At 70.6% G+C, this 57,671-nt stretch carries 43 protein-coding genes and 1 pseudogene (1 of these 44 running past the window's edge); 19 read left to right on the plus strand and 25 right to left on the minus strand.

The window, feature by feature from the left end; translation table 11 throughout:
- Positions 1-128 precede the first annotated feature (128 nt).
- The 7 genes from ACH4U8_RS01225 to ACH4U8_RS01255 are packed head-to-tail and all read right to left on the minus strand — an operon-like array spanning position 129 to position 9,356.
- On the minus strand, positions 129-869 hold the full coding sequence (locus ACH4U8_RS01225) for an FHA domain-containing protein (RefSeq protein WP_395775491.1): 741 nt from the start codon (positions 867-869) through the stop codon (positions 129-131).
- 55 nt (positions 870-924) lie between these two features.
- Positions 925-2,223, minus strand: a complete 1,299-nt coding sequence (locus ACH4U8_RS01230; protein ID WP_360317802.1) for a vWA domain-containing protein — start codon at positions 2,221-2,223, stop codon at positions 925-927.
- A gap of 24 nt (positions 2,224-2,247) precedes the next feature.
- Positions 2,248-3,492 carry a protein phosphatase 2C domain-containing protein gene (locus ACH4U8_RS01235; protein ID WP_395775492.1) on the minus strand — a complete coding sequence of 415 codons (1,245 nt, stop codon included), beginning with the start codon at positions 3,490-3,492 and terminating at the stop codon, positions 2,248-2,250.
- A 5-nt stretch (positions 3,493-3,497) separates the two neighbouring features.
- Positions 3,498-5,783, minus strand: a complete 2,286-nt coding sequence (locus ACH4U8_RS01240; protein ID WP_360317798.1) for a tetratricopeptide repeat protein — start codon at positions 5,781-5,783, stop codon at positions 3,498-3,500.
- Positions 5,780-7,054: a hypothetical protein gene (locus ACH4U8_RS01245; protein ID WP_395775493.1), complete on the minus strand. Its 1,275-nt coding sequence runs from the start codon at positions 7,052-7,054 to the stop codon at positions 5,780-5,782. Before ACH4U8_RS01245 ends, ACH4U8_RS01240 begins: the two co-directional genes overlap by 4 nt.
- On the minus strand, positions 7,051-8,049 hold the full coding sequence (locus ACH4U8_RS01250; protein ID WP_360317794.1) for a glutamate ABC transporter substrate-binding protein: 999 nt from the start codon (positions 8,047-8,049) through the stop codon (positions 7,051-7,053). Before ACH4U8_RS01250 ends, ACH4U8_RS01245 begins: the two co-directional genes overlap by 4 nt.
- Complete coding sequence (locus tag ACH4U8_RS01255) at positions 8,046-9,356, minus strand: hypothetical protein (RefSeq protein WP_360317792.1); 1,311 nt, start codon at positions 9,354-9,356, stop codon at positions 8,046-8,048. Before ACH4U8_RS01255 ends, ACH4U8_RS01250 begins: the two co-directional genes overlap by 4 nt.
- A gap of 431 nt (positions 9,357-9,787) precedes the next feature.
- Here ACH4U8_RS01255 and ACH4U8_RS01260 point away from each other — a divergent pair, with 431 nt between their 5' ends.
- From ACH4U8_RS01260 to ACH4U8_RS01270, 3 genes are read left to right on the plus strand one after another with little or no spacing between them, the layout of a single operon-like run.
- On the plus strand, positions 9,788-10,777 hold the full coding sequence (locus ACH4U8_RS01260) for an ATP-binding cassette domain-containing protein (RefSeq protein ID WP_395775494.1): 990 nt from the start codon (positions 9,788-9,790) through the stop codon (positions 10,775-10,777).
- Positions 10,774-10,896, plus strand: coding sequence for a hypothetical protein (locus ACH4U8_RS01265; protein ID WP_360317788.1), 123 nt, complete (start codon positions 10,774-10,776; stop codon positions 10,894-10,896). Before ACH4U8_RS01260 ends, ACH4U8_RS01265 begins: the two co-directional genes overlap by 4 nt.
- Positions 10,893-11,738, plus strand: a complete 846-nt coding sequence (locus ACH4U8_RS01270; protein WP_395775495.1) for an ABC transporter permease — start codon at positions 10,893-10,895, stop codon at positions 11,736-11,738. The genes ACH4U8_RS01265 and ACH4U8_RS01270 overlap by 4 nt, the downstream gene beginning before the upstream one ends.
- A 51-nt stretch (positions 11,739-11,789) precedes the next feature.
- Here the strand turns inward: ACH4U8_RS01270 and ACH4U8_RS01275 are convergent, their stop codons facing one another.
- From ACH4U8_RS01275 to ACH4U8_RS01285, 3 genes are all read right to left on the minus strand, one after another.
- Entirely contained in the window at positions 11,790-14,975 is a 3,186-nt protein-coding gene (locus ACH4U8_RS01275) for a BTAD domain-containing putative transcriptional regulator (RefSeq protein WP_395775496.1), read from the minus strand.
- A 273-nt stretch (positions 14,976-15,248) separates the two neighbouring features.
- A complete protein-coding gene (locus ACH4U8_RS01280; protein WP_360317782.1) occupies positions 15,249-15,518 on the minus strand; it encodes a DUF397 domain-containing protein in 270 nt (89 codons plus the stop codon).
- Positions 15,515-16,384, minus strand: coding sequence for a helix-turn-helix transcriptional regulator (locus ACH4U8_RS01285; protein ID WP_360317780.1), 870 nt, complete (start codon positions 16,382-16,384; stop codon positions 15,515-15,517). The genes ACH4U8_RS01280 and ACH4U8_RS01285 overlap by 4 nt, the downstream gene beginning before the upstream one ends.
- A 260-nt stretch (positions 16,385-16,644) precedes the next feature.
- On the opposite strand from ACH4U8_RS01285, the gene ACH4U8_RS01290 reads away from it, so the two are divergent.
- Entirely contained in the window at positions 16,645-17,130 is a 486-nt protein-coding gene (locus ACH4U8_RS01290) for an ATP-binding protein (protein WP_360317778.1), read from the plus strand.
- Positions 17,131-17,193: 63 nt separating this feature from the next.
- Here ACH4U8_RS01290 and ACH4U8_RS01295 read toward each other — a convergent pair whose 3' ends face one another.
- Entirely contained in the window at positions 17,194-18,102 is a 909-nt protein-coding gene (locus ACH4U8_RS01295; RefSeq protein ID WP_395775497.1) for an alpha/beta hydrolase, read from the minus strand.
- A 206-nt stretch (positions 18,103-18,308) separates the two neighbouring features.
- Between ACH4U8_RS01295 and ACH4U8_RS01300 the strand changes: the two genes are divergently transcribed.
- Together ACH4U8_RS01300 and ACH4U8_RS01305 are read left to right on the plus strand one after the other, a co-directional pair.
- Positions 18,309-19,475, plus strand: a complete 1,167-nt coding sequence (locus ACH4U8_RS01300; RefSeq protein WP_395775498.1) for a Rieske 2Fe-2S domain-containing protein — start codon at positions 18,309-18,311, stop codon at positions 19,473-19,475.
- Positions 19,476-19,775: 300 nt separating this feature from the next.
- On the plus strand, positions 19,776-21,308 hold the full coding sequence (locus ACH4U8_RS01305; protein ID WP_395775499.1) for a PQQ-binding-like beta-propeller repeat protein: 1,533 nt from the start codon (positions 19,776-19,778) through the stop codon (positions 21,306-21,308).
- On the opposite strand, the gene ACH4U8_RS01310 is transcribed toward ACH4U8_RS01305, so the two are convergent.
- The 8 genes and pseudogenes from ACH4U8_RS01310 to ACH4U8_RS01345 all read right to left on the minus strand — a co-directional run bounded on the left by ACH4U8_RS01310 (position 21,224) and on the right by ACH4U8_RS01345 (position 34,215).
- Positions 21,224-22,027 (minus strand): urease accessory protein UreD, encoded by an 804-nt coding sequence (locus ACH4U8_RS01310; protein ID WP_395775500.1) that lies wholly within the window; start codon positions 22,025-22,027, stop codon positions 21,224-21,226. The genes ACH4U8_RS01305 and ACH4U8_RS01310 overlap by 85 nt on opposite strands.
- Complete coding sequence (gene ureG, locus ACH4U8_RS01315) at positions 22,024-22,785, minus strand: urease accessory protein UreG (RefSeq protein ID WP_395775501.1); 762 nt, start codon at positions 22,783-22,785, stop codon at positions 22,024-22,026. Before ureG ends, ACH4U8_RS01310 begins: the two co-directional genes overlap by 4 nt.
- Positions 22,775-23,464: an urease accessory UreF family protein gene (locus ACH4U8_RS01320; RefSeq protein ID WP_360317762.1), complete on the minus strand. Its 690-nt coding sequence runs from the start codon at positions 23,462-23,464 to the stop codon at positions 22,775-22,777. Before ACH4U8_RS01320 ends, ureG begins: the two co-directional genes overlap by 11 nt.
- A gap of 126 nt (positions 23,465-23,590) precedes the next feature.
- Positions 23,591-25,312, minus strand: a complete 1,722-nt coding sequence (locus ACH4U8_RS01325) for an urease subunit alpha (protein WP_395775502.1) — start codon at positions 25,310-25,312, stop codon at positions 23,591-23,593.
- A 113-nt stretch (positions 25,313-25,425) separates the two neighbouring features.
- Positions 25,426-25,734: pseudogene (locus ACH4U8_RS01330) on the minus strand (urease subunit beta); the annotation flags it as partial.
- Positions 25,735-25,760: 26 nt separating this feature from the next.
- Entirely contained in the window at positions 25,761-26,063 is a 303-nt protein-coding gene (locus ACH4U8_RS01335) for an urease subunit gamma (RefSeq protein ID WP_395775503.1), read from the minus strand.
- 394 nt (positions 26,064-26,457) lie between these two features.
- On the minus strand, positions 26,458-26,949 hold the full coding sequence (locus ACH4U8_RS01340; RefSeq protein WP_395775983.1) for a DUF4265 domain-containing protein: 492 nt from the start codon (positions 26,947-26,949) through the stop codon (positions 26,458-26,460).
- A 198-nt stretch (positions 26,950-27,147) separates the two neighbouring features.
- Positions 27,148-34,215, minus strand: a complete 7,068-nt coding sequence (locus ACH4U8_RS01345; protein WP_395775504.1) for an RHS repeat-associated core domain-containing protein — start codon at positions 34,213-34,215, stop codon at positions 27,148-27,150.
- An 897-nt stretch (positions 34,216-35,112) separates the two neighbouring features.
- Here ACH4U8_RS01345 and ACH4U8_RS01350 point away from each other — a divergent pair.
- A complete protein-coding gene (locus tag ACH4U8_RS01350; protein WP_395775505.1) occupies positions 35,113-39,972 on the plus strand; it encodes an FG-GAP-like repeat-containing protein in 4,860 nt (1,619 codons plus the stop codon).
- A gap of 116 nt (positions 39,973-40,088) precedes the next feature.
- Here the strand turns inward: ACH4U8_RS01350 and ACH4U8_RS01355 are convergent, their stop codons facing one another.
- Positions 40,089-42,098: a prolyl oligopeptidase family serine peptidase gene (locus ACH4U8_RS01355; RefSeq protein WP_379992450.1), complete on the minus strand. Its 2,010-nt coding sequence runs from the start codon at positions 42,096-42,098 to the stop codon at positions 40,089-40,091.
- 95 nt (positions 42,099-42,193) lie between these two features.
- Here ACH4U8_RS01355 and arfB point away from each other — a divergent pair, with 95 nt between their 5' ends.
- Both arfB and ACH4U8_RS01365 read left to right on the plus strand, forming a co-directional pair.
- Complete coding sequence (gene arfB, locus ACH4U8_RS01360) at positions 42,194-42,616, plus strand: alternative ribosome rescue aminoacyl-tRNA hydrolase ArfB (protein ID WP_360317743.1); 423 nt, start codon at positions 42,194-42,196, stop codon at positions 42,614-42,616.
- Positions 42,617-42,870: 254 nt separating this feature from the next.
- Positions 42,871-43,374 carry an ATP-binding protein gene (locus tag ACH4U8_RS01365; protein WP_360317740.1) on the plus strand — a complete coding sequence of 168 codons (504 nt, stop codon included), beginning with the start codon at positions 42,871-42,873 and terminating at the stop codon, positions 43,372-43,374.
- A 6-nt stretch (positions 43,375-43,380) separates the two neighbouring features.
- Here the strand turns inward: ACH4U8_RS01365 and ACH4U8_RS01370 are convergent, their stop codons facing one another.
- Together ACH4U8_RS01370 and ACH4U8_RS01375 are read right to left on the minus strand one after the other, a co-directional pair.
- On the minus strand, positions 43,381-44,253 hold the full coding sequence (locus tag ACH4U8_RS01370; protein ID WP_360317737.1) for a DUF1206 domain-containing protein: 873 nt from the start codon (positions 44,251-44,253) through the stop codon (positions 43,381-43,383).
- Positions 44,254-44,395: 142 nt separating this feature from the next.
- Complete coding sequence (locus ACH4U8_RS01375; protein ID WP_395775506.1) at positions 44,396-45,577, minus strand: acyl-CoA dehydrogenase family protein; 1,182 nt, start codon at positions 45,575-45,577, stop codon at positions 44,396-44,398.
- A gap of 98 nt (positions 45,578-45,675) precedes the next feature.
- On the opposite strand from ACH4U8_RS01375, the gene yidD reads away from it, so the two are divergent.
- Entirely contained in the window at positions 45,676-46,380 is a 705-nt protein-coding gene (gene yidD, locus ACH4U8_RS01380; protein WP_395775507.1) for a membrane protein insertion efficiency factor YidD, read from the plus strand.
- 52 nt (positions 46,381-46,432) lie between these two features.
- Here yidD and rsgA read toward each other — a convergent pair whose 3' ends face one another.
- The 3 genes from rsgA to ACH4U8_RS01395 form a co-directional block, all read right to left on the minus strand.
- Complete coding sequence (gene rsgA / locus ACH4U8_RS01385) at positions 46,433-47,539, minus strand: ribosome small subunit-dependent GTPase A (RefSeq protein WP_395775508.1); 1,107 nt, start codon at positions 47,537-47,539, stop codon at positions 46,433-46,435.
- A 236-nt stretch (positions 47,540-47,775) separates the two neighbouring features.
- Complete coding sequence (locus ACH4U8_RS01390) at positions 47,776-49,146, minus strand: YihY/virulence factor BrkB family protein (protein WP_360317729.1); 1,371 nt, start codon at positions 49,144-49,146, stop codon at positions 47,776-47,778.
- A gap of 111 nt (positions 49,147-49,257) precedes the next feature.
- Entirely contained in the window at positions 49,258-49,794 is a 537-nt protein-coding gene (locus ACH4U8_RS01395) for a MarR family winged helix-turn-helix transcriptional regulator (protein ID WP_360317727.1), read from the minus strand.
- 225 nt (positions 49,795-50,019) lie between these two features.
- Between ACH4U8_RS01395 and ACH4U8_RS01400 the strand changes: the two genes are divergently transcribed.
- The 9 genes from ACH4U8_RS01400 to ACH4U8_RS01440 all read left to right on the plus strand — a co-directional run.
- The gene (locus ACH4U8_RS01400; RefSeq protein WP_355541009.1) at positions 50,020-50,103 is read left to right on the plus strand and encodes a putative leader peptide; all 84 of its coding nucleotides are present in this window, start codon (positions 50,020-50,022) and stop codon (positions 50,101-50,103) included.
- A 133-nt stretch (positions 50,104-50,236) separates the two neighbouring features.
- On the plus strand, positions 50,237-51,934 hold the full coding sequence (locus tag ACH4U8_RS01405; RefSeq protein WP_395775509.1) for a nitrite/sulfite reductase: 1,698 nt from the start codon (positions 50,237-50,239) through the stop codon (positions 51,932-51,934).
- Positions 51,931-52,179 carry a hypothetical protein gene (locus ACH4U8_RS01410; RefSeq protein WP_395775510.1) on the plus strand — a complete coding sequence of 83 codons (249 nt, stop codon included), beginning with the start codon at positions 51,931-51,933 and terminating at the stop codon, positions 52,177-52,179. Before ACH4U8_RS01405 ends, ACH4U8_RS01410 begins: the two co-directional genes overlap by 4 nt.
- Positions 52,176-52,874 carry a phosphoadenylyl-sulfate reductase gene (locus tag ACH4U8_RS01415; RefSeq protein WP_360317721.1) on the plus strand — a complete coding sequence of 233 codons (699 nt, stop codon included), beginning with the start codon at positions 52,176-52,178 and terminating at the stop codon, positions 52,872-52,874. The genes ACH4U8_RS01410 and ACH4U8_RS01415 overlap by 4 nt, the downstream gene beginning before the upstream one ends.
- 55 nt (positions 52,875-52,929) lie before the next feature.
- Positions 52,930-53,856, plus strand: coding sequence for a sulfate adenylyltransferase subunit CysD (cysD, locus tag ACH4U8_RS01420; protein WP_360317719.1), 927 nt, complete (start codon positions 52,930-52,932; stop codon positions 53,854-53,856).
- 2 nt (positions 53,857-53,858) lie between these two features.
- Positions 53,859-55,205 (plus strand): GTP-binding protein, encoded by a 1,347-nt coding sequence (locus ACH4U8_RS01425; protein WP_360317717.1) that lies wholly within the window; start codon positions 53,859-53,861, stop codon positions 55,203-55,205.
- 131 nt (positions 55,206-55,336) lie between these two features.
- Positions 55,337-56,476, plus strand: a complete 1,140-nt coding sequence (locus ACH4U8_RS01430) for an ABC transporter substrate-binding protein (protein ID WP_395775511.1) — start codon at positions 55,337-55,339, stop codon at positions 56,474-56,476.
- A gap of 84 nt (positions 56,477-56,560) precedes the next feature.
- Positions 56,561-57,358 carry an ABC transporter ATP-binding protein gene (locus ACH4U8_RS01435; protein WP_360317713.1) on the plus strand — a complete coding sequence of 266 codons (798 nt, stop codon included), beginning with the start codon at positions 56,561-56,563 and terminating at the stop codon, positions 57,356-57,358.
- On the plus strand, positions 57,345-57,671 hold the beginning of the coding sequence (locus ACH4U8_RS01440; protein ID WP_395775512.1) for an ABC transporter permease. 597 nt of this gene lie beyond the right edge of the window; only the first 327 of its 924 coding nucleotides appear in the window; the start codon lies at positions 57,345-57,347; its stop codon lies beyond the right edge, outside the window. The genes ACH4U8_RS01435 and ACH4U8_RS01440 overlap by 14 nt, the downstream gene beginning before the upstream one ends.

Below are 57,671 nucleotides of genomic sequence, written 5' to 3' on the forward strand. Positions count from 1 at the left end.
CGCGCGCCGGCGCCGCGGGGGGGGGGGGGGGCCGGGGGGGGCCCCCGGGGGGGGGGGCGCCCCCCCCCCCCCGGCGGGGGGGGCGCCGCGGGCCCGGGGGCCCGCCCCGCGCCCGCGGGCGATCGGCCTCACTGACCCACGCGCCGGAACTCCAGCGTCGTCCAGGCCCCCACGTGCACCCGGTCACCGTCCTTGAGGTGCACCGGGTCGCGGCGGACCCGGTCGAAGCCCGCGTTGATGGTGGTCCCGTTGGCCGCGCCCAGGTCCATCACCTCCCACGTGCCGTCCCCGCAGCGCAGCAACATCGCATGCCGACGGGAGACCCCCGGATCGTCGAGCGAGATCTCCGGCGGGGCCGAACTCGTGCTGGGGTTGCGCCGCCCGATCCGCATCGACTCGCCGGTCAACGCGAGGGTCCGCGGCTCCTGTTCGTGCGGGAACCGCATGCTGTGCGCGTCCGGTCCGTCCCATTCGAGCACCCGCAGGAAGTAGTCGTGGTCGGGCACCACCCGCACCGTCCACACCGGACCGGACGAGGGTGTGTCGGACGTGGACGGACCGAGCGGCGACGTGCCGGTCGACACCGTGCCCGTGCCTGGACCCGGGCCTGGACCCGGGACCGGGCCCACAGCGACGACCGGCCCCGGATCGCCCTTCGACACCTCGTGCCCGCAGCCCTCACAGAACTGGTCGTCCGCCGTGTACGCGGTCGCACAGAACCGACAGGTCAGCACACCGCCCGGCAGCTCCCGCTCCGGTTCCGAACCCTCGGGTTCGAAGGGCGAACCCCCCGCACCGGGCATCGTGCGCCCGCACTCGTCGCAGTAGTCCGCGGCGGTGGACGGATGGCCGACCGGACAAGTGTGCATGAGCGGACCTCCTTCGTGTTCCCGTACCCAACCCCAGGCGTGTGCCGAACCAACCTCAGCCCTCGCGCGGCGGTCCCACTCGGGCCGTCTTGTGCGACTCGATGTCGATGACCATCAAGTCCTCTTCGTTGTTGCGCAACCTGCTGGTCCCGTCCGCCTCGACCTCCACGACCCGGCCGAGCAGCCGCGCGGTGTGCTCGTCGCCCGCCTCGTTGGCCAGTTCCAGGGCTTGGACCAGGCGCGCGGTCGCCGTCGTCTCGTCACCGTCCCGGCGGGCCTGCAGGCCCTCCTGTACGGCCTGGGCCAGCTTCGCCCGGCCGGTGACCTCGGCCACCTCCGGGTTGATCCGGGTGGAGAGTTCCTCGTCGTCGGTCCACTGCGCGAACACGCCGGCCTTGGCCAGTTCCAGGCCGCCGGAGCCGTCCGGGAGCACCACCGAGATCTGACACGGGCGGCGCTTGCCACCCGGGTTGACCTCGTCCGGCTCGACCTCCAGGCACACGTGGTAGTGCTTGCTCTCGCCACCCCACGAACCGGTCGGGTAGTCCCCGACGTTGGGCCCGACCTCGGTCCGCCGCGCGGTCAGGTCGTCGATCACCGGGTAGGTCTGCTTGACGTACTTCACCCGGGCGTTGCTGATCGTGCGCACCCGCAGCGCGACGTCGGCCACCGCCTTGCCCATCGCGTTCTCCATCATCTTGGTGAAGTCGGCGACCAGATCCGCCGGTTCGCTCACCAAGCCGATGTCCCCCAGCAGCGCGGTGGAGATCTTGCGCACCTCCTCCACCCGCCAGTCCAGGCCGATGCCCCGACAGTCGCAGACGAACACGCCCTCGCAGTAGGCGATCGCCTCGGCCAGGTCCTGCTCGCGCTCGCTCTCGTTCTTGCCGTCGGTGAGCAGGATCGCGTGCCGGATCGCGTCCGTGTGCGGCTCCAGGAGGCGACGGGCCATCAGCAACCACTGCCCCATCGCGGTGCCGCCGCGCGCGCGGAGCTTGTCCACCTCGCGCTTGGCCTCCTTGCGGGTGCGGTCGTCGGCGGGGACCAGGGTCTCCCCGAACGGGTACACCATCGACGCCATGCCGGTACCGGAGACCACCGCGAACAGCGTGCCGTCGCGCAGCGTGTCGATCGCGGCCTTGGTGGCCTGCTTGGCGGCCTTGAGCTTGGTGGACGGGAAGTCCATCGAGCCCGAGCAGTCGACCATGATCACCTCGGCCCCGTGCGCGCTGCTGCGCACCCCGGTCGGCGGTCCGGACGCGCGGATGTGCGCGACGGCGTGGACCTCGTGACCTCCCATCGGGAGGTAGGGGTTCTGGTTGACCTCGATGGTGAATTCGGGGGCGCCTGACATGAATCCGACTCCTTTGTTTCCGGGTCAGTCGTGGTCGGGTCCGCGCACCGGGTCCCCGGGCGGGTTGAACGGGATCAGCGCGACCGTGATGTTGTCCGCACCACCGCGGTCGAGGGCGAAGCCGGTGAGCAGGCGTGCGGCGTCCAACGGCCGGTCGAGCGCTCCGGGCAGCACCATCGCGGCCAACGTCGGTGCGACCGAGAGGTAGTTCCACAGTCCGTCGCTGCACAGCAGCAGCACCCCGGGGCCGGACGGCCGCACGCTGGTCACCCGCGGCCGCACCTCGCCCGCGTCGGCGCCCAGCCAGGACACGATCGCGTGCGCGCGCCGGTCGGCGTACGCCTCGGCCTCGGTCATCGCGCCGAGCGCGATCATCCGGGTCGCCCAGGAGTCGTCCTCGGTCAGCAGCGCGGAGGGGGTGCGCCGGATCCCGTTCTCCTCGTCCTCGGGCGCGTACGGCTCGCCGGCCGCCCCGCGGGGCAGCGTGCTCGCACCGGGCAGGGTGTCGTCGCCGTCCGCCGGATCGTCCGCCCCGCTGTCCGGATCGGCCAGCCAGTAGGCGCGGCTGTCGCCGACCCAGCCCACGGTGATCCCGCCGGGCGTCATGATCGCCGAGACCAGGGTGCACGCGGGCGCGTTGCCCGCGTCCTCGGCCCCGGGCATCCGGGCCACCGCGCTCGCGGCGGCGGCGACCCCCGCGCTGGTGGCCTTGGCCGGCGCGCAGCCCTCGATCAGGGTGGCGGCCATCGTCGCGCACGCGGTCTCGGCCGCGGTCGCGGACGCCTCGTCGGGACGCGGCGAGGAGGACACCCCGTCGCACACCACCGCGACCACGTGGTCGCTGCCGTCCGGCATCCGCAACACCCGCAGCGCGGCGGAGTCCTCGTTGCGGCGGTGCCGCAGGCCCCGGTTGCTGACCATCGCCACCAAGCCCAGGTCGCTCTCCACGTGATCGCGCGGGTTGAACGGCCGCCCGCAGGCGTCGCACCACCCGTCCGAGCCGATCGTCGCGGTGCCGCACGCGGAACACACCGGGCCATGCCCACTGGGCGCCGCCACCCGCCGCGGCGGCGGCCGTTCGGCCACCGGCGGCACCGGGATGTCCAGGTCGTAGCCGCAGGACTCGCAATACCGGTCGTCCGCGTCACTGGCGAGCCCACACGACGGACACGCCGCGCCGGCGGCCGTCGGCGGCTCGGGCGGGGCTGCCTCGTCCCCGTCCGTGGCGCCCCCGGGCCCGGTCGCGTCCAGTCGTCCATATCCAGCCACTCTGATCACACCCACGTCCACGGTCGCACCTCGTTCGCCCGGTCGACGAGCGCGATGCGCTCCGCATGCGTCGTCACATGCCGGGCCAGATCGCGGTAACACTTTTCCAGGGCGAACCGCAGAGGCTTTTCCTTCAACTCGCTACCGAGCACCCCGGCGGTTCCACCCGCGTCCCCGGTGCCCGAATTCCCACCCTTCGCGCCTGCCTTGACCCACTCCAGCGCCGTCTCCAGCAGTTCGACCGCGAGCCGATCGTGCGCCTCGCCCTCCAGCCGCAGCGCGCCGAGCCGATCGGAGGCCGCGGTCAGGTCGGGGCCCAACGCCTCGCCCGCGCCCCGACCGCTGATCCGGGTGCGCAGCGCCGCGGTCTGCGCCGCGATGTGGTTGGCCGAGGTGTCCGGCACGCTCTCCAGGGTCCGTACCGCGCCCGCCCGGTCTCCGGTGGCCAGTTGGCACCGGGCCAGCCCGAAGGCCGCCGCGACGTAGGCGCGGTCGGTGGCCCAGACGCCGCGATACTCGGCGGCGGCCTCGTCGTAGCGGCCCATCGCCTCGCGGCACGCGCCGAGTGCGATCCGCGGCGCGGGCTCGCCGGGCAGCGCGCCGCGCACCCCGTCGAAGCACTCGTGGGCGCGCGCGAGGTCGTGCTCGGACAGCGCGGCCAAACCCTCGAACCAGGGCAGCCGCCAGTCGTCGGCGTCGAGGTCGGCCAGGAACGCCCGGGCCCGCACCACGTCCCCGTGTTCGATGCACATCCGGACCAACCGCAGCGTGCCCTCCGGCGAGGAGATGCCCGCGGCGGTGAGCGCGGAGAGCAGTTCGTCGGGGTCGGTGGTGGCCACGGTGGCCAGCAGGTTCGCGGCCGGGTCGGCGGGGTCCACCCGGGGCACCGGCAGCGCGCCGGCGATCACCGCCGGGTCGGGCGCGGGCGCGAGCAGGCCCGGGTCGGTGTTGCGCGCGGCCACCTCGGCGTGCACGACCCGGGTCTCCGGGCCGAACAGCCCGGACACGCCCGGTCGCGGCTCGCCGGTGCGGACCGCCACCACCTCGCGCAGCACCGCGACGCACTGTTCGGCCATGTCCGCCGCGGAGGCGAAGCGCTGGTTCGGGTCGGGGTGCGTGGCACGCAGCAACAGCCGGTGGTACGACTCGAATTCGGTGAAGAGCGGCACCTCGCTCGCGGCGGGCAGCGCGGCCTTGTGCTTGCGGGTGTATCCGGCGAAGTAGAAGCTGAGCACCGCCATCGTGCGGCCGATGGTGAACAGGTCGGATTCCACCGAGGGTTCGGCCCGCCCGGCCTCGATCTCGGGTGCCTGATAGCCGACCGTGCCGTAGGTGAACTTGCCGGGCCGGGCCAGGTCGGTCACCGCGCCGAGGTCGATCAGCTTGAGCTGGTCCTCGGTCTGGATCACGTTGTCCGGCTTGAAGTCGCAGTAGACCAGGTTCTGTTGGTGCAGGTAGCCGAACGCGGGCAGGATGTCGATGGCGTAGGCCAGCACCTGCTCGACGGGCAGCACCGCCTTGGGGTCGCTCTCGCGCATCGACTTGAGCCGGTCCATCAGCGACAGGCCGCCGACGTACTCCATCACCAGGTAGGTCTCGTCCTGGCCGGTGAGCGGGTCCGGGTACTGCACGACGGTCTGGATGTGCACGATGTTGGCGTGCTGGATCTGGGTGAGGATGCGCTGCTCGGCCAGAGCCGCCGCGCGCGAGTCGGCGTCGTCGCTGCCGAGCAGGCCCTTGAGCACGACCCACATGTTGTGCGCGGCGGTGTCCTGGGCGAGGTAGACCCAGCCGAAGCCGCCGCGGGCGAGGCAGCCGATGATCCGGTACTGGCCGACCATGTCGTCGCGCTGAAGCTTGGGTGCGAACGAGAACGGCGTACGGTCGCGCGGGCAGAACCCGTTCGCGACGCCGGGTCGGCCGCCGCGACCGCGGCCGACCGGCTGGTCGCACTTGCGGCAGAAGCGCTTCTCCTCGGGGATCACCGGGTTGCGGGCGAGCGCCGTCTCCGGATTGCGCCGGGGCACGTTCGGCATCTCGACCAGACCGCCGCCGAGTCGCCGGCTGGTGCCGCCGGTCCGGCCCGAGCGGCGCGAGCTGCGCCCGGAAGCGCTGCGCGCGGACGAGGCGCCCGCGGAGCCCGCGGTCCCGGACACGCCGGATCGGCCGCTGCGCTGCGGCTCGGGTGCGGCCGGCACCGGTGCGCCGGCGGCGAGCGGCTCCTGGCCGCAATCGGTGCAGAACCCGTCGTCGATCTCGCCCTGGCAAGGCGGACGATTGCACTTGATCATCTCTGTTCCCCCTTGTCGTCCGGACGATCCTTGCGGTGCGCGGCGATCACCGCCTCCTGATAGGAGGTCACCACCCGTACCGCCACCTCGAGTTCACACGGTGCTCGCCACAACAACTCCTTGGCGTGGCTGTACAGCGACTCCAGCACGGCTTCCTCGCCGTGTCCGCCGCGCGCGGCCATCGCCCGGTAGGACTGCACCAGGCCGCGCAGTTCGTCGCGTCGGGCCAGCGGGGCCTCGATGTGCTCCCGAGTGGCCGTCAGTCGCTCCCGGGCGCCCTCGGCGTCGTTTTCCAGCGTGCTCAGCTCGCGCGAGACGCGCACCCAGTCGCCCTCGCCGCCGAGCACGGTGACCGCGCCCAGTCGCTCCCGCAGGGTGGCCGCCCGAAGCGGCACCTCGGGCACCCGCTTGTCACTGATCCGACTCAGGACGTGCGCCCGCCGGCGAATGGTGTCGCCCTCCTGGTAGGCCAACTCCTCCAGCGCCGCCCCGAGTCGGCCGATGCGCTCGTCGAAGCGGCCGCGCACGATCAGCAGGTGCCGCACCGCTTCGGTGACCTGGTTCAGCTCCGTCTCGATGGCGGGCACGTCCACGGTGCCGATCCGCCGCTCGTCCCCGCTCGTGAGCGCCAGCGGATCGCCCGCCACCAGGGTGCGCGCCGTTTCCAGCCGGCGGCGGATCCGGTCCAGCGCGGCGGTCTGCTCGGGCACCGCGTCCGGGCCGCCGAGTTCGGCGATCCGGGCCTCGGCGGCGCCGATGCCCGCGTCCACCCGGTCCAGCGTGGGTACCAGGCGGGTCCACACCGCGTCGGCGGCCTCGACGACCGCGGTCACCTCGCTCCACGCCGGCGCCATGTCGGCGACCAGGTCGGTCAGGCTCATCCGGCGCACGTGCAGCGCCGGATCGGTCAGCGCGCGTTGGCCGATCGGCACGTCGCGTGCGGCGAGTTCGGCGGCCGATCCGAGCAGCAGGAAGGAGAGTTCCTCCAACTCGGGTCGTTGCGGCTTGCCCCGCCGCCCGCGCAGCGCGCGCACCCGGTCCAGCACCGCGCCGTACGCCTCGCGGTGTCCCCACAGCAGGGCGATCGCCCGCCGGCCGCTCTCCCACTGCTCGGCGGTGCGGCCGGTCAGCGTGCCGCCCTCCAGGAGTTGCCGGCCCGGGTGGTTCTCCAACTCCATCAAACCGGCGGTGATGCCGTCGTACTCGGCTTCGTGACGAGCCGTCAGTTCGTCGATCTCGTCGCGGCCGAGCACGCGAGGGGCTCGGTTCACGCGCTGTCCCGATATTCGGCCGCGGGCGGTTCGGGCACCTCGGCGGACAAGGAGGTGCCGAGGTACTGCTTGTACAGCTCCTTCCACCGGCCGTTTTGGCGCAGCCGCTCCAGCACCGCGTTGACGAACCGGACGAAGTCGGTACGGTCCTTGGCGATCGCCATGCCGTACGGCTCCAGCGTGAGGTTGCGGCCGACCACGACGGTGAAGATGTGGTCCTGCGCCTGGAGGCCGGCCAGGATCGTGTCGTCGGTGGTGATCGCGTCCGCCTGGCCCTGTTGCAGCAGCACCAGGCAGCCCGCCCAGGTGTCGCTCTCGACCACCTTCGCCTGCGGCGCCTGCTCGCGCAGCATGCCGATCGAGGTGGAACCGGGCACCGAGCACACCCGCATGTCGCGCGGCAGCGCCGCCAGGCCCCCGCTGTAGTCGGCGCGGTCGGCGACGCCGTCCTTTTGCACCAACAACCGCTGGCCGGCCGTGAAGTAGACCGAGGAGAACTCCACGCTCTGCCGGCGCTGACAGTTGATCGTCATGGTCTCCGCGACGATGTCCACGTCGCCGCGCGCGACCGCGATCGCGCGGTCCTCGTTGCGCACCACCCGGAACTGGATCCGGTTGGGGCCGGCGTCGCCGAAGATCGCCTTCGCCACTTCGCGCAGCAGGTCGATGTCGAAGCCGCGGAGCAGGTTGCTCTGCGGGTCCACGAAGCCGAACGGGAAGCTGCTCTGGTCGATGCCGGCGATCAGGAAGCCGCGCCGACGCAGCGTGTCCATGGTGCTGCCGGCGGGCAACGCGGTCGGCGTGGGCAGGGCGCCGTTCGGGCGCAGGCTCGCGGTGACGTCGGGGCAGGACGGATCGGGTCCGGGGGTCGCCCGCGGTGCGGCGGCGATGGTGGCCGGCTCCGGTGTGTCGCGCTCGCCGACCCCGGCACCGCAGCCGGCCACGGTCAGCGCGAGGGCGCACACCACGGTGGGCAACACGATGCGGATGCTCATGGCCGGTTGTACCTCCCGACCTCACGACGGACACCGTCCACGGTCGCGGCGGCGGCGAGCAGTGCCAGGACGCCCAGGCCGATGTCGAGGTGGTCCAGCGCCTGTCGGCCCGAACGCACCGAATCCTCGAAGTCCTTCTGGTCCTCGGCGACCGCGGCGCGCAATGCCTCGTCGATCCGGTCGAAGGCCACCCGGGAGGCGCCGTCGGCCTTGGTCACCCGGGCGACGGCCTGCTCGAACTCGCCGTTGCGGTAGAGGTCGGCGACCTCCGTGTGCGCCTTGTCCCAGTCCGCGGCGGCGGCCTGGGCGGCCTTGACCTTGGCCAGCGTGGTCGGGTCCGAGGAGGTGACCCGCTCGGCGCGGGTCAGCATGCCGACCACCGCCGGCTTGCCGTTGCCGGCCGGGACACCGACCAGCTTGCCCCACACGTCCTTGAAGTCGTTCTCGTACTGCCCGTTGTCGCTGCCGCGCATGACCAGCGTCAGGCTCTCGTCGCCGTGTGCCTGCAGAGTCAGGAAGCGGGCCTGGGCGAGCGTCTCGACCGGCCCCCAACCGTCGCTGCGGCTGCGGTCGAGGTCGGTGCGCGAGGAGTCGGTGCCCACCCACAACCAGCCGATGGACACCAGGGTGGCCAGGCCGGCGATCGCCAGGCCGATATTGACCCGGCGGTGTGTGCGCCGGGCGAAGAACCACAGCGCGCCGCCGAAGGAGACCAGGCTGACCAGGAGCAGGATCAGCGGCACCCACGGGGTCGAGGTGGCATCGCGGTGGTCGCCGGTCAGGCGCTTCTCGGCCATCTCGTGCAGCGCGGTGGCGGCGGGCAGGATCTTGGCGCGCATCACGTTCTTGGACGCGGAGCGCAGGTAGGCGGCGCCGACCGTGTTGCCCTGCCGGGTCTCGGCCCGGGCGCGCTCGACCAGGCGGGCGTACTCGGGCAGTTGCACGCCGATCACGGAAAGTTGTTCGGCCACCTTGCCGGAGGCCCCCGCCGCGGTCGCCTGGATCAGCGTGCTCGACGCGGTTTCGATCGCCTGCTGGTAGCGCTGCCGCACGTCCGCCGACTCGACGCCGCCTTCGAGCAGCCCGGCCGCGGCCGTCGCGTCGGCGTCGGCCAGGGCCCGATAGATCTCCTGGGTCTTGACCCCGAGCGGTTCGCTGCCGGTGGCCACCGCCTTGGCCGAGTCCGCGCGCTGTCCCACCGCGAGTACCGCGAACAGTCCGGCCAGCAAGCTGATCAGCACCAGCGCGACGCCGGTGGTGAGCATCAGACCGGGGGTGGTGCCGCCGACCCGGACGAGTCGGCGCACGGATATGTTCCGGGGTCGGAACAGCCCATTCGAACGGCCGGTGCCCCGTGCGGGTACTCCCGAGCCCGGTCCCTGCGAAATCGGAACGGCTGCCGCCAACGCTCTGCCTCCCCCACTGTCGCGTGTGCCCCTTGTCGGTCGCCCGACCCCACGTCCGCCGGCCGTCGACGTATCCGGTGAACGGCCCCACTCCGAAGTTATCGCGAGCGTGTGGTGGCTCCCGATGGTCTTCCCTCGTTCTCCCGCAAGGACCCTCAGGGCCAGGACATTACCGGTGCTTGGACCCGGGTCGATCGCGACACCGTGTCAGTTCGGTGCCGGCGGTGCCGGCCGGGTGTGCGCGCGATATCAGCGGGCGGATCGAAGCTGATGGCAACGGACGGCGAACACCCGTCGCACACCGACCACGAACACCCACGGGGAGCAACCCGATGACTTACGCGATCGAGACCGAGGGCCTGGTCAAGCGGTACGGCGGCACCACGGCGTTGGCCGGGGTCGACCTACGGGCCGAGACCGGCACCGTGCTGGGCCTGCTGGGCCCCAACGGCGCGGGCAAGACCACCATGGTCCGCGCGCTGGCCACCTTGATCACGCCGGACGCGGGCATCGCCCGGGTGGGCGGGTTCGACACCGTGCGTCAGGCCCACGAGGTGCGCGGGCTGATCGGGTTGACCGGGCAGTACGCGTCGGTGGACGAGGAGATGACGGGTTTCGAGAACCTGCTCCTGCTCGGCCGCCTGCTGGACCTGTCCCGCCGCGAGGCCAAGGCGCGGGCCGCCGAGTTGCTCGCCCGCTTCGATCTGACCGAGGCCGGCGGCCGGACCCCGGGCACCTATTCGGGCGGTATGCGCCGCCGACTCGACCTGGCCGCCTCGCTGGTCGGGCGTCCCGCGTTCCTCTACCTGGACGAGCCGACCACCGGACTCGACCCGCGCAGTCGGGGCGACGTGTGGCAGATGTTGCGCGAACTGGTCCGCGACGAGGGGGTGACCGTGTTGCTGACCACGCAGTATCTGGACGAGGCGGACCAACTGGCCAGTGACATCGTGGTGATCGACCACGGCCGGGTGATCGCCAGCGGCACCTCGGACCAACTCAAGGCCCAGGTCGGCGGTCAGAGCCTGGAGATCCGCCCGGCCGACCCGGCCCGAATGGCCGACGTGGTCGCGCTGTTGCGCGAGCTCACCGACCGGGAGCCGGTCGTGGAGAGCGAGCGCGGTCAGGTCACCGTCGCGGTCACCGATCAGGACCTGCTGCCGGTGGTGGTCCGCCGGCTCGACGAGGCGGGCATCCGGGCCACCGAGTTCGCCCTGCGACTGCCCAGCCTGGACGAGGTGTTCATGACCGTCACCGGGCACCGCAGCCAGGACTCGTCCGAGTCCGACGACGCGTCGGCCGACCGGGGGAAGGCGGCGTGAACGAACTCCCGGACCTGTCCGGCCTCCCGGATCTGTACGGCACCCGGGTGTTGCCGCTGCTCGCCGTCGTCCTGCTGACCATCTCCCACCTGGCCCTCGTCCTAGGAGCCTCCCGATGACCACCACCACCGTCCGTCCCGCCGAGGACACCCCCACCACCCACAAGCCCGACCGCAGGGCCCACGTGCCGCACCGCAACGGTCCGGGTGCGGTGGCACGGCACACGCTCACCCTCACCTGGCGCAGCCTGGTGAAATTGAAGAAGCAGAGCGAACAGCTGATCGACCTGACCCTTCAGCCGATCCTGTTCACCGTGATGTTCGTCTACCTGTTCGGCGGCGCGATCGAGGGCAGCACGCACGACTACCTGCAGTTCGTGCTGCCCGGCATCCTGGTGCAGACCGTGGTGTTCGCATCGGTCGGCACCGGTGTCGGGCTGTGTACCGACATGTCCACGGGGGTGTTCGACCGCTTCCGCAGCCTGCCGATATCGCGCATCGCGCCGCTGGCGGGCACCGTGCTCGGCGACGTGTTGCGCTTCCTGGTGGCCGTCACGTCGGTCTTCGTGTTCGGTACGATCATCGGCTTCCGGTTCCACACCAACGTGTTCGCGGTGCTCGCGGCGGTCGGCCTGGTCCTGCTGTTCGCGTTCGCCATGTGCTGGGTCGTGGCGCTGCTCGGGGTGACCATGAAGCAGCCGCGCAGCGTGCAGGGCGTCTCGTTCCTGATGATGTTTCCGCTGACCTTCGGCTCGAACCTGTTCGCCAAGACCTCGACGATGCCCGGCTGGCTGCAGGCGTGGGTCAAGATCAACCCGGTCACCGAGGTGACCAACGCCTCGCGCGGGCTGCTCACCGGCGGGCCGGTGGCCCACCACGCGCTCGTCGTGGTGATCTGGGCGTTCGCCCTGATGGTGGTGTTCATCCCGCTGACGGTGCGCCAGTACAACCGCCGGGTCTGACCCGGGGATTCGCCCGATGCGCCGCCCGGCCGCCAAAGTGCCCCGACACCCTCAGGGGGTCGGGGCCACCGGCGCTTGCGGCTGGATCAGCTCGATCGCCTCGGACATCTCCAGCGCCGCGCCGACCGCCTTCGCGCGGGCGAGCTCCTCGGCTCCCATCCCCTCCTCCAGCCGGGCCGCCACCCGGTCCGCGTCGATATCGCTCAGGTCGGGATGGCCGCGGACCACCTGCGCCGCGCCGAGCAGCAGTGCCGCGCGTTCGAGATCGCCGGTCTCCAGGGCCAGCGCGGCGAAGCCCTCGATGCACATGCCGAGCACCGGCATGTCCTTGCCGTCCAACGCATAGGGGACGGCGGCCTCGAAATGAGCGCGTGCCGTCACCAGGTCGCCGCGTCCGCAGGCCACGTGCGCCCGACCGATGTGCAGGCTGCCGGTCAGTTGCGGTGGCAGCAGGCGGGCGTTCGGCAGGATCGCCAAGGCGCCCTCGTAGCGCCGCTCGGCCTCCTCGAAATCACCCAGGTAGCGGGCCAGTTCACCCAGCCCGAGCTCGGCGAACAGGTGCGCCATCGGGGTCGCCCGGGTATCGCCGCGCTCGGCGAGATCGACCATCACCTCGCGCGCGAGGTCGACGTTGCCGGCCCGCGCGTGGATCATGCCCCGACGGAGCATGAGTTGGGGGATCTCGTCCTCGGCCCGGAGCTCGTGCAGCAGCACCAGCGCCTCGTCCACCGCGACCAACGCACCCTCGAAGTCGGCCGTGTACATCAGCAGTTCGGCCAGGCCCGAGATCGCGGACGCGCGCCCCCAGCGGTCGCCCATGGAGGCGAACCGGTCGCGGGCGTCGGTGAGGAAGTCGACCGCCTCCTCCGGGTGGCCGAGGTTGACCGCGAAATGCCCACGCATCAGCCGGGCCATCGCCTGGATCCACCCGTCGGCGATCTCGTCCGCCGCGATCAGCGCCTCGTGCAGTGCCGGGTTGTCCCCGCGCACCACCGCGGCGAGCATCTCGATGAACACCGGCAGCGGCGCCGGCGCGTCCGCGCCCAGTCGCCGAATGATCAGCCGAGCCCGGGCGTAGGCGCGGATCGCGTCCCATCGTTCGCCGGACGAGAAGGCGTGCAGCGCGTGGAAGGCGAGCGCGCCGGCGAGCTTGTCCCGCGGCGCGGGTCCGGGCACGGCGAGCGCCTCGCGGCCCCACGCGTGCGCCTCGCCGTGGTTGCCGCGCATCGCCCAGAACCAGGACAGCGCCTCGACCAGCCGGATCGCCAGGTCCGCGTCCGCGTGGTCGACCGCGTAGCGCAGCACCACCGCCAGGTTGTCGTGTTCGGCGGCGAGCCGGTTGATCGTCTCGATCTGCTCGGGCCCGCGCAGCCGCGCGTCGGCCTCCTCGGCGAAGCGGGTGAACCACCGGGCGTGACGGGTCCCGGTCTCCTCCGCCTCGCCCGCGTCCACCAGTCGCTCACCCGCGTACGCCTGGATGGTCTCCAGCAGCCGGTAGCGGGTCTCGGTGGTGCCGATCACCTCCACCAGCGACTTGTCCACCAGCCCGGCGAGCAGATCCAGCACGTCGGCCGCGGCGAAATCGGTGCCGGGCAGCACCGCCTCGGCGGCTTCGAGGGTGGTGCCGCCGGCGAACACCGACAGTCGGCGCAGGGCGACGCGTTCGCGCTTCTCCAGCAGGTCCCAGCTCCATTCCACGACCGCGCGCAGCGTCTGGTGCCGAGGCAGCGCGGTCCGGCTCCCGCCGGTCAGCAGTCGGAATCGATCGTCGAGCCGGACGGCGATCTGGGTGGGGGTGAGCGAGCGGGTGCGGGCCGCGGCGAGTTCGATGGCGAGTGGTTGTCCGTCCAGGCGCCGGCAGATCTCGGCGACCGCGCCGATGATGTCGGCGTCGATCGCCAGGCCCGGGCGGACCGCGCGGGCCCGATCGGCGAACAGCCGCACCGACGCGTAGCCCATGCCCTGGGCCGCGTCGATGCCCACCGGCGGCAGCGCGAGCGGGCCCAGCGGGCACAACATCTCGCCGTCGATGCCCAGCGGTTCGCGGCTCGTGGCCAGGATGCGCAGGGTCGGCGTGCGGGCGAGCAGCCGGCCGGCGAAGGCCGCCGCGGCGGCGATCAGGTGCTCGCAGTTGTCCAGGATCAGCACGCTGGGTCGGCCGGCGAGCACTTCGACGATCCGCTCGACGATGTCGCGGCCGGACCCGGGCACGTACGTGTCGAGCAGGCCCACCTCACGCCGCCCGAGCGCCGTCAGAACCGCCTGCGGAAGGTCCAACGGGTCCAGCACGGGAGCGAGTTCGACGAACCAGACGCCGCCGTCCACCCCCTCGCCGGCGGCCGCTATCCGGGCACCGGCCTCGGTGCTCAGCCGGGTCTTGCCCGCGCCGCCCGGGCCCACCACGGTGACCAGGCGCGACTCGCCGAGCAGCCGATCGACCCGGACCACCTCGTCCTCGCGCCCGACGAAGGTGGTCAGCCGCGCGGGCAGATTGCCCGGCGTCGGTCGGGCCCCGCCCGAGGCCCGGTCGACGGACGGCTCGGCCGGGGTCGCCGGGCGCGAGTCGCCGCCGCGCAACACCGCCAGGTAGGCCGCCTCCAGGTCCGGCGAGGGGTCGATGCCCAATTCGTCCGCGAGCCGCTCGCGCAGGCCCTGATACAGCGTCAGCGCATCGGCTCGGCGGCCCTCTTCGTGCAGCGTGCGGATCAGCAGTCCGTACAGCCGCTCGCGCAGCGGATGCTCCCGGGTGAGCTGTTCCAGCTCGGCGGCCAGGCCCCGGCTGCGGCCGAGCGCGAGCTGCGCCTGGGCCCGGTCCTCGATCGCGCCGAGCCGCTGCTCGGCCAGCCGGGCGGCGGATCCGATCGCGAACGAGGCGTCGGCGGCGTCGGCCAGCGCCGGCCCCCGCCACAACGCGAGCGCGCGGCCCAGGGTCTCGGCGGCGCCCGCCGGGTCGCGCTCGCCGAGCTGGCGGCGACCGCGGACCGCGAGCGTGCCGAACAGGTGCGCGTCCACGTCCTCGGGCCGGACGCGGAGCAGGTAGCCGGCCGGCCCCGAGTCGAGTTCGACGGGCAACTGCCGGCGCAGCCGGGAGATCAACGACTGCAACGCGTTGCCCGCCCCCGCAGGCGGCTCGTCGCCCCATACGGCCGCGATCAACCGGTCCGCGGAGACCGGCCTGCCGGGGTCCAGGGCGAGTCGGATCAGCAGCGCACGCAGTCGCGCGCCGCCGATCGTCACGGATCGACCATCGTCGTCCCACACCTGGAGCGGGCCAAGCACCGAAATCTGCACCCCACCACTCTTCCACCCCGATGCGCTGCCGGAGCGAACCGCAGCAGCGCACGGAGTGAAGTAGGGGGTCGGCGACGGAGAGTTGCGCTTTGGGAGCGCCCCGGGGCACGGGAACCCGGGACGATCATCGGGAGAATTCACTCTTTCGTGGGATTAATTCCCACTCGTGGGAGTGAGGAGCGCGAACAATCAACCGTTCGGTATCGGAACGGACTCGACTCAGGAGTCGATCCCACCGATAAACGTCTGCCACGCGCCGGCTTCCAGATGGAGCACCGGACCTGCGGCAACTTTCGAGTCGCGCACCAGGACGGCACTCGCGACGGGGGCCGTCTCGACGCAATTGCTGGTGGCGCCGCTGTATGTGCTCCGCCGCCAAGCGTGACCGGCGAAAGCGCTGTGACCTGCGGCTTTGAGGTCGTCGTGGGAATCTTCGGTGATACTCGGGGAATCGAACCGGAAATGTGAACCCGGGTTTGTGTTGCTCAAGACAATTCCTTTGCTGCGAGCTCGATCATGGACAAGGATTCACCGTACGACAGTGCCGAAGCGCGGATGTCCTCAAACAAACGCTCATAGACACTGACGTGTTCGGGCTCCTCCAGATAGAGGCTACTCGTATGCGTGTCGAGTACGACCACATCCAGATCGGAAAGCGCGGGGAATCCGATGATCGCGAATGAACCCTCGATCGCGGGGTGTGCGCCCGCCGAGAACGGGAGGATCTGCAGCCGCACGTGCGGCCGGACCGCGGCGGCCATCAGGTGCTCCAACTGGGCTCGCATCGTCTCCCGGCCGCCCACCACGGTGCGCAGCACGGACTCCGAGATCACCACGGTGAGCCGGAACGTGGCCTCGCCGTGCGGGCCGACCCGATCGAGCACCGCCTGCCGCTCCTGGCGGACCCGGACCAGCATGTCCACCTGCTCGGCGGACATGTCCTCGCGGACCGCGGCGATCACCGCCCGGACGTAGTCCGGGGTCTGCAACAGGCCCGGAATGAGCGAGAGTTCGAATCCGCGCATGCCCGAGGACTCGGCCTCCAGGCTGAGCAGTTCGGCGTAGGAGCTGGGCAGGATCGACGAGTAGCTGTGCCACCAGCCGCGCTTCTTGGCCTCCCGGGCCAGGGTGAGCAGCGAATCGCGCTCCTGCTCGTCCTCGACCCGGTACAGATCCAGCAGAATCCGCAGGTCCACCGGTCGCACACCGCTGCGGCCCAATTCGATCCGACTGACCTTGGAATCCGAGCACTCCAGGCGTACGGCGACATCTTCGAGACTCAGGCCGCGCGCTTCGCGCAACCGGCGCAGCTCGGTCCCGAGCCTGCGCTGCCGGACGGTCGGATTGGGCGCCATGGCCACGCCGCACCTCCACTTACACGCTGTTCACGCACCGAACCGGAACGTCGGCGCGTCCGATCGGGGGACAGTGTGCCCTACTGCGGGTGGAAGTGTGGTGACTACCGGAAACTTCCCGTCGATCCAAGATTGGGAGTTGCACACTCGTTCACAGCCGGGCACGCTCCATGTCGGCCATGACTTACTGTTGTTCACGGGTCGCTCTGAGTGCCTGCCTCGGATCGCGCGACCCCCTGCCCGCACGTCCGGAGGTCGACATGCCGGTGATGGCGGAGGACGTCCGTCACTATTGCGTTCAGCTCGCCGCCTCGACCGTGGGGGTCGGGCGAGTCCGCCGGGCCACCGGCAAGGTCCTGCACGACTGGGGCCTGGCCGAGTTGGTCGACGTCGCGGAGGTGCTGCTGACCGAATTGCTGACCAACGTCCTCGTCCACGTCGGGCCCGGGGCCTGGCACGCCCTGACCCTGCTGCACGACGGCGACCTGTTGCGGGTGGAGGTGCGCGACTCGTCACCGCGCCTGCCGGTCGCCCGGATCGGCACGTGGGACGAGGAGTCGGGTCGGGGCCTGCGGATGATCGACGGCCTGGCGCACGCGTGGGGCGCCGACCGCCTGCCGCCGGGCAAGGTGGTGTGGTTCACCCTGCCGGACATCGTGCGCCCGACCTCCTGCGATCGATCCCCCGGAGTCGACTTCGCGCGACCGGCGTCGTGCGAGCGACGCCGGGTGGCCGACTCGGTGTGATCGAGGACCGCACGGCCGACCGCCGGGCGGGCCGGGACCGCTGCGGCCCGCGACCGCCGGCGGTCAGCCGTCGGACGGGCCGATCGCCTCCGGAGCGGTGTCGGCGCCGGCGGCTCGGGCGAGCAGGCATTCCTCGGCGAAGGCCAGCACGCGCAGGTGGTAGGCGCGCGCCGCGTGGTGCAGGCTGATGTTGTGCCCGACGCCGCGTTGGGTGTGCGTCTCCACCCACCGCGCGCCTACGAGCAACTCACGTGCCTCGGCGGGCACTTCGGGGCCGGCTACCTGGGATCGCTCGAACTCGGCCACGGTCCAGTGCACCGGCGCCGACACCCGCGCCAGCACGCCGGGCAGCGTGTACGGGCTCTCCCGCACGTCGAGGAACTCGGCCATCGGCACCGCTGCCGCCACCCGCCCGGCCCGGGTGAGCAGCGCCGGATCGTAGGACCCGGGCGGCCCGAAGAAGGTGTCCGGCGTGCCACCGCCCATCGACGGCACGAACGCGCCCTCGGTGGGGACGGCGGCGAACTCGGCCAGCCGCTCGGGGGTGTAGCGCAGCGGCGCGCCGCCGACGGCGACCCCGAGCAGGTCCCGGCCGCGCTTGTCGGCCGCCATCCGCAGCGCCACGAGCGCGCCCATCGAGTGCGCGGCGAGGAACACCGGCGCCGGGCCCGACCCGTCCGGCTCGGCGCCGACCCCGGTCGCGCCGAGTTCGTCGAGCAGGGCGAACAACACGTCCACCTGCGCGTCCAGCCCCTGCCGCTCCCGGGCCAGGCCCACGGACGCGCCGTAGCCGGGTCGGTCGATCGCCAGGACCGTCCAGCCGAGCGCCGCGGCCGGCACGAGCAGCGAGTCCTCGGCCGCGCCGGGGCGGTGCCAGTAGGCCGCGCGCGAGCCGCCGCCGTGCAGCGCGAACAGCAGTCCGCGCGGCCGTACGCCGGGTTTCGGGCGGGCGAGCAGACCCGACAGGGTCATGCCCGCGATGTCATAACCAACGTTCTCGACCCGGCCGGGCATGGTGCTGACCTCCACGTGCGATTGCCCACTGATGAGACCACATCGCCCCGGGGGTCATTGACGGGGTATCGACCCCGGCCAACAATGTAACGGTGTAACAGAGACGTGGTCGGAGTACTGAATCTCCCCATCCCGGACATCTCCCAGACATCGGAGTCACTCCTTTGAAGCACCAGGACGTGGTCGCCACCGGGCGACGCATCATCGAGCACATCACCAACCGCACGCTCGACCTGGGCGCGGCGCCCGCCGTCCTGAACGGCTCGTGCTTCACCGACCCCGGCCGGCACGACCGTGAGCGCGAGGTGCTGTTCCGCCGCACCCCGCAGGTGATCGGGTGGGCCGGCGAGGTGGCCGAGCCGGGCGACTTCATCGCGCGCGACGTGGACGGCGTACCGGTTCTGGTGACCCGGGACCGGGACGGTGAGCTGCACGCGTTCCTGGACGCCTGCACCCACCGGGGCATGCGGGTGAGCCGGGACGTCCTGGAGACCGAGGGCCTGACCGGCACCGGCTGCGGCAGCGCGCAACGCTTTCGCTGCGGTTATCACGGCTGGACCTTCGGCAACGACGGCGAGCTGACCGGGCTGCCCTCGCGTCCGCAGTTCCCGGGCATCGACCCGGCGAAGTTCGGCCTGCGTCCGCTGCCGGTCGCGTTGTCCGCGGGCCTGGTCGTGGTCGGTCTGCGCCCGGACGTCGAGGTCGCCGGCGCACTGGACGAACTGGAGGACGCCTACGCGGGTTTCCCCTACGACCGCACCCGCGCGGTGGTCAGCGAACGCTTCGACCTGGCCTGCAACTGGAAGCTCTCGGTCGACATCAACGTCGAGGCGTATCACGTGCCGTTCCTGCACACCGCGACGATCAACGGCATCGTGCTCAACCACGGCATCGTCGACACGTGGGGCCCGCACACCCGGTTCGCCGTCCCGATCGTGGGATTCGAGCAACTCGCCGACGTGCCGGAGGAGTCCTGGCCCGCACGGCTGCCGATGGTCAACGTGCAGACCGTGCTGCCGTCCACTGTGCTGATCGAGAGCCCGTTGAGCACCACGATGTTGCGGATCTATCCGGGCGACCGGCCGAACCGCTCGGTCGTGCACATGACCGAGGGCACCTGGGAGCCGCTGAGCGAGAGCAGCATCACCATGGCCCGGGCGAACCACGAGACCAACAAGCGGGTGCTGGTGACCGAGGACTTCCCCGGCGCCGAGTCCTGCCAACGCGGCTTCGACGCGGGTCTGCCGAACATGGTCGCGGGCATGGGCGAGTCGGCGGTCGCGCACTGGCATCGGGTGTGGGACGACGCGCTCGCCGCGGCCCGATACTGAGTGGCCGACGCACGCGGCCGGCGCCGGCCGGGCCTCGGCCGGCGCCGGGTTATGATCGTCCTGCTCGCGAAACGCTGTGCGGTTCGCGAAGGAGGCGCCTTTGGCCGGGCGCCTCCTTTTCTTTGTCCGGATCCGGAAGCGTCCGTGCCCGGATCCGGAAGCGGCGGCCTCACGCGCCCCTTCCGCGGCGCGCCGAAGAACCGTTTCCGGATCGTATTTCCGGGCTCTACCCGTGCCGCCGCCCAGGTCCTACTCTGCTCTCCAGCAAGCACGTCGACAGGTCCCGGAGGGGCGTGGGCGATGCCCGCAGTGCGGACGCTCGGTGAGGTGCTCGACCACGACGGCCCGCTTGCCGAGGGGCCGCTGCGCGAGGTCGCGGCGGGGATCGCCGACGCCCTGGCCCGGGTGCACGCGATCGGGCTCGTACACGGCCGACTGGGTCCGGACCAGGTGCTGATCACCCCGTACGGGCCGCGGGTGACCGGTTTCGCCGGCCGGACCGACGCGGACGACGGCGGCGACCCCTCGGAGGACGTGTACGCGTTCGGCACGCTGATCACCCTCGCCGGCGGCGGTACCGCCTCCGCCGAGCTGAGCCCGCTGCTCCGGCGTTGCCTGGACCCCGATCCCGGGCAGCGCCCGACCGCGGTGGACGTCGATCGGGTGTTGACCCCCAGGCCGATGTCGCTGGTGCCGCCGGCCGCCCCCGTCGAGGAGACCGCCGACGTGCCCCAGGCGGCCCGCGCCGAGGATCCGCCGACCGGGCGCGGGCTGACCCGCCGCCGGCTGCTGATCGCGGGCGGGTTCGCGCTCACCGCGGCGACGGTGACCTCGGCCGGCGTCGCCTTCGCCCGGTTCGCCGACGGCGACCGGACGCAGCCCCGGACGCGGTGGCGACGGGCGGTGGAGGGTCGGGTGACCACGCTCCAGGTCTTCGACAACGTCGCGTACTGCACGACCACGGAGAACGTGGTCATGGCACTGGGCACCGAGACCGGTGTGGCGTTGTGGACCGCGCGCACCGAATCGATGGTGTGGGCCGAGCCGGTGGTCTCCGGGACCGCCGTGTTCCTGGCCTGCGTGGCCGGGCAACTCGCCGCGCTCGACCCGGCCAGCGGCGAACGCACCTGGCAGCAGTACGCCGGCGATCAGATCCTCGGCGCGCCGGTGATGCTGGGCTCCTCCCTGGTCGTCGGCACCCGGGACAACCGGGTGCTCGGCGTCGACATGGCGCAGGGTGCACACCGCTGGCAGTGGACCCGGCCGGGCGAACACGGCGGGGTGATGCCGGGTGTGCTCGGCACCGGCGACGACCGGGTCTACCTGACCTACGCCGACGGCACGGTGAGCGCGATCGCGCCCGAGCGAACCGAGCCGATCTGGTCGATCACGCTGGAAGGCCCGATCACTCGGCCGCCGCGGGTGATCCGTGATCGGGTGTACGTGGTGACCGGCCTCACGCTGGTCGCGCTGAAGGTCGCCACCGGCGAGATCGTCTGGCGCTTTCGCGGCACCCCGGACCTGACCGTACCGGTGGTGACGCAGGACGCCGTCTACACCACCGACGTCGGCACGCTGTACGCGCTGGACGCGCTCAGCGGCGTGCAACGGTGGCGGCAGCGGACCGGTGCCGGTGTGCCCAGCCCGGTGGCCGTGCTGAACGGCGTCGCCTACGCGGGCGGCACCGACGAACTGCACGCCTTCGACGCGGTATCGGGCCGACGGCGCTGGACGCACCCGCTGCCGACCTATCTCACCGCCGCTCCGGCGGGCGCCGGCGGGGTGCTGTTGCTGGGCACGGCCGGCTCCGAACTCATCGCTCTGGACACCTGATCCGCCGCGAGCGGCGGCGCCGCCAGGACTCGCCGTGCGCCGATCGTGTCGCGGGCCGTCACGGTCACCAGTCGGCCGCCGCCGGCCAGGTCGCACACCGCGCGCCCGGGGGCGCTCGGCGGCCGGTCGGGCGGGGCGGGCAGGGTCAGCCGGGTGGCCACCACCGTCCCGCCCGCGGTGCCGGCCGGACCACGCCAGCCCGGGTGCGCGGCGGGCCCGTACTCGCTCTGCTGACGCAGCACCGGGCGGCCGGCCACGACCACGTCCCACCGGGACAGCGCATCGCCGCACGGTTCGTCGGCGCGGCCCAGGACCAGCGTCTCCTGGGCGAAAAGCCGTGCGTCCGAGTCTAGTTCGGCCCGCACGCGAGTATGGAAGGCGGCTCGCGCGGCCACCACGACCGGCTCCGGCAGCCACTCCAGCAGGCCGCCGGCGCCGATCACCAGGTCCACCCGCTGCCGGGCCGGGGTGCCGTCGCCGATCAGGATCACCGCCGCGGCGGCGGTCCGCACCCGCAGGCGCGCGCCGGGCCCCACCTCGACGCGCACGGCCAGGTCGTCGCCGCCGATCGGGCCCGCCGCACCGCCCACGAAGACCACTTCGACGATGTCGCCCGGCACGGACACCACGCGCGGCAGCAGCGGCACCTGTCCGCGCAGCTCGGTCGGCACCGTGCGGCCGCGCCGAAGTTCCGCACGGACCACGGCGGTTGCCTTCACCCGCGGGCCGATCCGACGGCCGGCGGCGGCGGGGTCGCGGCCGGTGCGGGGGCCGGGAGCGCGACCGGGACCGCCGTACCGGCCTGCCACGCGGCGATCTGGCCGAGCACCCACGCGCCGACCACGTCCGCGCCCGGGCTCTCGCGCAGCGACAGGAACGCCACCGGTGTGCCCGGCCGCATCCGGGCCGCGTCGCGGTCCATCACGGCCAGGTCCGCGCCGATCTGCGGGGCGATGTCGGTCTTGTTGATCACCAGCAGGTCGGAACGGGTCACCCCGGGACCGCCCTTGCGTGGGACCTTGTCGCCGCCGGAGACGTCGATGACGAAGAGTTGTACGTCGGCCAGGCCGCGACTGAAGGTCATGGTGAGGTTGTCCCCGCCGGATTCGATGATCACCAGGTCCAGGTCCGGGTGTATCGCCGTCAGGTCCTCGACCGCGTCCAGGTTGCCGCTGATGTCGTCGCGCACGGCGGTGTGCGGACAACAGCCGGTCTGCACGGCGGCGATCCGGTCGGCCGCCAACACCCCTGCGGCGCGCAGGAAGTCGGCGTCCTCGGTGGTGTAGATGTCGTTGGTGACCACCGCGAGCGAGAAGCGGTCGGCCAGGACCCGGCAGAGCGCGGCGACCAGCGCCGTCTTGCCGGATCCCACCGGCCCGCCGATGCCGATCCGCAACGGTCGCGAACCGGGCACGGCGGCCGCCGGCGAAGTGTGCGGGTGCGTACCGCCGTTGCCGGGGGTGTGATCAAGATGCAAAGTGGACGACCTCCTCGTGGGCGTGCAGTTCGGCGCAGACGTCGAGGCCGACCGAGGACCAACCGGGCAACCGCTCCCAGTCGCCGTCGGCGAACACGGTGCGCGCCGCGTCGGCGGCCTCCTCGGCGACCTGGTCGCAGTGCCCGGCCATCTCGGCGAGCACCACGGTGACCGAGATCGGGTCCAGGGAGAGCAACTTGACCGCGGCCGAGGCGGGTGCGTTGACCGCGTTGGTGGCGGCGAGTACGGCCGCCTCGCGCTCGTCGAGCCGGGCCCGGGTGGCCGCGGCGCCGAGCACGATCGCGTGGTGCGGGGACACGCCCAGCGCGGCCCAGGGTTCGGTGGGCCAGGCCGCCTTCACCACCCGGCGCAGCGACCTGCCCTGCACGCGGGAGGCGGCCCGGGCGGGCCCGGAGGCGGTCCGCGCGTCGAGTTCGGCGTCGAGCTCGGCCCACGGGGCGAGTTCGGGGATCGTGTACGGACCGGCGGTCAGCGCGGCGACGGCGGCGAAGGCCGCCTGGACCGCACCCGTGCCATAGAGCTTGCCGAGCAGGAATTCGGTGAGCGTGTCGAGGTCGTGCACCTCGCCCCGCAGGACGGCGTTCTCCAGGCCGCCCGAGTGCGCGTAGCCGCCTGCCGGCAGCCGGGAGTCCCCGAGGAGGAGAAGTCCAGCACCCATGAGTACCACCTCTTACTGGTCGCAACGTGTCGATGTCGGTCCTGGCCGGTCACCGCAGTCACAGTTCTACATCCTGACGGTGAGTCAGCTTGCACTGACCCTCCGTCAATACGCGATCGGGCGCAATCAGAACAGGAAATAACGTTGGGCCATCGGCAAGGTTCCGGCCGGCGCGGCGACCACCTTCTCGCCGTCGACGCGCACCGAGAACGTCTCGGGATCCACCTCGATGTGCGGCATGGCGTCATTGAGTGGCATGGCCGACTTGCCCCTTCCGCGCACATCGCCGGTCGGCACGAGTCGGCGATCGATGTTCAGTCGCCCGGCGAGCCCGTCCGCCAGCGCCGCCGGGGCCACGAAGTGCACCGACGTGGCCGCGGCGGTCCGTGCCGCGGCGCCGAACATCGGCCTGGGCAGCACCGGTTGCGGCGTCGGGATGGACGCGTTCGCATCGCCCATCGCGGCCCACGCGATGGCGCCGCCCTTGATCACCAGGTGTGGCCGGACCCCGAAGAACTTCGGTTCCCACAACACCAGATCGGCCAGTTTGCCGACGGCGACCGAGCCCACCTCCTCGTCGAGTCCGTGCGCGACCGCCGGGCAGATCGTGTACTTGGCCACATATCGTCGGGCCCGCAGGTTGTCCGCGGCCCCGTCGCCGGGCAACGAACCGCGCCGCACCTTGTTCACGTGCGCGGTCTGCCAGGTACGCAGCACCGTTTCGCCGACCCGGCCCATCGCCTGGCTGTCCGAGCCGATCATCGAGATGGCGCCGAGGTCGTGCAGCACGTCCTCGGCGGCGATGGTCGAGGGCCGGATCCGCGATTCGGCGAAGGCGAGGTCCTCGGCGACGGCCGGATTCAGGTGGTGGCAGACCATCAGCATGTCGAGATGTTCCTCGACCGTGTTGACGGTGTGCGGCCGGGTCGGATTGGTGGACGAGGGCAGGATGTTGGGCAGGCCGGCCACGGTGATGATGTCCGGCGCGTGTCCGCCGCCCGCCCCTTCGGTGTGGTAGGCGTGGATGGTGCGCCCGCCGATCGCGGCCAACGTGCCCTCGACGAAGCCGGTCTCGTTGAGCGTGTCGCTGTGCAACGCGACCTGGATGCCGGCCGCGTCCGCCACGCGCAGCGCGGCGTCGATCACGGCCGGGGTCGAGCCCCAGTCCTCATGCAGCTTGAGCCCGCCGGCGCCGGCCCGGATCTGCTCCCACATGGCCTCCTCGGACACGGTGTTGCCCTTGCCCAGGAGCACGAAGTTGATCGGTACCTCGTCCAACGCCTCCAACATCCGGGCCAGATGCCACGCACCGGGCGTCACGGTGGTCGCCTTGCTGCCCTCGGCCGGCCCGGTACCGCCGGCCACCATCGTGGTCACGCCGGCGGACAGCGCCTCGGGGAACTGGGTCGGGGAGATCAGGTGCACGTGGCAGTCCACGGCGCCGGCGGTCAGGATGCGTCCGTTGCCCGCGATGATCTCGGTCGACGGGCCGATCACCAGGTCCGGATGCACGCCGTCCATGGTGTCCGGGTTGCCGGCCTTGCCGATGGCGCTGATCCGCCCGTCCCGGATGCCGATGTCCGCCTTGACGACGCCCCAGTGATCCAGGATCACCGCCCCGGTGATCACCGTGTCGGGAGTCCCCTCGGCGCGCGTCCGCGTCGACTGCCCCATCGACTCCCGAATCACCTTGCCGCCCCCGAAGATCGCCTCGTCCCCGGCGGCCCCGAGCGGCCGGGTGAGATCCTCGGTCACCTCCACCAGCAGTGCCGTGTCGGCAAGCCTGATGCGATCCCCGGTGGTCGGCCCGTACAACAACGCGTACCGATGCCGATCGATGGTGGTCACCGCGTGACCTCCCCGTCGGCGGCCCGGCCGTCCGAGGCCGGCCCCGAAGCCCCACCGGGCGCGGCGTCGGATCCGCCCGTCGACGTGTGGCGGCTCGGTACCCCGCCCCCCACAGCGTGCAACGCACCTCCGCGACCGGCCCGCAGCCCCGGCACCACCCGCGCACCGGCGAGCGGAACCAACTCCACCTCGCGGGCCACCCCCGGCTCGAACCGCACCGCCGTCCCCGCCGGCACGTGCAGCCGATGCCCCCAGGCCGCCGCCCGATCGAACTCCAACGCGTCGTTGGCCGCCGGAAAATGCAAATGCGACCCCACCTGCACGGGCCGGTCCCCGGTGTTCACCACGGCCAGCGTCAACACCACACGTCCGGGATTGAGCGGAATCTCCTCCGCACCCAACAAAATCTCCCCGGGCACCACCGCCACCAGTGACCGGTGATGCGCCTTCACGGAATCGGCCGATGCACGGTGACCAACTTCGTCCCATCCGGAAAGGTGGCCTCGACCTGCACCTCACCCACCATCTCCGGGACACCCTCCATCACATCGTCCCGCCCGAGCACATGCCGCCCGGCCTCCTGAAGGTCCGCCACCGACCGCCCATCCCGGGCCCCCTCCAGCAGAAACGACGCCAACACCGCAGTCGCCTCGGGGTAGTTGAGCCGCAGCCCCCTGGCTCTCCGCCGCTGCGCAAGATCAGCCGCATAGGAAACCATCAACCGCTCCTGCTCATGCGGGCTCAGCAACACGCGAAGCCCCTCCAGACCGTCGTAGCACCGACTCGTTGCCCCAAAGCCTCCCGGCCCCGTGTTACCCAACGAAACGATCAATGTTAACGGAGTGTATCCAATTGTTCACAATCCGCGCCTCGCCGACCAGGTCCACTGCGCGAACGCAAAACGAAGAAGGCCCCGGCAAAAGCCGGAGCCATCCTTCCTTTCCTCATCCTTCGCAACCTCGCTCAACCGTTGACCATGCGCAGCAGCTCGACCCAGGCAGCGGCCGGCGTCTTTATGCGCCCACGACCCCAGTCAGACATGATCTAAAGAGGCTTCCCACATGGACCACATAATCCTTGATTTGCCTGCCGCAGCTCACCGGAAGGCACCTCGATGGAGCCAATGGATCCACACCTGCACGCTTCTAGTGCGGATTTGAATTCGCCCACGCATTACCGATACAAGATTCTTCGTAGTCCCACCAATCGGCTTCCGAGCCACGAGCAAGGAGCCCCTTGATGCCAAGGATATCCGCCGAAGGCGGTACATTCAAAGAAATCATTCCGAATTTCTCAATCCCTTCCGCTTGAACGCCCAGGCGCGCAAAGGCGCCAATGATCCCGTTCGGACCTCCGGGAAATTCACCCGACTCGTAGAGGATAATCCGCACCGTGCAGTTCCCGGACCAAGAAACCTTTTCCACAAACTGCAGGGCCCCGCGAGCGCCGGCACGCGTCCTCACCGTGTCATTCAGCGAGAGGTCGCGAACGAACCAAGGCACGTTATCAATACGCACCAGATCGACGTCGATCGGAACAGCCCAAAGTACCTCGCTGGCTACCGGAGGCCATCCGTCCTCCTGCTTGAACTGGAATTCAACTCGAACCCGGTCATTCGTCTCATCACCAGACACCATCACCGCACCAGTATGCACTCGAAGTCGCGCCGCAGGTGGTGCGGATGGCGTCACACCAGGTAGTCGCCATCCGCACCACCACTTCAACCCCGCCGTGCGGGCAGCAGCCTGCTACTCGCCCCATGCCGCTTGTCGCGCCGAGACAAGCTCGCTGCTCTGCCGTCCACCGGGACAACCCCCGTCACAGGAACTGCCCGGCTACTTCAGTGGCCCCTTTGGCGTATTGGACCACTTTTCGTTGCACGAAAAACAGGTAACGCGACCATTCCACAGACTTCCCGGCCCACCCAAGCTCTGCGGCCAGATATGGTCGACGCGGGTTTCGAGACGATTCACAGGACCGCCCGAACGCGAGCTGGTCGCCGGGATCGTCTCCACCTGGCAGTCGTCACAGACCGTCCTCCCCCCATTGTCTGCCCTATTCTTCGCGATCACCTCTCTTTTACCCTTCGGGGTAAATACCTTCCCGCTTCGTGACATATCTGCGTTGCGATCAGTTGCCACACCGTTTGAATTGACTTCAAAACGAGCGGTGGGACAAGGACCGGTGCCTGTGCTGTTATGTGCAAGGACAGGGGTTTGCCCCGCCAGGACATAGTACGTATGCAGGTTCGATACCGTCAGGTTTCGAACACTCTGTGTTTGGGTCCACGCCCTGATGGAGACGGCCTGAACCCAAGTCCCAGCGGAGGTCTGGAGCCAGGCACCAGGCTCGACCAGATCCGCACGCGTCCACTCACGCAGTTCCGGGAGCCAGAACGGGTGGCCGTCGGTCGCAGTAATCTTTTCGGTTGCCAGTCCTGCGCCTCCGTCAGTGTCGACGGTAATCTCAACGAGATTCTTGACGCCTTCGCCCTTGATCAGCGCAACGACTGTCTCCTGGCCACTACGGCCTGACTCGGGGTCCGCTGCAGAGACCGCATCACCGAGCCGGATTTCCTCTATCGGCTTTGCTGAACCATCGGCCATCAAGACTTCCGTGCCCGGAACAAAGCTGTTCGTCGGGCAGGAGCCCCCGTCACTGGGCTTGGTCGCCTGCTTCTTCGCAGGCTTCTCCGCCGCCTTCTTGGCCTCGGTCGGCTTGGATGCCTTGCCGTCGCCGTCGGCGCTCTTGGCCTTGGTTGTGGATTCCTTGCCCTGTTGGGCCGCCGATGCAGCCGCCTCGTCGGCCTTCTTTGCCGCTGCCGCCGCTGCCTCTTCCTGGGCCTTCTTGGCTGCGGCTGCCTCCTCCTCCAGCTTTCTGGCTGCCGCTGCCGCTGCTTCCTGTTCTCGTTGCCAGGCCGCCAGGTCCTCGGCGTACTTCGCCATGGCCTGCTGGTAGCGCTCGGCGCGGGCGATGATGTCGAGGGCGCGCTGGACGATCGCGCCCCACTTCTTCATCGCGTCGTAGGCCCGCTTGAGGCCCTTGGCTATTCGCTTGGCCGCGCCGCCGCCGCCGAAGAAGGAGAACGCCGCGTCGGCCGCAATGCCCGCGCACGCCCAGCCGTCGCCGCCGACGCAGTCGCGGATGTCGTTGTAGCCCGACGCGTCCTTGAGTGCCGACATCGCGGCTTCCATGGCGACGTCGATCAGGCTGCGACCCCTGGCCCAGTGCGCCCAGGCCAGCTCGGCGTCCGAGAAGTCCTTGATCGGCATCACCGGCATGCTGATCGCCAGGCCGGACGGGTCACTGAACGTCACCGGGGAGTTGGCCGCGTACACGTACGCGTTCATCTGCTTGGGCTCGCTGTAGTCGACCACCGGGTCGACGGACAGGAACCGGCCCACCGCCGGGTCGTATTCACGTGCGCCCAGATGCACCAGGCCCGTGGACTCGTCGTTCGTTCCGCCGACGAAGCCCTGATTGCCGGGCCAGATCGATGGTTTGACCCCACGAACGTCGCCGAACGGGGTGAACTTGCGCTGGGTGACCGCCTGGGTGTTCGCGTCCACCGCGATGTTGGCGGTGCCGTTCTGATCGGCCATCAGATACGAGCTGGTGGTCTGGCCGTTCTCGACCGTCTTGACCAGCGTCGGCCCCGCCGGGTGCGCGTAGTATCGCGTGCCCTTGACGATGTCGCCTGCGGGGTTGAGTTGAACCTCGGTCCCCGGCAGGTACAGGGTCGTTCCGGACGGATCCCGCTTGATGAGCCGCGAACCGCCGGCGTCATAGAGGAACTCCGTCGTCTTCGCGCCCTCGGTCACCTTCGAGACGCGGCCCTCGGCATCCCAATCCAGGTTCTGCGTGTTGCCCTGGATGACCCTGGTCGCCGTGTTGCCCGCCGAGTCGTACGTGTACGACTCGGTCCGACTTCCACCCGGCCCGGTGGTGTCCACCTTCTTCAGGTAGTTGGCACCGGCCGTACCCGGAGTCCCGTACGTGTAGGCCCGGTTGACGTCCTGGCCCGCAACGCCCGCCGGGTCGTGCTTCGTCTCCGTCTTGCGGTTGCCCGCGGCGTCGAAGCTGTAGGAGGACCAGTACGCGTCCGGCCCACCCACGCTCGGCCGACCCCCGCCGGGCCCGACCTGACCGGGCTTCGCCTGGCAATTGTCGGTCGCCGACCAGGCATCCGTCATCCGACGCATGTAGTCGTACGCGAAGCACTGGGTGTCCGTCGTGGACGGCGTCGGGTTCGGCCCGAAGGCGTCCGTGATCTTGGTGATGTTGCCGACCGCGTCGTACTCGGTCCGCGCGTCGTTGATCCGCGACGGCGAGGTCTCCCGGTCGTTCACCGTCCGGGTGGGACGCCGCGTCTGCTCGTCGTACTCGTACGTCGACCACACCTGCTTCGGCGCCGGCCCGGCATGCGTACGCAGCACGTCACCCAGCGGCGAGTAGTCCACCCGGTCGACGAACGTGTCGCCGTTGATGCCCATCACCGTGGGCAGTTCGTACCGGTTGTACGACATCGAGACATCTTCGAGCGGCAGACCCGCAACCGCCGGGAAGGTACTGAACTCGGGCAGCCCATTCGTCTCGGTGTACGTGCTGCCGAAGACATACGTCTTCGCCAACTTGCCCTCGGACGGCGGGATGGTGATCTTCGAGCCCTTGGGCCGGTACTCCGTGTCGTAGCCCGTGATCTCCTGCTTGTACGCGTTCCCGTTCACGAACCGCGTCGAGGAGACCGGCAGCCCGAGTGCGTTCGGCAGCGTGTCGAACACCGACTCGGTCAGCTTCGGACCGGTGATCGAGCCCTCGTGGGTCGCCTTGATCCGGCCCAACACGTCGTATTCCGGCGCGAGCGTTCTACCCCGCGCGTCCGTCGTCGTCGCCAGCCGGTCGCCCGCGCCGTAGGTCATCGTCGACGTGCCCTTGTCCGGGTCCGTCACCTTGACCTGACGACCCCGCAGGTCGTACTCGAAGCCCCACGTGTTGCCGGCCTCGTCCACCACCGACGACAGTTGCCCGCGTCGGTTGTAGCTGTAGCGCGTGGTGTCGTGCGCACCGCTGGGATCGGCGCCCTTGAAGAACTGCAACTCCGTCTTGCGACCGACCGCGTCCAGGATTGCCTTCGTCGGCGTCTCGCCCGTGGGCGGGTCCACCGTGACGAAATCGCCGCCGTAGGTGGTCGTCGTCCGCGAGGTCTCGATCCCGAACTTGCGCGAGATCTGCACCGTCGGCTGACCGGTCGAGTTGTACTCGGTCATCGTCGACGCCGGGACCATGTTGTCCAGCGGCGCGAACATCGCGCCCTCGGGCGCACCGTCCGCGTAGTAGCCGCCGTTGGACTTCCAGATCTGGCCGAGGCTGTTGTAGAAGGTGTCGGTCACCATGCGACCGCCGCCCAGCGCCTCCATCTGGGTCTGCCGGATCCGCAGGCTGCCGTCGTAGATGTCGTAGCTGGTGCGGTAACTGCCGTCGTCCAACAGGTTCTTGTTGGTGATGACGACGGGACCGTCACGCCGGACCAGGTACGAGAACTCGGCATCCGGCGACTTGCGATCCGGGTTCCGGTCCGGCGACCACACCTTGACCAGACGACCCAGCGAGTCGTACCGCATCACGCTGCGCCGCTTGTTGGCGTCCTCCTGGGCCACCGTCGCACCGCGACCGGGGTCGGTCTCGACCGACTGGGTGTGCCCCGCCGGGTTCGTGACCGTGGTCTTGGTGACGAGCTGGCCACCGGCCGGGAAGTACTCGGTCGAGTTGACCGCGCCCAGCACATCGGTGACCGACTTCGGCCGACCGTAGACGTCGAACGTGGCCGTGCCGTCCAGGACATAGGTCGGCTGGCCGTTCACGTAGTCCGCGAGGGACTCCGTGCGCACCAGGTTGCCGACGGTGTCGTAGAACATCTTCGCGTCGGAGGTGACATCCTCCGGCCGCTGGGTGTTCGTGGCGTCACACGCCTTCGCGACCGACTCGATCCGCGACTGCCGGTCGACCATCCACTGCGCCTCGTCCGGCGCGTACCAGTAGCGCGTGCACGAGTCGTCGTTCGGGTCGTCGATGTTCCCGAGCGAGGACGTCGTCTCGATGAAGCCCCGTGCGTTGAAGGTGCTTTCGGTCGACGTCCGACGCCACCCGCGCCCGTCCGTCAACAACACCCGCGAGGCCGTCTTCGTCGTCTGCTGCACGAACGCCTGCAACGGCGGCGTTTCGTTCGGCCGCACCCGAGTCGCCGTCGGATTCGACAACCACGGCGTGTACGTCGTCGCCGCCTGAAGCGCGCCGCCCTCGCCGTCGTAGACCAGCACCTCGCGCGTCTGACCCGCGAAGAGCTTGTGGTCGACGATCTCGCCGTTCTCGGAGTCCTTGACCTTGACCGTCCGCCGAGCCGCGGTCGTCGGCGACGCCCGGTCGCCGTCCAGGCCCCGGAAGAACAACGTCTCGGTCTGGGTACGCCGGTCCGGGTCCTGCCCGATGAAGGTGCGCACCCGCTCGTAGCCGCGCCACTGCGACCACGTGCGCGTCTTCGGCTCGGTGAGCTCGTTGTCCTCGTCGTACGCCCACGCCGGCGCGCCCAGGTACTCGTAGGACGTCACCCGCGTCGGCGAGTTCGCCATCGCGTCCTGCTCCTGGACCCGGTCCACCACGTGCTTGTGGAAGTAGTCCGTGACGTAGAGCTTGCGCTTGCGGTCCGGGTCGGTCGGGTCCGGGATCTCCTGGATCACCGGGTAGCAGCGCAGCCCGTTCGACTCCGCCGCCGTCGGCAGCTTGACCGGCGCCACCGAGGAGCACTCGGTGTCCTTGAACCGCACCGAGATGATCGAGCCGGTCTCGGTGTCGATGTTCTCGATGCGATAACGCCGGTACGCCGGACGGCCGTCGCCGTCCCGGTCCACCCGGTTCGCCAGTTGCTTGCCGCGGAAGGTCACCGGCGGCAGCGTGATCGGCGTGCCGTTCTTGCCGGTGCGCTGGATCGACGCGAGCCACAGCGCGTAGTCGGTGCCGTCGCCGTTCTGCGGGAAGTCCTGGGTCAGCGCCCAGGTGTCCACCGGCTGGTAGGCCGTGCCGGTCCAGACCTTGGTGTTGATCTCGGTCAGTCGTTTGCGGGTGAAGAACGTCGGGGTGAACCGCGCCTTGCACTCCTCGTTCGCCGCGCAGAGCTGGTCACCGGGGGTGTCCGGCCACATCTTGGCGATGTTCCAGTCGACCTCGGGCTTGAGCTTGTCCTCGGCGCAGTCGAACGTCGGCGAGGTCAGGCAGCGCTCGGCCACCGTGAAGTCCACCTGCGACGGCGCGTTGGTGAACAGGTTGTCGCTGCGCAGGCCGTACGAGACGTGGTCGAGCCAACCACCGCGGTCGTAGGCCCGGTTGGTCGAACCACCGGCGAACTTGAAGTTCGCGCCGTAGTGGTTGACCTCCTTGTTGTACCAATACGTCATGGCGTTGCCGCGTGGGTCCACGACGTAGTCGAGGTTCCACCGCCAGGCCCGGTCACAGGCCGAGTTCGCGAAGTCCGGCTGATAGCAGGGCTCGCCGGGCTGGTTGTTGTAGATCGGCACCAGCCACGCCGAGTTGGTGACGGGCTTGCCGGGCTGCCAGCCGGGGACCTTGTTGAGGCCGAAGTTGAACTGCACGCCCTGCGCGTTGGTCACCCGCCAGTGCACGCCCTCCTTGTCCCCGTTGAGGTCCTGCGCACCGGTGATCAGCTCGATCCGCGAGCCGTCGTCCTTCGCGGGCCGCCAGACGCCGGACGCGTCGTCGCGCACCAGCGGGGTGGACCCGCCGTTGAGCGACATCGTCATCATCGGCGCGCCGTGGCACAGGTCGCCGGTGTCGTCCGTCGGGTTGTTGAACCCGGAGCCTTCCTTCTTGTCCTGGCTGCACGGAACCCAGGTGCGCTCGATGAAGTTCGAGCCCAGGTCCCAGCCGTCGCCGACCCACGAGGTCTGCTGGAGCGAGGCCGAGGTACGGCCGTCGATGCTCGCCGAGGAGTAGCCCAGCGCGAGCGAGGGGCTCGGGCCGCCGAGCGAGCCGGGCAGTTCCAGCGGGTACGACCAGGAGAAGTCACCCGCGGCCCCGCCCGCCTGCCACGAACCGGACGCGCTCAGCGAGGTCGCCTTGTAGGTGCCGTTGGCGCCGTCGGCGGTCGGCTGCGCGGCGAGCAGCATGCCCTGCCCGCCCGCGCTCGCGCCCTTGGCCGCAACGCCCTGACCGGTCGCGGCCGGTGCCACCGTCGCGGTGAGCTTGCCGGTGTCCGCGTCGTTCTTCATCGCGACCGGCGTCCGGGTCTGACACTGCGCCAGCTCCGGGGTGGTGAGGACACATTCGGGGAGCAGGCTGAATTGAAGCCGCGAGCCCCAGCCGCCGCCGTACGCGTTCTTGAACGCGGTGTAGTCCAGTTCGACACCCACCGGTGCGACCCCGGTGCCGCCGTCGGTACGCCGGACCCCGAGCAACAGCCCGTTGCCGACACCGGCCTTGTTCGCGGTCGGCCGGTCGAACAGGTCGACCTTGACCTTGACCGGGGCGGTGTCCGCGGCGGCCTGCGCCGAGCGGGCCGCCGACTCCGGGACCGGGGGTGTGCTCAGCTTGATCGGCAGCGAGCCGGCCTTGGCCTCGGCCGGCGCGGTGGCGGCGGCGCGGGCGTCGGACTTGGCCGCCGGGCGCGGCAGTTCGACCTCGGCGGAGCCCGCGGCGGGCCAGTTCACCGCCGGCGCGCCCTTCCAGGCGTTGACCTGCGACTCGGCGGGCGGCACGGGGGCCTTGGCCGTCGACAGGCGCTCGCCCGGGACCTTGGTGAGTTTTTGCAGGTCGGGCAGTTGTGGGCGGGCAACCGTTTCTGCCGCCGCCGCCGGCACCGCGGTCAGGCCGGAGCCCACCAGCACGATTGCCATCAGGGGTACCGGCCATCGCCAGGTACGTCTTATCGCCGTGCGCATGGCACGGGTTTTCCGTGAAAACACAGCCCCACCCGAGAGATTCGACGCGGAATCCCCCGAGGCCCACGTCACCCAATACTGGCGGCGCAACCTAGCAGTAGGCGAAGCGGTTTGGCGACTTTATCAATGTTCAAGACGCGGAAATTGATGCCAACCGCCTGAAGCGGGGATGGACATCGATTCGGGTTTAAATTGCGATACCAACCGTTTGGCAAGTATGCCCGAATACTCCGCCACTACTCGCCAAGAGCCGCGCTGACCTGCTACAACTCACGGAAAGTGCGCCGATTTGCACCCCTGCCAGTGGTGCGAATTCAGCCACACACGGCACGGGAAGGCCGCAATGCTTCCGCGCCGGGACGCTCCAATACAGCCGCTCCCATCGTCCGCGGAAGCCACTATGAATTCATCGACAAGACGCGCATCGGATACGGCCCGTCCGATCCGGAATATGGAGCCACGGTCGATTACCGGGGCATTATCGGACACTTCGATCCCGGTCAATTCGGACACCATTCGGCACACCTCGGCCGACCGGACACCGGTGCCCGCACACCCCGCGTGCGCGCCGGCGACCCGCACGCGAGCCCGCGGTGCCCGACCTCCGAGCAATCGAATTCGGCCACCGCGACGAACGCGCATCGCCCCGACCCCCGACCGTCCCCGACGGTCCCCCACCAAGCCCCCGTCCGGCCCACTGCGCGCCGGGCGGCCCGCGACCCGATCGGCTCGCTCCCCGCGTCCGGCCGGGTCGCATCGTCAACCCCCACTCCGACCCCGGAAAGCAGCATGAATTCATCGATACGACCCGCACGCTCCGCGGGTCACCCGCGGCGAAAAGCTGCGGTCTGGGTGATCGCGGCGGCCCTGTCCGCCGGTCTGATCACCGCCGTACCGGCGACCGGCGCGCCCATGCCGCAGGTCGCCCCCACCGACAAGACGCCCCAGGCCGACACCCGCACCGAGGCCGAAAAGCAGGCCGACGAGCGCACGGCCGCGTCCGCCAAGGCCAAGCAGAGCGGCCAACGCGTCGAGGTCGTCGCGCTCCGTACCGAGACCGACCAGGTCTGGGCCAACCCGAGCGGCACGTTCACCCTGGAGAGCGCGACCCGCCCGGTGCGGGTATGGCGCGGCGGCACCCTGGTCCCGGCCGACGACACCCTGGCCCCCGTCCAGGGTGGTCGCCTCGCGCCCAAGGCCGCGATGATGGGCCTGACCTTCTCCCCGGGCGGCAACGGCCCGCTGGCCGAACTCACCAAGGGCGGCCGCAGGATCGCGCTGTCCTGGCCGACCGCGCTGCCCAAGCCCGTGGTCGAGGGCGACTCCGCGACCTACCCCGAGGTACTGCCCGGCGTCGACCTCAAGGTCGTCGCCAACGTGGACGACTTCGCCCACTACGTCGTGGTCAAGACCCCGGAGGCGGCCAAGAATCCCGCCCTGGCCACGCTGAAGTTCGGCCTGGACGCCACCGGACTGAACATCGTCGAGGGCACGGCCGGCGAACTCCGCGCCCTCGACCCCACCGGCCAGGCCGTGTTCACCGCGCCCAAGCCGCAGATGTGGGCGGCCGGCCGAAACGATCCGCCGCCGGCGACCGCCCAGGCGCCCGCCGAAGCCCGTACCTCGGCGGCGATCACGCCCGAGAACGATCCCCCCGCCGACCCCACCGACGGCTTCGACCCCGGTGCCAAGCACGCCGATCTCGGCGTCAAACTCACCGGCAAGACCCTGGAACTCACCCCCGACCAGGGCCTGTTGACCGCCGCCGACACCAAATTCCCGGTCGTCATCGACCCGGTCTGGCGCGACGACTGGAAGTTCGCCTGGACCCTCGCCTACAAGCACAACGCCATCGCCGGCTCCGCCTCCACCAGTTACTGGAACGGCGGCACGATGCCGAAGAAGTATGGGCGGGTGGGTTGTTCCAGGGACGGCGACTTGGGCAACGCGGTCGTCTGCGCCAAGACATTCTTCCAGGTCGGCATGTCCGACCTGTGGGACAAGCAGATCATCAAGTCGGTGCTGAGCCTCGAACAGATCCGCCCCGGCGCGTGGGACTGCAAGTCGGGCGAACTCGAAGTCTGGGACACCGCGAGCATCTCGAAGCAGACCACGTGGAACAACCAGCCGAGCTGGGACCGCATGGTCGGCAGCGTCGACGAGTCCTACGGTGGCCGTAACTGCCCCGGGGGCAACGAGAAGAAGATCGAGGTCAACGTGACCTCGGCCGTCGACGAGGCCGCGCGCAGTCACTGGAATTCCTGGACCCTCGGCCTGAAGTCCCGCTACGACACGGTCGACGTGTCCTGGCGCACGTTCGCGCCGGACGCGACGGTGATCAGCACCGAGTACAACACCCCGCCGGCCACCCCGTCGGACCGGACGACCGACCCCTCCACCCCCTGCGCCGGCGGCGTCATCGGCACCACGGACCGGGTCACGCTCTACGCCCGGGTGGACGACGCCGAGGACAACAACCTCACGGCCGAATTCCACTACTGGAAGGACGGCGCGAACACCGGCCCGACCGTGATCAAGCGCGGTGTCAGCCGCGGCACCATCGCCGCCGCCGAGATCGACGCCACCGCGCTGGACGGCACCTACCGCTGGGATGTCCGGGTGTCCGACGGCTTCGTCGACAGCCGGTGGGCCGGCCAGTGCCTGTTCACCGTCGACCGCAACCGGCCCAGCGAGCTGCCCAACGTCTCCTCGCCGGAGTTCCCCGCGAACAACCCGGACAACCCGACCCCGGTCCGCACCACCGGCACCTTCAATTTCACCGCCAACGGCGTCACCGACATCGTGAAGTACCGGTGGTGGACCGACAGCGACCCGATGGTCCGCGAGGTCGCCGCGGCCGGCCAGGGCGGCCCGGCGAGCATCACCTTCAAGCCGACCATCACCGGCCCCAACCATCTCTACGTGCGCAGCGTCGACCTCGCGGGCAACCTCTCCGACGTGCGGAACCACCTGTACTACGCCAAGCGTTCCCCCGACCGGGACAAGCCGGGCGACCTCAACGGCGACGGCAACATCGACCTGTGGAACCTCAACGCGAGCACCAAAGGCGTGGACGCGCGCCCGGGCCAGGGTGACGGCACCTTCGGGGCGCCCGTGTCGGCCGGTGGCGGTTCCTTCGCCGGCACCGTCTCTCTCGCACACCGGGGCACCTGGAACGCGGACTACTACGAGGATCTGGTCGCGCTGCAACAGGCCCCGGACAACGAGCGCAAACGGCTCTACGTGTATCGCGGACGCGGCGACGGTTCGCTGGAGCCGAGTGACAGCACGCGCATCACACTCAGGGTCAAAAAGCCCGACACCAACGACCATTGGGGCGCGGCCCGCCAGATCCTGGTGATCAACAGCGTCAACGACGACAGCGCCACGCCGAACGGCATCGACGCGACCGACTACCCCGACCTGCTGGTGCAGGAGGGAGCCAACCTCTGGCTCTACCTCGGCAACCCGGCCGGGACCCTGGACCAGCGCTTCGACGCGATTTCCCTGGGCAATGCCGACTGGGCGAACATGACCCTGATCGCCCCGGGCGACCTGAACGCCGACGGCCTGCCGGAGATCTGGGCCCGGGACAAGAGCACCGGCAAGATCCACCAGTACACCAGCCGGCGCAAGACCACCGACAGCGCCACGGACGGCAACCCGACCGAGCTGGACCTGACCGTCTACACCGACCCGACGGTGCGCACCACCTCGATCGGCAGCGGCTTCACCGGCGACGCCTACGAGCTGGTGTCCTCCGACGGGGACTACGAGAAGGACGGCTTCGCCGACCTGTGGGCGCAGGACGCGACCGGCAAGATCGTCGAGTTTCCGGGCCGCGCCCTGACCGGCGGCTCCGCGTTCGGCGCCGCCCGCTCGGTCGCGCCGGGCACCCCCTGGTCGGAATGCGAGTCCTTCGGCGCCGCCGGCGGCGCCCAGTTCCAACTGTGCGGCCCGGTGCTGACCAAGTACCGCGCCGCCGACGCGGCCACCCGCGGCTATCCGGTCGCCGACATGAAGGTCGCCCCCGACCTGGTCGGCCGCTACGCCCACCTCAAGCGGCCCAACGGCACGTACTGGTCGATCTATTGGCACTCGACCACCGGGGCCAAGTCGGTGTCCGGCGCGATTCGCGACAAGTGGGAGGCGCTCGGTTGGGAAACCGGTGAAATGGGCTACCCCACCGACGACGATCACACGATCGGCATCGGCTCGGCGCAGGTCGCCACCTTCCAGGGCAGCGGTGGTTACGGCGCGATCTACTCGACGCCGGAACTGGGCACCTGGTCCATCCACGGCGGCATCTACGAGAAGTACCTCGCCCTCGGTGGTCCGGCCGAGCTCGGCTTCCCGACCACGGACGAATCCGCAGTGCCCGGCAACACCGGCCGCTACAACCATTTCCGCAAGCTCTCCGAGAGCGGCAACAGCGCCTCGATCTACTGGAACGCCGGCACCGGTGAAGCCTGGTCCGTGCGCGGCCCGATCCGCGCCAAGTGGGCCTCGCTCCAGTGGGAGCAGGGCTACCTCGGCTACCCCGTGACCGACGAGTTCACCGTCCACAACGGCGACCGCCGGGTCAGCTTCCAGGGCGGCTACATCCGGCTGAACCCGACCACCGGCGCCTACCTCGACCACCACCCGGAGGATCGCACCGCCGACCTGCGCACCGACCTGTCGGGCGACTTCAACGGCGACGGGCGGGCCGACCTGCTCACCGTCTACAACTACGGCAACGACACCAGCGCCTTCCACACCCTGATCGCCCGGCCGGGGGGCGGCTACAACGCGCCGTTCAACGCCTGGACCGCGCATGTCGGCTGGATGCGCTACGAGAGCACCAAGTGGGTCACCGGCGACTTCAACGGCGACGGCCGCGACGACGTGGCCGGCCTCTACGGCTACGGGGACGGCAGCAACCGGCTGTTCACCTTCCTCGCCAAGCCCGACGGCACCTTCGCCGACGGTGTCGACAGCGCCTATGTGGGCCCGGGCAACTGGGACTGGAGCAAGGCCGTCTTCCTCGCCGGCGACTTCAACGGCGACGGCCGCGACGACACCGCCATGCTCTACGACCACGGCGGCGGCTCGACCGGCGCCTACACGTGGATCGCCAAGCCGGACGGCACCTTCAACGATTCGTTCGCGAGTTGGCGCTCGAACCCCGGCAACTGGTACTGGAACAGCGCCAAGTACGTCGTGGGCGACTACAACGGCGACGGCCGCGACGACATCGCGGGCATGTACGGCTACTACAGCGGCGCCGTCGCCTTCCACACCATCCTCGCCCGGCCGGACGGCGGCTTCGACGTCCCGTTCGAATCCTGGCGCACCGACCCCGGCAACTGGGACTGGTCCCGGGTCAAGCTCACCAGCGGCGACTACAACGGCGACGGCAAGGCCGACGCCGCGGCGATGTACGACTACGGCAACGGCCACTCCGCGCTGTTCACCTTCCTCGGCAAGCCCGACGGCAGCGGCGGCCTCCAGGCCGACGTGAAGTCGTGGGACACGGCCGAAGGCGGGTGGTGGGGCATCAGCGCCGGCCTGCCGGTGACCGGTGACCAGAACGCCGACGGTCGCGACGACATCTCGATCATGTACAACTACCAAAACGGCGCCACCACGGCGTTCCTGTTCACCGCGCGCACCGACGGCGGCTTCGACAGCCCCAACGACGCGTGGCAGGCGGCACCCGGCTTCTGGTAGCCGCGCACCCGCCCGACGGACACCCCGAGGGCGTTCCCGACCATGACGAAGCAGCCCCGCCCGGCCGAGATCCCTCGGCCGGGCGGGGCTGTTCGCGCATTCGACGCGTGGTCGACTCAGAAGCCGCCGCCCGGCGGGGCCTCGATCTCGTCCGCCGGGTCGAAGCCGAAGACCCGGCCGTAGAACCACAGTTCGGCCTCCAGCGCGCGGATGATGTTCTCCGAGCGTCGGAAGCCGTGCTGTTCGCCCTCGAACGCCAGGTAGACGTAAGGGAGTTGCTTCTCCTTCAGCGCGGCCACGATCAGCTCGGCCTGGGCCGGCGGGACCACCTGGTCCTCCAGGCCCTGGAAGACCGCGAGCGGGCTGGACAGGTGCTCGGTGTGGTTGATCGGCGACCGGTCCCGATACACCGCCTCGGCCTCCGGGTACGGGCCCACCAGGCGGTCCAGGTAGCGGGATTCGAACTTGTGGGTGTGCTGCGCGAGGGCCGCGATGTCGGCGACGCCGAAGTGACTCGCACCGGCGGTGAAGACATCGCCCGCCACGAGCGCGGCCAGCGTGGTGTACCCGCCGGCCGAACCGCCGCGGATGGCCAACTCGGCGCCGTCCACCACGCCTTGGTCGGCGAGATGGCGGGCCACCGCCGTGCAGTCCTCGACGTCGACGATGCCCCACGAGTCGTACAGCAGGTTGCGGTACGGACGTCCGTAGCCGGTGCTGCCGCCGTAGTTGACGTCGGCGACCGCGAAGCCCCGGCTGGTCCAGTACTGGATCCGCAGGTTGAGCACCGCCGACGCCTGCGCGGTCGGGCCGCCGTGGATCGACACGATCAGCGGCGGCAGCGCGCCCTCGGGCGCCCGGACGTCCGGGTTCTTCGGCAGGTACAGCAGCGCGTGCGCGGTGCGGCCGGCCGCGGACTCGAACTCGATCGGCTGCGGTGCACTGAACCACCGCGCGTCGAAATCGAACTCCCGGGCGGGCCGCAGTCGTTCGATCTGCAACGCGGTCGGCGCACCGGCCGCGAGCCGGATCCGCCGCGGCGCGTCCTCGTCGTCCGGGCCGCCGCCCACCAGCAACACCCCGCCGGGCACCGCGGCCAGGTCGGACAACCAGGTCAGCCCGGTCTCCACCCGCGCGGGCGGCTGCTCCGGGCGAGCCGGATCGACCAGGCCCAGGTGCACGAACCCGCCGGAGTTGACCGAGCAGGCGATCCGGCCGTCGTCGAGGAAGGCGTAGAAACGGTCGCCGAAGACCCACTGCGGACCGCCGATCTCCGCCTCGACCGGGGCCACCGCCTCGACCTGGCCACCCGCCCCGACCCGGTACAGGTTCCACCAGTCGGTGCGGTCCGAAGCGAACCACAGCGCGCCGTCCGGTCCCCACTCGGGCTGGACCACCGACTCGCGCCCGCCGCCGGCGACCGCCTGCGCGCCGGTCGGCACCGGCCCGGCCTCGATCGCCGCGACCATCAGTTCGGCCGCGTCCCACGGCATGTCCGGATGCGACCACTGGGTCCAGGCCAACGCCGATCCGTCCGCGGCCGGGCACGGCGAGGACACGAAGTCCGGGCCGGTGACCAGGACCCGCTCACCGCCGAGGCCGTCCAGCGGCAGCGCGACGATCTCGTTGACCGCCTCGCCGTGCGCCTTGACCGCGGCCGGTTCGTGGCTCTCGCGCACCGCGACCAGCCACTCCCCCGGCCCCCACTGCCCCGCCGGCACGATCGTGCAATCGGCGTAGCGCAGACCCGCCTCGGTCTCGGGCTCCGCGGTGATCGGCACCGGCGCCGCGTCGTCCGGGCCCAGGCGGTACAGCCGCTGGTCGGTCCAGTTCGCGAAGACCAGCAGGCCCGCGCGCACCGTCCAGGCGCCGCCGCCGTACTCGTGCACGCGGGTGCGGGCCGAGAAGCCCTCCGGCAACACGTCCTCGGGAGATCCGCCCGGTCGTAGTCGCACCAGTTGGATCCGACCACCTTCGGACGGCCGGCCCTCCGCCCACCACACATCCTCGCCGTCGGCCCGGATCCCACCGGGGTTCGCGGCCCCTTCCACCAAGCGCTCGGCCGTGATCGGCGAAGGCCAGGAACCGTATGTCTTCGTCTCGTCCGCGTTCGTGTCGGCACTCATGCCCCGATCCTCTCCATCCGGAGCCGGGAAAGCATCCGGCGGGGCCCTCGAAAACCGGGTCGACCCGAGGCCGTGCGACGCGGGATCATGTCCGTATGACGACAGATCTCGACATTCGCGGCGTGGTGATACCCGCCGCCGAGCTGTCGTGGCGGTTCTCGCGCTCCTCCGGACCCGGTGGACAGTCGGTGAACACCACCGACAGCCGGGCCGAGGTGTCCTTCGACCTGGGCGCCAGCACGGTGCTGCCCGACGTGCTCAAGGAACGTGCCCTGCTCCGGCTGGAAGGGCGGCTGGTGGACGGTGTGCTCACCGTGGCCTCGTCCGAACAGCGCTCCCAATTGATGAACCGCCAAAGCGCGGTGCGCCGACTGATCGACATCCTGGTCGAGGCCACCGCCCCGCCCCCGCCGCCGCGCCGGCCGACCAAACCCTCGCGCGGAATGCGCGAGCGCAGGCTGCGCAACAAGCACCATCGCGGTGAGATCAAACGACTGCGGCGCTCGACCGGGGATTGATCCCGAGTCCGAACAGGGTCCGAACCGGACCCAAAGTCGAGATGAAGTGTCGCTTACCGAACCATTACGGATCACACCCGGAAAAGCACGCCACAAGCACGATTCGCCACCGCACACTGCGAACGCCTGGCAAGACCACCCGCGAACGCAGTGAACGAAGCGAAGGACACCGGGATGCCCTCCCCCGCACGTGCAGCACACCATCCGCCCCAGTCGATCACCGTCCCGGCCGCGTACCACGCGTCGAGTCATCCGTGACCGCCGTCGGGCGGTCCCGCGCCCGCGCCCGACACGACCGGCGTGCCTCGACGGAGACCCGGCACGACAGCCACCCCGAACACCGGCTCGGCCCGGTGTTCGTGCGCTGGACCATCGCACCCACTGTCGCCGGCGTACCCGAGGTCCGACACCGCCTCCGCGACCTGTTACGCGCCTGGGGGGTGGCCGAGGAGATCGAGGACACCATGCTCCTGGTCGCCACCGAGCTGACCTCCAACGCGGTCCGGCACGCCGCGATCCGCACCGAGCGGATCCGGATCACCGCCTCGCACAGCGGCGCCGAACTGCGCCTGGAGGTCGCCGACGACCACCCGTTCCGCCCGCACGCGCTCCTGGACACCGGCCCCGACGCCGAGGACGGCCGGGGGCTGATGATCGTCAAGTTGATGGTGGCCGAACTCGGTGGCCACATCGACGTGCTGCCGGGCGGTGCGGGCAAGAGCATCCGGGTCACCCTGCGCAAGGACGGCCGGGGATAGCCCGCCTCAGCGCACCCGCCGCCACAACGCCTCAGCCAGCGAATACAGCCCGAACACCGCCAGGCCCAGCGCGATCACCACGAGCAGCGCGGGCCCCACCGGTGTGTCGGCGAACGAGCGCAACGTCTCGTCGACCCCCTTGGCCCGATCCGGGTCGAACTTCACCGCGGCCACCACCACGAACACCCCGGCCGCGCCGAACACCACGCCTCGGCTGATCCCGCCGACCACCCCGAGCACATCCACCACGCGACGTTGCATCGGGCTCATCCGCCCGGTGTTCAACTTCTCCCGGAACCTGCGCAGCGCGTATCGCACCGCCATCCCGATCCCGACGCCGAGCAACACCGCCCCGGCCAGGCCGACCAGGTATCGGCCGCCGGACCACTCCAACGCCTTGGCGGTGAGGTCCTTCGAGGTCTTGTTGCTGCTGCCGCCCTGCCCCTGGCCCTGGTCCCGGCCCGCGTCGCTCGCGGTGAGGGTGCGGATCAGCGAGGCGACCACGAAGCCGTAGAAGATCGCCCGGCCCAGCGACATCAGGCGTTTGCCCGCCTTGCCGCCATCCGGCACGGCCTGCCCGAACACGGCCTCGACCAGCCGCCACAGGCACATCCCGATCAGCGCGACGACCAGCGCCCACAACATCGCCTCGCCGAACGGCTTGGCGCCGATCTCCTCGACGGCACCGCCGCGGTCGGCCTCCTGGTTCTTGCCCCCGACGGCGATCCGTACGGCGATGACGCCGACGAGGATGTACAACAGCCCGCGCGCGGCGAGGCCCGCCTTGGCAAGGCCGACCAGCACCCTGCTGTCGGCGGCCTGCCGCCCCGCGGCCTTGGCTTCCCGACCCGATTCCGCCATGGAGGCTGACGCCGACATGTCGTGATCCCCCCATACATACGGTGCGGAGTGTCTTGACGGCCGGGCCCGTGCGGCATCCGGCCGAGCAGACGTCTGCCCTGGCCGGGGCCGGACAAACGGCGCCCGAGGCCACGACGGGAGCTCCCGGGGGGAGTCGGGGTCAGTGGAAGGCGTCCAACCCGGTGAGTGCCTTGCCGATGACCAGGGTGTGCATCTCGGAGGTGCCCTCGTAGGTCAGCACCGACTCCAGGTTGTTCATGTGTCGAATCACCGGGTACTCCAGCGAGATGCCGTTCGCGCCCAGGATCGTGCGCGCCTGGCGGGCGATCGCGATCGCCTCGCGGACGTTGTTGAGCTTGCCGAAGCTGATCTGCTCCGGCCGCACCGCGCCCGCGTCCTTGCGCCGGCCCAGGTGCAGCGCGAGCAGGTGCGCCTTGCCGATCTCCACCGCCATGTCCGCCAGCTTGGCCTGGGTCAACTGGAACCCACCGATCGGCCGGCCGAACTGCTCACGCGTACGGGCGTAGTCCAGCGCGGACTCGAAGCACGAGCGCGCCGCGCCGACCGAGCCCCACACGATGCCGTACCGGGCCTCGCCCAGACACGTCAGCGGACCGCGCATGCCCACCACGTCGGGCAACACCGCGTCGGCCGGCAGCCGTACCTCGTCCAGCGTCAGTTCGCTGGTGATCGACGCGCGCAGGGACATCTTGTGCTTGATGTCGTGGGCCGCGAACCCGGCGGTGTCGGTGGGCACCACGAAGCCGCGCACGCCGTCCTCGGTCTGCGCCCAGATCACCGCGACATCGGCCACCGAACCGTTGGTGATCCACATCTTGCGACCGCTGAGCACCCAGTCGTCGCCGTCGCGCTTGGCGTGCGTGCGCATCGACGCCGGATCCGAACCGTGGTCGGGCTCGGTCAGGCCGTAACAACCCAGCGCCTCGCCGGCGGCCAGTCGGGGCAGCCACGTGCGCCGCTGCTCCTCGCTGCCGAAGCGGTGGATCGCGAACATCGCCAGCGAGCCCTGGACCGACACCAGCGAGCGCAACCCCGAGTCGCACGCCTCCAGTTCCAGGCAGGCCAGGCCGTACTGCACGGCGCTGGTCCCGGCGCAGCCGTAGCCCTCCAGGGTCATCCCGAGCACGCCGATCCCGCCCAGCCCACGCGCCAGTTCCCGCACGTCCGGCAACGCGCCGCGCTCGAACCACTCGGCCACGTACGGCGTGACCCGGTCGGCGCAGAACCGGCGCACGGTGTCCCGGATCGCCTTGTCCTCGGGGTCGAGCAGATCGTCGATGCCCAGCGGGTCCATCGGATCGAACGCGGGTGCCTTGGCCATGCGGGTGCCTCCTGAGGTGGGCCGGGAGACCCGAACGGCGCCGAACGGGTCCCGGTAGATTGCCCCGAACATAGATCCGGAACACGGGGAGCACCACCATGACCCAACCGCCACCGGAACCGCATCCCCTGTTCGGGGAGGGCGTGGGTGGACCCGGCGAGACGCCCGAGGAACGGCATCGCCGACTCCGCGAGGAAGAGGAGGAACGTCAACGCCGCCGCGACCGCCGCGAGGACCTCGCGGACGGCGCCGACGCCGTCAACGACATCTCCGGTGGCGGCGACGGGGGGCTGTTCGGTGGCGGCGGATCCGGCGGCGGAAGCGGCGGCTCCGGGGGAAGCGGCGGCTCCGGCGGCCGCGGCTCGGGCGGTGGAGACCGCGGTGGCTGCTTCGGCGGCGGCGGAAACGGTGGTGGTGGCGGAAGCGGCAGCAGCGGAGGAAGCGGCAGTGGAGGAAGCAGCGGCAGCGGTCGTGGTGGCAACGACTGCGGCTGCGACGTCTGCCTGCTCAGCCTCTTCTCGCTGCGCCTGGTGTGGATCACCCTGACCAGCCTGCTCCGCCCACGCGGTGGCCCGCCCGCCCGCCGACTCGGCGCCGCCGTCGAGCGCTACCGCACCGAGATCAGTCCGCAGACCCCACCGCGCTGCGCCTTCACCCCGTCGTGTTCGACCTACGGCAAGAAGGCCCTGCACCGGCACGGCGCGGTCCGGGGGACGTACCTGACCGCCCGTCGCCTCATCCGCTGCCGCCCCGGGGGCGGCGGCGTCGACCCGGTACCGCCCGCCCGGGGAAGGCGGCGCTGACCGACGCACGACCGACGGTCGGGGGTGGGCCGCGCCCACCCCCGACCCTTCATCACTTCTTCGGCGACGGCGAGCGGCGCATCTCCTTGTGGATCAGCTTCCACTCCCGGGCCCGTTCGGCCCGGATGCGGTGGTCCTCGCGCGAGGCGATCCAGCGTGCCTCCCGGAGCAGCTTGCGATAGCTGTCCAGTCGGCGCTGTGGCAGGTCGCCCGCCTCGATCGCGGCGAGCACCGCGCAGCCGGGTTCACTGTCGTGCGTGCAGTCGGCGAAGCGGCAGTCCTCGACCAGGGCGTCGATGTCGGCGAAGGTGCGATCCAGGCCCTCCCCGACGTCGTACATGCCGACGCCGCGCATGCCCGGGGTGTCCACGAGCACACCGCCGTTGGGCAGCGGCACCAACTCGCGCCACGTGGTGGTGTGCCGGCCCTTGCCGTCGCCGCGCACGTCCTGGACCGAGGTCACCTCGGCGCCCGCGAGCGCGTTGGTGAGCGTGGACTTGCCGGCGCCGGAGGTGCCGATCAGCGCCACCGTCTGTCCGGCGGTGTAGGCGTCCAGGACGTCCAGGCCCTCGCCGGTGAGCGCGCTGGCGACCACGACGTCCACGCCCATCGCCACCGCCTCGACGTCGGTGCGCAGATCCTCGGCGTCCGCCGCGAGGTCGGCCTTGGTGAGGATCACCAACGGCCGGGCTCCGCTCTCCCACGCGAGCGTGAGCAGCCGCTCCAGGCGGCCGAGGTCGGGCGCGACGTCCAACGGGACGGCGGCGCCGATCAGGTCGACGTTGACCGCGAGGACCTGGCCCGCCGAGCGCCCGGAGGCCTGCGAGCGCACCAGCGCGGTCCGGCGCTCCAACAGGGCGGCGACGAAGGCCTCGCGGCCGTCGTCGGGCAACTCCAGTGCGGCCCAGTCGCCTGTGCACGGCAGTTCGCCGGCGCCGTGCGCGGCCCGCACGGTGCCGTCGGCGGTGACCACCTCGCACAACGAACGGTCCACCCGGGCGATCCGTCCGGGGATCAGGCCGTGGCCGCGGTAGGGGGCGAATTCGGTGTCGCGGTCCGCGTCCCAGCCGTAGGCGGCGAGGACGTCGGAGGGCGATGCGACAGGGGTGTGCGAAGAAGCGGGGGTGCTGCGGGAAGCGTGGTGCTGCTGGGAAGACAAGCCGGTGGCCCTTCGAGGGGCGGATCCGCCGACCTGCGCGCCGTCACGACGAACGACGTGGCGCGGCTACGCGGTGCGAATCCGAGAGGTGGAGAAGTGGAATGAGGTCCAGCCCGTCCGGGCGACCGTCATCAAGGTCGTGTTCACGACATCCACCTCCCACCTGTTCCGTGCGGCCTCGGGCCGCGCTCTCGAGCACTGTGCGGGCCCAAGGGCCACCCGCAAAGCCTAGGCCATCACGACCGGTCGCGTCGAGCGTGTTCCTGCTCGCCGATCACCGGCCGACTCGGCCGCGGCGGCCACGCGGTGTCGTCCAGCGGCAGGCCGGGCAGTTCCTGTCCGGCCGGCATGTGCAGGCTCGGCGGTTGCTGGCCGTTGGTGGGCGGCGGACCCGGGGGGCGCGGCGGGCGGGACGGCATCCGGGGCGGATCGGCGGCGCGGCGGGCACCGTTGGTCCGGCCGTTGACCGTGCCCGGGTCGCTGCGTTTGGCGTCGCGCGCGTGGATCGCCCAGCGCTCGGGGAATTCGGACGGCGGCTCGGCGATGTCGGGGAGTTCGCCGTGGATGACGGTGTCCTCCATCTCGTCGTGCTCGTCCGACAACGGCGTCCAGTCGCCGGGGTTGCCGCGGTGGCGACCCGAGCGCAGGTGCTCCATGGCCGCGGCGATCTCCTCGGCGGCCTTCTCCTTGTCCCGCTCGGCCCGCGCCTGCGCGGTCTCCTGGCTGGGCCACACCTGGTCGATCGCGGCGTTGACGGCCGCGCCGATCAATACGGCCATGGCCGCGAAGTACATCCACACCATGACCGCGACCGGGGCCGCCAGCGAGCCGTAGACGGTGGGGCCGTCGATGGTGGTGGCGAGGTAGACGCGCAGCAGGAAGCTGCCGACGATGCACAGGAGCAGCGCGACCAGCGCGCCCGGTATGTCCTCGCGCCACGGCGTTCGCACCGGCACCGACACGTGATAGAGCGAGGTCAGGAAGCAGACCGACAACACCACCAGGACCGGCCAGTACAGGATGTGCACGGTCCCGGCGAAGTGCGGGAACGCCTTGACCACCAGCTCGGGGCCGGCCACCAGGAGCGGGATCAGGAACATCCCGAGCAGCAGGCCGACCACGTAGAGGGTGAAGGAGAGCAGCCGGGTGCGCACGATGCCGCGCTTGCCGGACAGGCCGTACATGATCGTGATGGTGTCGACGTAGACGTTGAGCGCGCGCGAGCCGGACCACAGGGCGATCAGGAAGCCGGCCGAGATGATGTCCGCGCGCCCGGAGTCGAACACGTCGTTGACCAGGGGCACCACCACCTGCTCGGTGCTCTTGCTGGAGAGCACCGACCCGGCGGCCTTGACGATGTCGGCCTTGAGGTCGTTGACGGTGCTGCCGCCGATCATGCCGTGCAGGTAGCCGACGGTGCCGGCGAGCCCGAGCAGCAGCGGGGGCAGCGAGAGCAGCATGAAGAACCCGGCCTCGGCGGCCAGGCCGGTCACCCGGTGGTTGAAGCAGGAGATCACCGTCTCGCGGAGTATCCGCCACAGTGCGCTCCGCAACCGGATGCGACCGGCCCCTCGCAGACGAGGTCGTTGTTGGTAGTCCGCTGCCACCCCTTTAAGGTATCCGGCCGGGGGCCCGGCATTCGCCAAGTCGCCGTCCGGGTGATTTCCACCTTCGGGCAAGGGTGGCGCCGACTCGCCGGCGCCGGGGGTCCCGGCCGGTCAGCGGCCGGCCACCAGCACCCCGGAGAGCCTGCTGAGCACCCGGGCCGCAGTGCGCAGTTCCTCGGCCGGCAGGTCGGCGAACGCGCTCTCCCAGCTCTCCCGGAACAGTGCGTCGAGCCGGTACAGCTCACGCCGGCCGGCGGGGGTCAGTCGCACCACCGAGCCGCCTCGTCCGCGCCCGGCGCGCACCGCCTCGACCAGGCCCTCGCGCCCGTGCACGTCGAGCAGGTCGCGCACGGCCGATCCGGACAGGCCGAGCACGCGGGCCAGCCGCTCGTTGTCGAGGTCGAGTTCGTCGGCGAGCGCGGCGAGCAGCCGATAGCGGGTACCGTCGGCATCGACGTCGAGGGGGCCGGCCTGCCCGGCACGATCGGCGCGGATCGCGGAGAGGAAACCGTTGAGGGCGTAGCGCAGCGTCTCGACCGCTTCCTCACGACGCGGCTCCGGCCGCTCGGAGGTGGATCCCGCGGCCGATTCGACCGTGCATACGGAACGTGTTCTGCGCCGGGGCGCGCCCAGAACCTCGCCTGGCATACCCATCAGCTCCTCGTCCACTGTGGTGCGTGGGCCGCATACCGTCCGGGGTAACGGAATCCGACCCCCCGTACCGTAACCAACCGCGGCGACGATCCATGCCGCGGCCGGTGTGGAAGATCAGCTTATCTCAACATGTGGGCACGCGTGTTCGACATGTGAGATGGGCGTTCGCATCTCGGACAGTGATGGACGGCTTTCCGTCACCATGTCAATCTTTGCGACATGTCACGCGCCGGTATTGCTCTCGTAGGTCGACTCCACGTCGACCTCGGACGCATGTCCAGCGCCGTCTGTTCGCCGGTCTGACGACCCGCCCGTTGCACCTGTCTGCCGGGCGCGCGGTCGCACCGGCACCACGACTCTCACGGCCGGTCCGGCGAGGGTGCGGCCGGATGCTCCCCCGTGCGTCCCCCACCGATCCGCCCGGAGGACGCTCCCCATGGCCGCCACTACCGACACCGCCGGCAGCGGTCCCCGCGCCCGCAAGACCGCTCGCCATCGCGGCGAGGGGCAGTGGGCCCTCGGCCATCACGAGCCGCTCAACGGGAACGAGCAGTTCAAGAAGGACGACGACGGTCTCAATGTGCGCGCGCGCATCGAGAATGTCTACGCCCATCGCGGCTTCTCCTCGATCGACCCCAACGACCTGCGCGGTCGGATGCGTTGGTGGGGCCTGTACACGCAGCGCAAGCCCGGGATCGACGGCGGCAAGACCGGTGTGCTGGAGCCGCACGAGCTCGACGACGAATACTTCATGCTGCGCGTGCGGGTGGACGGCGGCCGGCTGAACCTGGCCCAACTGCGGGCCATCGCCGAGGTCTCCGAGCGGTTCGGCCGCGGCACCGCGGACGTCACCGACCGACAGAACGTGCAGTTCCACTGGATCCGGATCGAGGACGTTCCGGAGATCTGGCGGATCCTGGAGGCCGTCGGCCTGTCCACCACCGAGGCGTGCGGCGACACCCCGCGCGTGGTGCTCGGCTCGCCGGTGGCCGGCGTCGCCGAGGACGAGATCATCGACGGCACCTGGGCGATCGACGAGATCAACCGGCTGTACATCGGCAAGCCCGAATACTCGAACCTGCCGCGCAAGTTCAAGACCGCGATCTCCGGATCGCCGCTGCTGGACGTCGCGCACGAGATCAACGACGTCTCCTTCGTCGGCGTCGTGCACCCCGAGTTCGGCCCCGGCTTCGACGTGTGGGTCGGTGGCGGGTTGTCCACCAACCCCAAGCTCGCGGTGCGACTGGGCACCTGGGTCCCGCTGGAGGAGGTGCCGCAGGTCTGGGAAGGCGTCATCTCGATCTTCCGCGACTACGGCTACCGCCGGCTGCGCAACCGCGCGCGGCTGAAGTTCCTGGTCGCCGACTGGGGGCCGGAGCGCTTCCGCGAGGTGCTGGAGAGCGAGTACCTCGAGCGCAAGTTGATCGACGGTCCCGCCCCCGAGGCGCCCGCGCAGGTGTGGCGCGACCACGTGGGCGTGCGGCCGCAAAAGGGCGGCGGCTTCTACGTCGGCTTCGCGCCGCGGGTGGGCCGGGTCGACGGTGCCACCCTCGGCAAGATCGCCGACCTCGCCGAGCGGCACGGCTCGGACCGGGTGCGCACCACGGTCGAGCAGAAGATGCTCATCCTGGACGTCGCCGAGGAGCAGGTCGCCTCGCTCAAGGAGGGCCTGGAGGCGCTCGGCCTGCGGGTGGACCCGAGCCCGTTCCGACGCGGCACGATGGCCTGCACCGGCATCGAGTTCTGCAAGCTGGCGATCGTGGAGACCAAGGGCCGCGGGATCCGGCTGATCGACGAACTGGAGCAGCGGCTGCCGGGCTTCGACCAGCCGATCACCATCAACATCAACGGTTGCCCCAACGCGTGCGCCCGGATCCAGGTCGCCGACATCGGCCTCAAGGGTCAGTTGGTGCTGGACGACGACGGCGCACAGGTCGAGGGCTACCAGGTGCACCTGGGCGGCGGGCTGGGCCTGGACCCCGGCTTCGGGCGCAAGATCCGCGGCCTCAAGGTCACTTCGGCGGGCCTGGCCGACTACATCGAGCGCGTGTTGCGCCGCTTCGAGGAGCAGCGCACCGAGGGCGAGCGCTTCGCCCAGTGGGCCGTGCGCGCGGCCGACGCGGACCTGTCGTGAGCGCCGCCGGTGGCGCCGAGCCGGGTCAGCGGGCCGTCCCGTTCTACTGCCCCTTCTGCGGCGACGAGGATCTTCGTCCGCACGAGGAGGGACACGGCACCTGGCTGTGCTCGGCCTGCCGGCGGGCGTTCTCGCTGAAGTTCCTGGGCCTGGTGTTCGCCGAGAAGCCCGGCCCGGCAAGCCCCGGCAACACCTCGGACGCCCCCGCACGAACCCCGTCGAGCACACCGGAGGAGGAGCGATGACCGTCACCGAGAGCACCGATCTCGAAGCGCTCGCGCAGCGCGCCGGCCTCGAACTGGAGGACGCGAGCGCGTCGGAGATCCTGGCCTGGACGCACGAGCGGTTCGGCCCGGCCTGGTGCGTGACGTCCTCGATGGAGGACGCCGTGGTCGCGCACCTGGCCTCGCGGGTGGCGCCCGGGGTGGATGTGGTCTTCCTGGACACCGGCTACCACTTCCCCGAGACCATCGGCACCCGGGACGCGGTCGCGGCGGTCTACGACGTCAATGTGATCACCGTGCACCCCCAGCTGACCGTTGCGGAGCAGGACGCCGAGTACGGCGCGGCCCTGCACGATCGCGACCCCGACGCGTGTTGCGCGATGCGCAAGGTGGCGCCGTTGGAGCGGTCGCTGACGAACTACCGCGCCTGGGCCACCGGGTTGCGCCGGGACGACTCGCCGAGCCGGGCGAACACCCCGGTGGTGTCCTGGGACGCGCGCCGGCGCAAGGTCAAGGTCGCCCCGATCGCCCGCTGGACGCAGGACGACGTGGACGCCTACGTGGCCGAGCACGGGGTGCTGACCAACCCGCTGCTGATGGACGGCTACGCCTCGATCGGCTGCGCGCCCTGCACCCGGCGGGTGGCCCCCGGCGAGGACGCCCGCGCCGGCCGGTGGGCCGGCAACGGCAAGACCGAGTGCGGGATCCACACATGAGCGGCCCGATACGCACCACGGCACCGTGCTCGACGAAGACGAAGGAGGGGTTGGCGTGACCACGACGATCGACAAGGGCACCGCACCCGGAGCCCTGACCCACCTGGACGCGTTGGAAGCCGAGTCCGTGCACATCTTCCGCGAGGTGGCGGGCGAGTTCGAGAAGCCGGTGATCCTGTTCTCCGGTGGCAAGGACTCGATCGTGATGCTGCATCTGGCGCGCAAGGCGTTCTGGCCGGCGCCGGTCCCCTTCGCGCTCCTGCATGTCGATACCGGACACAATTTCCCGGAGGTCATCGAGTATCGCGACCGGGTGGTGGCCGAGCACAACCTGCGGCTGCACGTGGCCAAGGTGCAGGACTTCATCGACAACGGCCGGCTGCGCGAGCGTCCGGACGGCACCCGCAACCCGTTGCAGACCGTCCCGCTGCTGGAGGCGATCGAGTCCAACCGCTTCGACGCGGTGTTCGGCGGCGGCCGGCGCGACGAGGAGAAGGCCCGCGCGAAGGAGCGGGTGTTCTCGCTGCGCGACGAGTTCGGCGCCTGGGATCCGCGCCGGCAGCGGCCCGAGCTGTGGCAGTTGTACAACGGCCGGCACCGCGTGGGTGAGCACGTGCGGGTGTTCCCGATCTCGAACTGGACCGAGCTGGACGTGTGGCAGTACATCGAGCGGGAGGCGATCGCGCTGCCGCAGATCTACTTCTCGCACGAGCGGGACGTCTTCGAACGCAGCGGGATGTGGCTCTCGCCCGGCGAGTGGGGCGGGCCCAGGGCCGACGAGGAGGTCGTGCGGCGCGTGGTGCGCTACCGCACGGTCGGCGACATGAGTTGCACCGGCGCCGTCGACTCCCCCGCCACGACGGTGGCGGACGTGATCGCCGAGATCGCAGTGAGCAGGCTGACCGAACGAGGGGCCACGCGCGCGGACGACAAGATGTCCGAAGCCGCGATGGAGGACCGCAAGCGCGAGGGGTACTTCTAGCCATGAGTGGGACTTCCGAGATTTCCCCGGACGCGTTGTCGGTCGCGGACGAGCGGGTGGGTCTGCTCCGGCTGGCCACCGCCGGTTCCGTCGACGACGGCAAGTCCACCCTGGTGGGCCGGCTGCTGCACGACTCCAAGTCGGTGCTGACCGACCAGCTCGAGGCGGTCACCCGGGTCAGCAACGAGCGCGGCCAGGAGGAGGCCGACCTCGCGCTGCTCACCGACGGGCTGCGGGCCGAGCGCGAGCAGGGCATCACCATCGACGTCGCGTACCGCTACTTCGCCACCGCCAAGCGCCGGTTCATCCTCGCCGACACGCCGGGCCACGTGCAGTACACGCGCAACATGGTCACCGGCGCCTCCACCGCCGAGCTGGCCGTGGTGCTGGTGGACGCGCGCAACGGCGTGGTCGAGCAGACCCGTCGGCACGCGGCCGTCGCGGCGCTGCTGCGGGTGCCGCACGTGGTGCTCGCGGTCAACAAGATGGACCTGGTCGACTACAGCGAGGAGCGCTTCGCCGAGGTCGCCAACACGTTCACCGAGTACGCCAAGGCGTTGGGCGTGCCGGACGTGCGCTCGATCCCGGTCTCCGCGCTGCGCGGCGACAACGTGGTGGACCCCAGCCCGCACATGGACTGGTTCTCCGGGCCGACGCTGCTGGAGTACCTGGAGACGGTGCCGGTGGAGACCGACCCGACGCTGGAGCCCGCGCGTTTCCCGGTGCAGTACGTGCTGCGTCCGCAGTCGGACGACGAGTACCGCGACTATCGCGGCTACGCCGGCCAGATCGCCTCCGGGGTGTTCCGGGAGGGCGACGAGGTCGTGGTGCTGCCGTCCGGACAGCGCACCTCGGTCGCGGGCATCGACCGGCTCGGCGTCGCGGTACGCCAGGCCCGGCAGGGCGAGTCGGTCACCCTGCGGCTGGCCGACGACGTGGACATCTCGCGCGGCGACCTGATCGCGCCGGTCGACTCGGCGCCCCGGCCCACCCAGGACGTCGAGGCCACCGTGTGCCACGTGGCCGACCGCCCGCTGCGCACCGGCGACCGGGTCCTGCTCAAGCACACCACCCGCACGGTCAAGGCGATCGTCAAGGACATCGCCTACCGCCTGGACCTGAACGCCCCGATCGAGGGCGTGCTGGGTCACGAGCAGCACCTGAACGAGCTGCGCGCCAACGACATCGCCCGGGTCGTCCTGCGCACGGCCCAACCGCTCGCGCTCGACGACTACGCCGTCGGGCGGCGCACCGGTTCCTTCCTGTTGATCGACGAGGCCGACGGCTCGACGCTCACCGCCGGCATGGCCGGCGCCGCGTTCGCCGCGCCGGGTCGATGTCAGGGCTGACTCGATCGCGGGTCTGACGACCCGCTGTTGACGCTCCGTCAGTCCCACCCGTGACATCGCCCGCCGCCGTCCACCACACACACGTCATCCCGGCCCGCGCACAACGCGCGGGCCCGAGGGAAGGTCCCCGCATGTCCGTTTTCAGGACAAACCGTCGCAGATCGACACGTACCGGCTTCGTTGCCGCCCTCCTCCTGCCGCTGCTCGCGTTGTCCGCGTGCGGCTACGGCGAGGACAAGAAGGACGACAAGAACAAGGCGCCGGCCGCGGGCGCGGCCCCGGCTTCCGGCGGCGCCAAGGCCGGCACCTCGGCCTCGCAGATCCGACTCGGCTTCTTCGCCAACGTCACGCACGCGACGCCGCTGATCGGTCTGGGCGAGGGCTTCTTCGCGAAGGAGCTGGGGACCACCGAGATCAAGCCGCAGGTCTTCAACGCCGGACCGGCCGCGATCGAGGCGCTCAAGGGCGGCTCGATCGACGCGACCTACATCGGCCCGAACCCGTCCATCTCCGGGTTCACCAGCACCAACGGCGAGTTGTTGCGGATCGTGGCGGGCGCCACCTCCGGCGGCGCGTCCCTGGTGGTCAAGCCGGGCATCAACCTGCCCGCCGACCTCAAGGGCAAGAAGATCGCCTCGCCGCAGCTCGGCGGCACCCAGGACGTGGCGCTGCGGGCCTGGCTGAAGAAGGCCGGCTACAACGTGGACACCTCCGGCAAGGGCGACGTGAGCGTGGTGCCCACCGACAACGCGCAGACCCTGGCCGCGTTCCAGAAGGGCGACCTGGACGGCGCCTGGCTGCCCGAGCCCTGGGCCACCCGACTCGTCCTGGAGGCGGGCGCCAAGGTGCTCGTGGACGAGCGCACGCTGTGGCCGGAAGGCAAGTTCGTCACCACCGACCTGATCGTGTCCACCAAGTTCCTCAAGGAGCACCCGGACACCGTCGAGGCGCTGCTCAAGGGCCAGGTCGCCGCGAACGACTGGGCCGCGAACAACCAGGACAAGGCCAAGGCCGCGGTCAACGCCAAGATCACCGAGTTCGCCGGCAAGCCGCTCGCGCAGAACGTGCTCGACGCGTCCTGGCCCAACATCGCGATCACCAACGACCCGCTCGCGGCCTCGCTGCAAAAGCTCTCCGACGACGGCGTCGCGGTCGGCGTGACCAAGAAGCTCGACATCCACGGCATCTACGACCTGACCATCCTGAACAAGGTCCTCGCCGCCGCCGGCAAGCCCCCGGTGAGCGACGGGGGTCTGGGCCCGAAGAAGTAGCGTTCGCGCCGCTTTCCGCCCGGGCCACCGCGCCCGGCCGAGCACTTCCCGCCCGACGCGCCCACCGAGAGAGGTGATCCGGACATGACCCAGACCATCAGCGAGGCCACGCCCACGGCCACGACCCCCGTCGAGACCGGCTACGCGGTCCGCCTCGACCAGGTCACCAAGGTCTTCGGCCGAGGCGGCGGCACGCCCGTCCTGGACGGCATCGACCTGACCGTCGCCCCGGGCGAGTTCGTCTGCCTCCTGGGCGCGTCGGGCTGCGGGAAGTCCACCCTGCTCAACCTGATCGCCGACCTGGACCGGCCCACCTCGGGCACCATCGAGGTCACCGGCGACCGCCCCGCGCTGATGTTCCAGGACCACGCGCTGTTCCCGTGGCTGACTGCGGGCAAGAACATCGAACTGGCCCTGAAACTGCGCGGTGTGCCGCGCGATCGGCGTCGGGCCGAGGCGAACGAGCTGCTGGAGCTGGTCCGCCTGGGCGGCGCGCACGACAAGCGTGTGCACGAACTGTCCGGCGGCATGCGCCAGCGGGTGGCCCTGGCCCGCGCGCTCGCCCAGGCCGGCGATCTGCTGCTGATGGACGAGCCGTTCGCCGCGCTGGACGCGATCACCCGGGACGTGCTGCACGACGAACTGACCCGGATCTGGGCGGAGACCGGCCGCTCGGTGGTGTTCGTGACGCACAACGTGCGCGAGGCGGTCCGGCTCGCCCAGCGGGTGGTGCTGATGTCCTCGCGCCCGGGCCGGATCGCCCGGGAGTGGACCATCGACATCCCGCAGCCGCGCCGGATCGAATCCACCGGCGTGTCCGAGCTGTCCGTCGAGATCACCGACCAGTTGAGAGGGGAGATCCGCCGCCATGGCCGCGCCTGATCTGACGAAGACCGACCCCGAGATAGGCGCCGACGCCGCGGACCGGCACGCCGAGGAGGACCTGGCCGGGCTCGAGGCCGGCCTGGACGCCCTGGAGAGCTACGAGAAGGAGCGCAAGCCCTTCTCCCGCGTGCTGCTGGAGAAGGTGCTTCCGCCGGTCGTCGCGATTCTGCTGGTGCTGGCCGTGTGGCAGATCGCCTACTCGATGGAGATCAAGCCCCGCTACGCGCTGCCCAGCCCACAGGACGTGTGGGACGCGTTCATGGTGCAGTGGAAGAAGGGCACCGTCTTCGACATCCTGTGGACCAGCCTC

This window comes from Embleya sp. NPDC020886 (genome assembly GCF_044333915.1).
GTDB lineage: Bacteria > Actinomycetota > Actinomycetes > Streptomycetales > Streptomycetaceae > Embleya.

What these genes read in the sequence shown, in the direction of transcription:
- ACH4U8_RS01225 (WP_395775491.1), bottom strand. Translation starts at nt 869, where the DNA reads ATGCACACTTGTCCGGTCGGCCATCCGTCCACCGCCGCGGACTACTGC.
- ACH4U8_RS01230 (WP_360317802.1), bottom strand. Translation starts at nt 2,223, where the DNA reads ATGTCAGGCGCCCCCGAATTCACCATCGAGGTCAACCAGAACCCCTAC.
- ACH4U8_RS01240 (WP_360317798.1), bottom strand. Translation starts at nt 5,783, where the DNA reads ATGATCAAGTGCAATCGTCCGCCTTGCCAGGGCGAGATCGACGACGGG.
- ACH4U8_RS01250 (WP_360317794.1), bottom strand. Translation starts at nt 8,049, where the DNA reads ATGAGCATCCGCATCGTGTTGCCCACCGTGGTGTGCGCCCTCGCGCTG.
- ACH4U8_RS01260 (WP_395775494.1), top strand. Translation starts at nt 9,788, where the DNA reads ATGACTTACGCGATCGAGACCGAGGGCCTGGTCAAGCGGTACGGCGGC.
- ACH4U8_RS01270 (WP_395775495.1), top strand. Translation starts at nt 10,893, where the DNA reads ATGACCACCACCACCGTCCGTCCCGCCGAGGACACCCCCACCACCCAC.
- ACH4U8_RS01285 (WP_360317780.1), bottom strand. Translation starts at nt 16,384, where the DNA reads ATGGCGCCCAATCCGACCGTCCGGCAGCGCAGGCTCGGGACCGAGCTG.
- ACH4U8_RS01290 (WP_360317778.1), top strand. Translation starts at nt 16,645, where the DNA reads ATGCCGGTGATGGCGGAGGACGTCCGTCACTATTGCGTTCAGCTCGCC.
- ACH4U8_RS01295 (WP_395775497.1), bottom strand. Translation starts at nt 18,102, where the DNA reads ATGACCCTGTCGGGTCTGCTCGCCCGCCCGAAACCCGGCGTACGGCCG.
- ACH4U8_RS01305 (WP_395775499.1), top strand. Translation starts at nt 19,776, where the DNA reads ATGCCCGCAGTGCGGACGCTCGGTGAGGTGCTCGACCACGACGGCCCG.
- ACH4U8_RS01320 (WP_360317762.1), bottom strand. Translation starts at nt 23,464, where the DNA reads ATGGGTGCTGGACTTCTCCTCCTCGGGGACTCCCGGCTGCCGGCAGGC.
- ACH4U8_RS01340 (WP_395775983.1), bottom strand. Translation starts at nt 26,949, where the DNA reads ATGGTGTCTGGTGATGAGACGAATGACCGGGTTCGAGTTGAATTCCAG.
- ACH4U8_RS01345 (WP_395775504.1), bottom strand. Translation starts at nt 34,215, where the DNA reads ATGGCAATCGTGCTGGTGGGCTCCGGCCTGACCGCGGTGCCGGCGGCG.
- ACH4U8_RS01355 (WP_379992450.1), bottom strand. Translation starts at nt 42,098, where the DNA reads ATGAGTGCCGACACGAACGCGGACGAGACGAAGACATACGGTTCCTGG.
- arfB (WP_360317743.1), top strand. Translation starts at nt 42,194, where the DNA reads ATGACGACAGATCTCGACATTCGCGGCGTGGTGATACCCGCCGCCGAG.
- ACH4U8_RS01370 (WP_360317737.1), bottom strand. Translation starts at nt 44,253, where the DNA reads ATGTCGGCGTCAGCCTCCATGGCGGAATCGGGTCGGGAAGCCAAGGCC.
- ACH4U8_RS01375 (WP_395775506.1), bottom strand. Translation starts at nt 45,577, where the DNA reads ATGGCCAAGGCACCCGCGTTCGATCCGATGGACCCGCTGGGCATCGAC.
- yidD (WP_395775507.1), top strand. Translation starts at nt 45,676, where the DNA reads ATGACCCAACCGCCACCGGAACCGCATCCCCTGTTCGGGGAGGGCGTG.
- ACH4U8_RS01395 (WP_360317727.1), bottom strand. Translation starts at nt 49,794, where the DNA reads ATGCCAGGCGAGGTTCTGGGCGCGCCCCGGCGCAGAACACGTTCCGTA.
- ACH4U8_RS01400 (WP_355541009.1), top strand. Translation starts at nt 50,020, where the DNA reads ATGTCACGCGCCGGTATTGCTCTCGTAGGTCGACTCCACGTCGACCTC.
- ACH4U8_RS01405 (WP_395775509.1), top strand. Translation starts at nt 50,237, where the DNA reads ATGGCCGCCACTACCGACACCGCCGGCAGCGGTCCCCGCGCCCGCAAG.
- ACH4U8_RS01415 (WP_360317721.1), top strand. Translation starts at nt 52,176, where the DNA reads ATGACCGTCACCGAGAGCACCGATCTCGAAGCGCTCGCGCAGCGCGCC.
- ACH4U8_RS01425 (WP_360317717.1), top strand. Translation starts at nt 53,859, where the DNA reads ATGAGTGGGACTTCCGAGATTTCCCCGGACGCGTTGTCGGTCGCGGAC.
- ACH4U8_RS01430 (WP_395775511.1), top strand. Translation starts at nt 55,337, where the DNA reads ATGTCCGTTTTCAGGACAAACCGTCGCAGATCGACACGTACCGGCTTC.
- ACH4U8_RS01435 (WP_360317713.1), top strand. Translation starts at nt 56,561, where the DNA reads ATGACCCAGACCATCAGCGAGGCCACGCCCACGGCCACGACCCCCGTC.